The sequence below is a fragment of the Cellulomonas sp. ACRRI genome (assembly GCF_022346185.1).
Lineage (GTDB): Bacteria > Actinomycetota > Actinomycetes > Actinomycetales > Cellulomonadaceae > Cellulomonas.
This window is the reverse complement of sequence record NZ_JAKRMS010000003.1, coordinates 55,839-98,711: the sequence shown is the minus strand read 5'-3', so window position 1 is coordinate 98,711 and position 42,873 is coordinate 55,839. Positions and strand designations below refer to the sequence as shown.

Annotated in this window: 47 protein-coding genes and 1 riboswitch (1 of these 48 cut by a window edge); of the genes, 29 read left to right on the top strand and 18 right to left on the bottom strand. The window is 72.1% G+C overall.

Annotated elements, in window-relative coordinates:
- Positions 1-415 precede the first annotated feature (415 nt).
- Together MHY85_RS01875 and MHY85_RS01870 are read left to right on the top strand one after the other, a co-directional pair.
- A complete protein-coding gene (locus MHY85_RS01875) occupies positions 416-1,705 on the top strand; it encodes a helix-turn-helix domain-containing protein (protein ID WP_218706791.1) in 1,290 nt (429 codons plus the stop codon).
- A 451-nt stretch (positions 1,706-2,156) separates the two neighbouring features.
- On the top strand, positions 2,157-2,579 hold the full coding sequence (locus MHY85_RS01870) for a hypothetical protein (protein ID WP_218706790.1): 423 nt from the start codon (positions 2,157-2,159) through the stop codon (positions 2,577-2,579).
- A gap of 95 nt (positions 2,580-2,674) precedes the next feature.
- Here the strand turns inward: MHY85_RS01870 and MHY85_RS01865 are convergent, their stop codons facing one another.
- Positions 2,675-4,021, bottom strand: a complete 1,347-nt coding sequence (locus MHY85_RS01865) for a hypothetical protein (RefSeq protein ID WP_218706789.1) — start codon at positions 4,019-4,021, stop codon at positions 2,675-2,677.
- 712 nt (positions 4,022-4,733) lie between these two features.
- Between MHY85_RS01865 and MHY85_RS01860 the strand changes: the two genes are divergently transcribed.
- The 9 genes from MHY85_RS01860 (at position 4,734) to MHY85_RS01820 (ending at position 12,716) form a co-directional block, all read left to right on the top strand.
- Complete coding sequence (locus tag MHY85_RS01860) at positions 4,734-5,042, top strand: hypothetical protein (RefSeq protein WP_218706788.1); 309 nt, start codon at positions 4,734-4,736, stop codon at positions 5,040-5,042.
- Between the two features lie 688 nt (positions 5,043-5,730).
- Positions 5,731-7,803: a hypothetical protein gene (locus MHY85_RS01855; protein WP_218706787.1), complete on the top strand. Its 2,073-nt coding sequence runs from the start codon at positions 5,731-5,733 to the stop codon at positions 7,801-7,803.
- Between the two features lie 205 nt (positions 7,804-8,008).
- A complete protein-coding gene (locus tag MHY85_RS01850; RefSeq protein WP_239192385.1) occupies positions 8,009-8,404 on the top strand; it encodes a hypothetical protein in 396 nt (131 codons plus the stop codon).
- Positions 8,405-8,871: 467 nt separating this feature from the next.
- Entirely contained in the window at positions 8,872-9,648 is a 777-nt protein-coding gene (locus MHY85_RS01845) for a ParA family protein (RefSeq protein WP_218706785.1), read from the top strand.
- Position 9,649: 1 nt separating this feature from the next.
- Positions 9,650-10,162, top strand: a complete 513-nt coding sequence (locus tag MHY85_RS01840; RefSeq protein WP_218706784.1) for a hypothetical protein — start codon at positions 9,650-9,652, stop codon at positions 10,160-10,162.
- 71 nt (positions 10,163-10,233) lie between these two features.
- A complete protein-coding gene (locus MHY85_RS01835; protein WP_218706782.1) occupies positions 10,234-10,785 on the top strand; it encodes a hypothetical protein in 552 nt (183 codons plus the stop codon).
- Positions 10,786-10,801: 16 nt separating this feature from the next.
- Positions 10,802-11,029: a hypothetical protein gene (locus tag MHY85_RS01830; protein WP_218706780.1), complete on the top strand. Its 228-nt coding sequence runs from the start codon at positions 10,802-10,804 to the stop codon at positions 11,027-11,029.
- Positions 11,030-11,196: 167 nt separating this feature from the next.
- Positions 11,197-11,709 (top strand): hypothetical protein, encoded by a 513-nt coding sequence (locus MHY85_RS01825; RefSeq protein WP_239192382.1) that lies wholly within the window; start codon positions 11,197-11,199, stop codon positions 11,707-11,709.
- 233 nt (positions 11,710-11,942) lie between these two features.
- Positions 11,943-12,716, top strand: a complete 774-nt coding sequence (locus MHY85_RS01820; RefSeq protein ID WP_218706777.1) for a DUF3800 domain-containing protein — start codon at positions 11,943-11,945, stop codon at positions 12,714-12,716.
- 177 nt (positions 12,717-12,893) lie between these two features.
- Here MHY85_RS01820 and MHY85_RS01815 read toward each other — a convergent pair whose 3' ends face one another.
- Both MHY85_RS01815 and MHY85_RS01810 read right to left on the bottom strand, forming a co-directional pair.
- Positions 12,894-13,058, bottom strand: coding sequence for a hypothetical protein (locus MHY85_RS01815; RefSeq protein WP_218706776.1), 165 nt, complete (start codon positions 13,056-13,058; stop codon positions 12,894-12,896).
- Positions 13,059-13,165: 107 nt separating this feature from the next.
- On the bottom strand, positions 13,166-13,417 hold the full coding sequence (locus MHY85_RS01810; RefSeq protein WP_239192379.1) for a hypothetical protein: 252 nt from the start codon (positions 13,415-13,417) through the stop codon (positions 13,166-13,168).
- A 169-nt stretch (positions 13,418-13,586) separates the two neighbouring features.
- Here MHY85_RS01810 and MHY85_RS01805 point away from each other — a divergent pair, with 169 nt between their 5' ends.
- Together MHY85_RS01805 and MHY85_RS01800 are read left to right on the top strand one after the other, a co-directional pair.
- Positions 13,587-13,967 carry a hypothetical protein gene (locus MHY85_RS01805; protein WP_218706774.1) on the top strand — a complete coding sequence of 127 codons (381 nt, stop codon included), beginning with the start codon at positions 13,587-13,589 and terminating at the stop codon, positions 13,965-13,967.
- Complete coding sequence (locus MHY85_RS01800; protein ID WP_218706773.1) at positions 13,964-14,761, top strand: RES domain-containing protein; 798 nt, start codon at positions 13,964-13,966, stop codon at positions 14,759-14,761. Before MHY85_RS01805 ends, MHY85_RS01800 begins: the two co-directional genes overlap by 4 nt.
- 287 nt (positions 14,762-15,048) lie before the next feature.
- Here MHY85_RS01800 and MHY85_RS22015 read toward each other — a convergent pair whose 3' ends face one another.
- Positions 15,049-15,435: a histone-like nucleoid-structuring protein Lsr2 gene (locus MHY85_RS22015; RefSeq protein ID WP_374225968.1), complete on the bottom strand. Its 387-nt coding sequence runs from the start codon at positions 15,433-15,435 to the stop codon at positions 15,049-15,051.
- Positions 15,436-15,620: 185 nt separating this feature from the next.
- On the opposite strand from MHY85_RS22015, the gene MHY85_RS01795 reads away from it, so the two are divergent.
- Positions 15,621-17,573 carry a S1 family peptidase gene (locus tag MHY85_RS01795; protein ID WP_218706771.1) on the top strand — a complete coding sequence of 651 codons (1,953 nt, stop codon included), beginning with the start codon at positions 15,621-15,623 and terminating at the stop codon, positions 17,571-17,573.
- A gap of 511 nt (positions 17,574-18,084) precedes the next feature.
- Here the strand turns inward: MHY85_RS01795 and MHY85_RS01790 are convergent.
- Entirely contained in the window at positions 18,085-18,333 is a 249-nt protein-coding gene (locus MHY85_RS01790) for a hypothetical protein (protein WP_218706770.1), read from the bottom strand.
- A 169-nt stretch (positions 18,334-18,502) separates the two neighbouring features.
- Here MHY85_RS01790 and MHY85_RS01785 point away from each other — a divergent pair, with 169 nt between their 5' ends.
- Positions 18,503-18,784, top strand: a complete 282-nt coding sequence (locus tag MHY85_RS01785; RefSeq protein ID WP_218706769.1) for a hypothetical protein — start codon at positions 18,503-18,505, stop codon at positions 18,782-18,784.
- Positions 18,785-19,024: 240 nt separating this feature from the next.
- Here MHY85_RS01785 and MHY85_RS01780 read toward each other — a convergent pair whose 3' ends face one another.
- Positions 19,025-19,249 (bottom strand): ABC transporter ATP-binding protein, encoded by a 225-nt coding sequence (locus MHY85_RS01780; RefSeq protein WP_239192376.1) that lies wholly within the window; start codon positions 19,247-19,249, stop codon positions 19,025-19,027.
- Positions 19,250-20,286: 1,037 nt separating this feature from the next.
- Here MHY85_RS01780 and MHY85_RS01775 point away from each other — a divergent pair.
- Positions 20,287-21,282 (top strand): ATP-dependent DNA ligase, encoded by a 996-nt coding sequence (locus tag MHY85_RS01775; protein ID WP_218706767.1) that lies wholly within the window; start codon positions 20,287-20,289, stop codon positions 21,280-21,282.
- Between the two features lie 113 nt (positions 21,283-21,395).
- Here MHY85_RS01775 and MHY85_RS01770 read toward each other — a convergent pair whose 3' ends face one another.
- The gene (locus MHY85_RS01770; protein ID WP_218706765.1) at positions 21,396-21,770 is read right to left on the bottom strand and encodes a metalloregulator ArsR/SmtB family transcription factor; all 375 of its coding nucleotides are present in this window, start codon (positions 21,768-21,770) and stop codon (positions 21,396-21,398) included.
- A gap of 103 nt (positions 21,771-21,873) precedes the next feature.
- On the opposite strand from MHY85_RS01770, the gene arsM reads away from it, so the two are divergent.
- Positions 21,874-22,647, top strand: a complete 774-nt coding sequence (gene arsM, locus MHY85_RS01765) for an arsenite methyltransferase (RefSeq protein WP_218706764.1) — start codon at positions 21,874-21,876, stop codon at positions 22,645-22,647.
- A complete protein-coding gene (locus MHY85_RS01760) occupies positions 22,647-22,847 on the top strand; it encodes a hypothetical protein (protein WP_218706763.1) in 201 nt (66 codons plus the stop codon). The genes arsM and MHY85_RS01760 overlap by 1 nt, the downstream gene beginning before the upstream one ends.
- 60 nt (positions 22,848-22,907) lie before the next feature.
- Here the strand turns inward: MHY85_RS01760 and MHY85_RS01755 are convergent, their stop codons facing one another.
- The 10 genes from MHY85_RS01755 to MHY85_RS01710 all read right to left on the bottom strand — a co-directional run bounded on the left by MHY85_RS01755 (position 22,908) and on the right by MHY85_RS01710 (position 31,372).
- Positions 22,908-23,330, bottom strand: coding sequence for an arsenate reductase ArsC (locus MHY85_RS01755; protein WP_218706762.1), 423 nt, complete (start codon positions 23,328-23,330; stop codon positions 22,908-22,910).
- A gap of 18 nt (positions 23,331-23,348) precedes the next feature.
- On the bottom strand, positions 23,349-24,377 hold the full coding sequence (locus tag MHY85_RS01750) for a metalloregulator ArsR/SmtB family transcription factor (RefSeq protein WP_218706761.1): 1,029 nt from the start codon (positions 24,375-24,377) through the stop codon (positions 23,349-23,351).
- A complete protein-coding gene (arsB, locus tag MHY85_RS01745; protein WP_218706760.1) occupies positions 24,374-25,483 on the bottom strand; it encodes an ACR3 family arsenite efflux transporter in 1,110 nt (369 codons plus the stop codon). The genes MHY85_RS01750 and arsB overlap by 4 nt, the downstream gene beginning before the upstream one ends.
- Positions 25,480-26,538, bottom strand: coding sequence for a thioredoxin-disulfide reductase (gene trxB / locus MHY85_RS01740; RefSeq protein WP_218706759.1), 1,059 nt, complete (start codon positions 26,536-26,538; stop codon positions 25,480-25,482). Before trxB ends, arsB begins: the two co-directional genes overlap by 4 nt.
- A gap of 201 nt (positions 26,539-26,739) precedes the next feature.
- The gene (locus MHY85_RS01735; protein WP_218706758.1) at positions 26,740-27,531 is read right to left on the bottom strand and encodes a C40 family peptidase; all 792 of its coding nucleotides are present in this window, start codon (positions 27,529-27,531) and stop codon (positions 26,740-26,742) included.
- Positions 27,531-27,709: riboswitch (cyclic di-AMP (ydaO/yuaA leader) on the bottom strand. Its footprint overlaps the gene before it by 1 nt.
- A gap of 124 nt (positions 27,710-27,833) precedes the next feature.
- Positions 27,834-28,397 carry a D-alanyl-D-alanine carboxypeptidase family protein gene (locus tag MHY85_RS21715; protein WP_218706757.1) on the bottom strand — a complete coding sequence of 188 codons (564 nt, stop codon included), beginning with the start codon at positions 28,395-28,397 and terminating at the stop codon, positions 27,834-27,836.
- Positions 28,398-28,439: 42 nt separating this feature from the next.
- Complete coding sequence (locus MHY85_RS01725; RefSeq protein ID WP_239192373.1) at positions 28,440-29,768, bottom strand: M23 family metallopeptidase; 1,329 nt, start codon at positions 29,766-29,768, stop codon at positions 28,440-28,442.
- 89 nt (positions 29,769-29,857) lie between these two features.
- Positions 29,858-30,079 (bottom strand): hypothetical protein, encoded by a 222-nt coding sequence (locus MHY85_RS01720; protein ID WP_239192370.1) that lies wholly within the window; start codon positions 30,077-30,079, stop codon positions 29,858-29,860.
- Between the two features lie 177 nt (positions 30,080-30,256).
- Positions 30,257-30,832, bottom strand: a complete 576-nt coding sequence (locus tag MHY85_RS01715) for a CueP family metal-binding protein (protein ID WP_239192367.1) — start codon at positions 30,830-30,832, stop codon at positions 30,257-30,259.
- Between the two features lie 129 nt (positions 30,833-30,961).
- The gene (locus MHY85_RS01710) at positions 30,962-31,372 is read right to left on the bottom strand and encodes a hypothetical protein (protein WP_239192364.1); all 411 of its coding nucleotides are present in this window, start codon (positions 31,370-31,372) and stop codon (positions 30,962-30,964) included.
- 123 nt (positions 31,373-31,495) lie between these two features.
- Here MHY85_RS01710 and MHY85_RS01705 point away from each other — a divergent pair, with 123 nt between their 5' ends.
- The 11 genes from MHY85_RS01705 to MHY85_RS01655 all read left to right on the top strand — a co-directional run bounded on the left by MHY85_RS01705 (position 31,496) and on the right by MHY85_RS01655 (position 41,550).
- Complete coding sequence (locus MHY85_RS01705) at positions 31,496-32,218, top strand: response regulator transcription factor (protein WP_147794773.1); 723 nt, start codon at positions 31,496-31,498, stop codon at positions 32,216-32,218.
- Positions 32,215-33,351: a cell wall metabolism sensor histidine kinase WalK gene (locus MHY85_RS01700; protein ID WP_218706753.1), complete on the top strand. Its 1,137-nt coding sequence runs from the start codon at positions 32,215-32,217 to the stop codon at positions 33,349-33,351. Before MHY85_RS01705 ends, MHY85_RS01700 begins: the two co-directional genes overlap by 4 nt.
- A 73-nt stretch (positions 33,352-33,424) precedes the next feature.
- On the top strand, positions 33,425-33,739 hold the full coding sequence (locus MHY85_RS01695) for a glutaredoxin (protein WP_218706751.1): 315 nt from the start codon (positions 33,425-33,427) through the stop codon (positions 33,737-33,739).
- 1 nt (position 33,740) lies between these two features.
- Positions 33,741-34,694, top strand: coding sequence for a cytochrome c biogenesis CcdA family protein (locus MHY85_RS01690; RefSeq protein WP_218706750.1), 954 nt, complete (start codon positions 33,741-33,743; stop codon positions 34,692-34,694).
- Positions 34,691-35,317, top strand: a complete 627-nt coding sequence (locus MHY85_RS01685; protein WP_147794770.1) for a peroxiredoxin — start codon at positions 34,691-34,693, stop codon at positions 35,315-35,317. Before MHY85_RS01690 ends, MHY85_RS01685 begins: the two co-directional genes overlap by 4 nt.
- A 19-nt stretch (positions 35,318-35,336) precedes the next feature.
- The gene (locus MHY85_RS01680) at positions 35,337-35,546 is read left to right on the top strand and encodes a hypothetical protein (protein ID WP_218706749.1); all 210 of its coding nucleotides are present in this window, start codon (positions 35,337-35,339) and stop codon (positions 35,544-35,546) included.
- A 40-nt stretch (positions 35,547-35,586) separates the two neighbouring features.
- Positions 35,587-36,204: a DUF305 domain-containing protein gene (locus tag MHY85_RS01675; protein WP_147794768.1), complete on the top strand. Its 618-nt coding sequence runs from the start codon at positions 35,587-35,589 to the stop codon at positions 36,202-36,204.
- 173 nt (positions 36,205-36,377) lie between these two features.
- A complete protein-coding gene (locus MHY85_RS01670; RefSeq protein ID WP_147794767.1) occupies positions 36,378-36,653 on the top strand; it encodes a DUF2933 domain-containing protein in 276 nt (91 codons plus the stop codon).
- Between the two features lie 101 nt (positions 36,654-36,754).
- Positions 36,755-38,938 carry a heavy metal translocating P-type ATPase gene (locus MHY85_RS01665; RefSeq protein ID WP_218706748.1) on the top strand — a complete coding sequence of 728 codons (2,184 nt, stop codon included), beginning with the start codon at positions 36,755-36,757 and terminating at the stop codon, positions 38,936-38,938.
- Between the two features lie 294 nt (positions 38,939-39,232).
- Positions 39,233-39,616, top strand: coding sequence for a helix-turn-helix transcriptional regulator (locus MHY85_RS01660; RefSeq protein WP_147794765.1), 384 nt, complete (start codon positions 39,233-39,235; stop codon positions 39,614-39,616).
- Positions 39,613-41,550, top strand: a complete 1,938-nt coding sequence (locus tag MHY85_RS01655; RefSeq protein ID WP_218706747.1) for a cation-translocating P-type ATPase — start codon at positions 39,613-39,615, stop codon at positions 41,548-41,550. Before MHY85_RS01660 ends, MHY85_RS01655 begins: the two co-directional genes overlap by 4 nt.
- Before the next feature lie 266 nt (positions 41,551-41,816).
- On the opposite strand, the gene lnt is transcribed toward MHY85_RS01655, so the two are convergent.
- Positions 41,817-42,873, bottom strand: the 3' portion of a protein-coding gene (lnt, locus tag MHY85_RS01650) for an apolipoprotein N-acyltransferase (protein ID WP_218706746.1). 536 nt of this gene lie beyond the right edge of the window; 1,057 of the gene's 1,593 nt are visible here — the last part of the coding sequence; its start codon lies beyond the right edge, outside the window — the gene reads right to left on this strand; its stop codon occupies positions 41,817-41,819.

Here is a 42,873-nt window from a genome sequence, read left to right as displayed (position 1 = left end):
GTGCGGTACGTCGCCCGCCGCGCAGCGGCGCACTCGTCGCACCATCCGCGTGCGGCGACATCACTCCCACCTCCTGACGACCGGGCCTGCCCTGCCCGACATGAACGAAGTGTGGCCCCCACCACAGCGCTGAGTGTCAGCACCGCAGGCCTAGGTGGTGGCCGGCTGGGTGGTCAGGGATCGCCGCGGTGTCGCCGCAGCCCGTTCCCGAGCGGCTAGGTAGGTGGATCCGTGTGCCAAGTTGGACAGGCTCGCGTTCGGCCGCCTGTGGTTCCTGTCGCCGCTGACGGTGTGCTTGGCAGCGCGCGCGGGCCGAGGCACCCGGCTTCCGTATTGCCCCCACTGGGCCGGCGCCTCATCCGCTCGCCTCACCGAACGACCCTCACGCGTCGGCTGTCAGAGCCAGGATGGGGGCGTGGCGATCACCTGGACCCGTTTGCACGAGCGCCTCGGCATCGAGGCCCGTCCCTTGACCTACGACGACATTCGCGCCGCGGTCGACCAGCAGCTCGACGAGGACGCGCAGCTGGAGTGGAAGGGCCACCGGCCCTCCAGCGAGGGCGAGCGGGTCGAGCTCGGCAAGGATCTGGCCGCGATGGCCAACTCCGGTGGCGGGCTGATCGTGTTCGGCGTCGGGGAGGAGACCCGCGACGACGGCTCCAAGATCCCCGTGCACACCGACGTCGCACTCGACGAGCACGCCGAGCAGCAGGTCCGATCAGTCGCCTGGGGTCGCGTCCGGCCGATCATCGCCGGCGTCGAGATCGAGCAGCTCGAGAACCCGGGTGAGCCAGGCCGCGGCGTCCTGGCGGTCTGGGTACCGCCGAGCCCCGATGCCCCGCACTTCTACGAGAAGGACGGCCAGCCGCCGGCCGCGCCCTGGCGCGACGGCCCGCATATCGCGAACCTGCGGGAGCGGGAGATCGAGCGTGCTTACCGCGACCGGTTCCGCCGGCAGGACGACGCGGCTTCCGCGCTCGACCGGCTGGTGGAAGGCGCGAGCCGTCGACTCGCGTTCCGAGGCCCGTACGGCGGGCGCTGGACCATCGTGGCCGCGCGACCGCTCAGCGGCCCGCCCCTCGGCTTTCGGCCGCCCGACCGCGCAGTCGTCCAGACCGTGGTCGAGGACGTGGAAGCGCGCGAGCGCGCGATCTTCGTAGGCCGAGATGCCTTGGGCTCCGGATTCGCTTCGCAGGTTGACCACAACCCCGGCGTGGGCCTGAGGCGCTGGTCCTTCGTCGTCCGTGGCCACAACGAGCCGAACGACGGCCTCGCCAGCTGGACCCTGTGCGAGATGCATCACGACGGCTCGACGGTCCTGGCCTTCGGCTCGGGTGAACCCGGGGTCGGCGTGGACCAGCGGCCGTACCTCAGCCACGAGCAGGTCGAACACACCGTGGGATCGGCCGTCGCGCTCGCCCGATCGTGGACCGCAGCGCTGCGCACCTCGGGGCCGATCAGCATGCGCGCAACCGTGCACAACTCGCATGACGGACCGTTCTGGCTCGCTCCCGCCAGCAGGCGCGGCGGCGTCTCCACGGCCCGAGCGGTGTCGGACCCGGTGACCCGTGTCGAGCCGGTCGACAGCATGCTCGGTGCGCGCGACGACCTCTTGACCGACCTCGAGGTGGCTCACGACCTGGTGCGAGGGATCATCAACCAGTTCGGCGTCGACGCCGTCGTGACGATCAAGAGCGCCGGCTGAGCCCGACGACCCGGCAGGAGCGACGCCCCGCATCGCGTCACCTGGCGAGTCCCGCCAGCTCCTGCCATGCGCGCGATGCTCGCCCCGACGGCGCCCGCGACGTGACGTGCCACGGCCGACAGGTCGCGCACGGGTGCACCGCGACGACCATCCGCCGTCCACGCGCACGCTGACGCCGGCGTAAGAACTCGAGCGCGCGCGCCGCGGCGCGCGGCGTCGGGTACGCGATCTTGCTGCAGAAGGTCACGAGGCTGCTCGCATGGGCGCAGGGCACGCGCCGGCTCACAACCGGTCCGCACCAGGGCCTGCCTCATCTGCGCGGCGCGGGAAGGGCCCGAAGCCCCGGACGGTCCCAGCCTAGCCACCGGCCGACGCCGGGAGGTTTCACCCGTGCCTCAACGCCCCTGGTCGCGCGAGGATGACCGTGCTGGCGGACCAACGGGGGTGCGGCATGACAGCAAGCACATGGACGCTGGCGCACGTGGTGCTCACCAGCACCTCGTCCCCGACGCCCGCCCCAACCGCCCCCGGCGCAGCCGCGACCGGCACCGGAGCAGGCTTCGTCTCCGGAGCCGGGTTCCTGGCCTTCGCGTTCGGTGCGTTCCTCGTCGTCGCCGGCACCTACGTCCTGCTGCGCCTACGAGGCAAGGAAGGACCCGTCACGCTCGTGCGCGTGATGGCCCTGATGTTCGTCGTCGTCGCCGCGGTCGTCCTCGCGTTCGGGTCCGTCGCCAGCGAGACCAAGACGGCCGCGTTCACCGTCCTGGGCACCATCGCCGGTTACCTCGCAGCCTCCCGAACCCCTGGCACGACCAAGACCGTCCGCGACACCACCACCGGCGTCGAAACCACCACCCGGCGAGACGTCACCTGACGTTGTGCTGCTCGGTCAGCACGCTAGGTGGGGCATGCACTCCTTGGACGTCCATCTTCGTTGGACGTCCAACTTCGTTGGACATTCACGCGGCGCTAAGAGGACCAGCCTCCGGAACCTTCGGCGACGACGTCGTGCGTATCGATGCTCCAGGAGTAGACCAACGGCCCGCTGTAGCTGCCGGTCGGCTCCTGGTTCCAGCCCCAACGCGCCTTGGCGGGGTCCAGCGTCGCGCTCACCGTGACCTCGATGCGATCCGCTCCCGCAGGCACCAGGAACACGTACGTGTACGCCTGCGGGTCCCAGCTCGTCGCGGGGTGCGGCACACCGTTGACGGTCGCGACCGCATCGGCAGCGGTCAAGGCGTGTGCGGAGGTCGTGCTGGCAGCCTTCAGCTCCAGACGGAAGAACTCCTGCCCGTCCGGCGCCGGGCCGTCATCCCAGGCAGCGACCGACCAAGCAGCGCTCGTCCCATACGGATCGTCCAGATACCCGCGCCAGGAGGTGACGTCCTCACCGCTCGCGCTCAGAGCCTTCGGTGACGCCTTGCTCGCGGTCACGGTCCCGCGCCGCGCCGTACCAAGACGCTCGGACAGACCGTCGTCGTCGACCTCGCCCGTCAACAGGTCGATCCGCTGAACTACCTCACCGGTCGTGGCCGCCAGGACCACCTCGGCGCCGTCCGGGATCGACATCGTGAGGGTCATGGTGCCGGTCTGCACACCGACACCAACCGCCTCGGTCGCCTCGGCAGACACGACCCCGTCGACCAGCACCTCGTAGGTCGAGATGTCCCGCTCGCGGGAGATCTCCAAAGCGATCGACACCAGCTCCTCACCGTCGGCAGCCCGCAGGTCCGAGCCGCCGACCACGACGAACGCGGGCACAGAGACCGACGCGACGTGCACCGTCCCCGCCGGCGTCGACATCGAAGCGCCGACCGCACGGACCGGATCCATCTGTCCCGAGGCGGCATCGGCGCTCGCCCAGCTCTCCTCGAGCACCGGCAACCCCGCCACCCAGGCGTCGTAGTCATCGCTGATCGCATCAGCGCGGCCGCGCAGCCACTTCAGCGCGGAAGGCTGCTTGTCCGACGGGATCGCGGGGTAGCTCGACAGCCCGATCCAGTACTTCTCCCCCCGGACCTTCATCATCTCGCCGTACGGCTGGTCCTCGGAGAACGTCAGGCTCAACGCACCCGCGACCGTCGGGTAGGTGCAGGTCCCCGACGAGTGGCTGTCGCCCTGCAGCTCGAGCCCGAGCCGCTTGCCGAGCGCCTCCGGCTTCCCGAACAGCCGCTCGCACGCCGTCACCATCTGGTCATCCGACCCACGGGTCAGCTCCCAGAAGCCGGCACCACCGCCACCAGAACACGCGCAGGTCGCGGCAACCAGCACGGCAGCCACACCTCCGCCGATCGTCCTCGACAACTTCGTCGTCACTCATCGCTCCACGGCGCCTGGGCCGCTACCGACACGCGTTCGCCGCGCGCGGTGGCAGCTAGTCCTACCCCCGCGCCTACGGTCCCACCGAGGTCACCACCTACCGCGCGCGCACTCTCCACCCTGAGGGGAACCCACCAGGCGCGCGAGCAGCGATGCCGCCCGGAGCATCCTGAAGACCCGGCCGGCCCTGCCCGGAATGCACGAAGCGTGTCCCCCACCACAGCGCTGAGTGTCGGCACCACAGGCCCAGGTGGTGGCCGCCTGGGTGGTCAGGGATCGGCCCGACGGCACCCCGAGCCGGTCCCACGGGGCTAGGTAGGTGGACCCGTGTGCGAAGTTGGACAGGCTCGCGTGCAGCCGCGGTGGTTCCTGTCGCCGCCGACGGCGTGCTGAACAGCGCACGCGGGCCGAGGCGCCCGGCTTTCGCATTGCCCCCGCTCGGTCGGGCGCCTCAGCCGCTCGTCTCGCCGAACGGCCCTCGCGCGACCGTCCAGGGCCCTTCGCCGGCGGCGAGGTCACATCACGAGCACCGGCTGAGCTCGACCACTGGGCGTCGAGTCATCACGGACGGCCACTCACCCGGCAACACTCAGGTGCGCCCACCCGCGAAGATGCCGGCGTGCCAGAGTCGCGCCGTCCCCCCGAGCCGGACGCTCCTCCCCCGGCGCGGTCGACCGACGGCCGGCACCCGCGGACGCCAAGGCGGCGCGTGTCCTTCCTGCTGCCGGGTGGCACCCTCGCCGCCGTCGACGCCCGCGTCGACCAGCTCCACCTCAGCGACCGCGACGAGTACCTCAACACGCTCGTCGAGGCGTACACACGCGACAGGCCGCCCCTGAGCGGGGCTCCCCTGCCCGACTACCCTGCGTGCGAGCACGTCACGGCCACCATCCCGATCCCCCTCGCGAGCATCCTGCTGCGGCGCGCTCACGCGATCGACGCCCGGACCCCCGGCCTGCTCCGCTCGCTCGTCCTGGCGGACCTCGCCGCAGCACGACGTCGCGAGCAGATGCCGTGAGCCCAGCGCCAAGTCAACGATCAAACGGCAACACGCCGCGTCAGTTTCTGTTTCTGCACGTCTCTGTGCGGTTAGGTAGGCGCATGAGCATGAAGCGCGGACACGGCGGTCGCCCGTCCAAGGGGCCCCGCGACCAGTTCACGGCTCGCCCCGCTCTGCCGGTCGGCGAGGCAGTTCGAGCCCGCGCCGCGGAGCTCGGCTACGAGCTCTCAGACTTCGTGACCCTCCTGCTCGCCCGTGAGGTGGGCATGGAGGAGTATGCCCCGGCGCCGAAGCACGACACGGCGCAGGGCGTTCTCCTGGAGAGGGGGGCTGCGCGACTGGCGAAGTCCGCCTAGCCAAAAAAAGACCGCCCCCGGAGGGGCGGTCTTCGTGAGTCCTCGGTCCTTCACCCTTCAGCTTGGCGGCGGGGCGGTGATGGGCCTCAGAGAGACGATCCCCGAATCGGGGTTCGTCCCGTTCTCATATGAAGTTGGGAGTCACTGTACCCGTGCGCCCTGCTTTGGCGCACCCACACGCCGGTGACACGCCGACGCGTGCGGGTGAACGCCACCCTGGTGCGACCACGCCACCCCCCGCTTTCCGCGGTGCCAGAGACGACGTCTCTGCAGGTCACGACCTTGACGCGCTGCTCTTCGAGCCCGCGTCCTGGTTCGCGATCGACGCCCAGAACCGGAGAGTCCCCGGCGTGTCGCCTGCCACCCTCGACGACGCCCTGGCCCTGGTCGGCCGCGGCGCCGTGGCCACCGTCGTCGGCCGGCTGCGTCCCGAGGTCCGCGCCGTCGACGTCGACCTCACCGGCGACGTCGCTGCGTTCGCCGTGGACACGATCACCGACTGGTGCCGGGCCCGCGGCCTGTGGCACCTGGTCCGCGCCTCCGGCGGCGCCGACGGCCGCGCGCACGTCCTGGTCGTACCGGGTGTCCACCTCGACGCCCTCACCGCGTTCATCGCCGAGCTGCGCGCGGAGTTCCGCATCGGCCCGCGGAGCGTCGACCTGCGACGCCAGGTCCGCCCGCTGTCCGCTCCGCACCGCCGCCGCGGCGCCACTCCCCCGCCCTCCGGCGCCGGCGCCGCCCTCGTCGAGCTCGCCCGCACGCTCGAGGCGCTGCCCGAGCGGATCACCGCCCGCCGGCGGGCCCACAGGGCCGAGGTCGTCCCGCTGCACGGCCCCGACGCCGCCCTGATCCCCCGCCGGCGCCCCCGCCGGCAGCTGCCCGAGGTCTGGGCGGCGTACCTCGACCGCGGCCGCGCCGCCGCACGCGCCGTCGACCGCGACCCCTCCACCCGCTCCCAGATCGAGCTGGAGGCCACCTTCCAGCTCGTCATCGCCGGCTACGGCGAGGACGAGGCCTGGCAGGCCGTCCACACCAGCGCCCGCACCGCGTTCACGAAGTCCAAGCGCAACGGCCGGCGCTGGTGGTGGCTGCTGTGGAACCGCGCCGTGCTGGACGCCGACACCTGGCTCGCCGAGCGCCGCGCCCAGAACGCCGGCGACCCACTGCCGGCCACCCTGCGCGCACGCGCGCACCTCGAGTCGGCCTGGCGGTCCTGGCCTGCCACGACCCGGCAGACCGACTACGAGATCGCCGCCGTCCTGATCGAGCGCATGGAAGCCCTCGGAGACACCGAGCTGCGCATCCCACAACGCGAGCTCCTGCTCCTGTGCGCGGTCGGGTCCCGCACCACGATCCGGGCCAGCCTGCCCCGCCTGGTCGACGCCGGCCTGATCACCGTCGAGGCGACGTACGCCCCCGGCACCACCGACACGAGCGACACCATCCGCCTCGCCGAGCGCTTCATAACCGAACCGCACGACACCGAGGGTGCTGCTGTGTCGGCCACTGGCCCACATAGGTTTCAACCCCCCCAGCCGCGACCGCCCCTCCCCCAGAGGCTCTCCCTCGGCCTGACGGCCGCCCAGCTCCTCCAGAGGCTCCAGGCCGGGCCGCCCTCGGGAACCACGACCACCGACCTCCTGCGGGCCGCCGGGCTGCTGACCGCGCCGGACGACGAGCCCACCGCCGGGCAGCTCCGCGCAGCCCGCGCCCACCTGCGCGTGCTCGCCGGGCACGGCCTCGCTCGAGGAGACGAGCACGGCCTGTGGCACGCGCTGCCACCGAGCGGGCAGGCGGAGGAACTGGTGCAGGTCGGATCCCTGCTGACGGCCCGCAAGGCCCGCGCCGTGGCACAGGAGCGCCGCGAGTTCCGCGACACCGTCGACGTCGACCGACGCCGTGAACGGTGGCGACGGCAGCGGGACGCCGCCCGTCAGCGCGCCGCCAAGGCCAGGCGCGCACGGCAGCACCAGTGGTGGTCGACCCTCGACCCCGACGAACAACGCCAACGGCAGCAGGCCGCCGCCGCGGCGTTCCTGCGGCTGTCCCCCGCCGAGCGCGCCGCACGCAAGCACGCCCTGGCCAGCGACCGCTCGCGCGCCGGCGAGCACGAGCGCACCCGCTACGACCAGTGGCTCAACGACACGGCCCCCGAAGAGCTCGAACGTCGGTCACAGGAGCGCGCCCTGTGGTTCGCCGGCCTGCCGGCACACGAACGCGCGCAGCTCGTCATGGACTGGAACCTGCACCGCTCCAGCTGGAACCTCCCCCACGCGCTACGCGTCATCGAAGGCACCCCGCCGCCGCAGACCAGGCGGCTCCCCGAGGACGAGCTGCTGCGCCGACCGGCGACCACCGTCGAACAGCAGGTCCTGTTCGACGAACCGCCCACGCGCAGACGGCCCGGTCACGCCGTCGCCTAGGCCCCCTGCGCCTCGTGCGCCGAACAGCCGTGAGGTGGCCCCTGAACTGCGAGAGGATCGCGTCATGCCGACCTCGAAGCACCGCCGCAAGAGGAAGCCGCGACCCAGGACCACCACCCGGCAAGGGGTCCAGGCTCCCCCGCTCCCACCCGGGACGCTCGACCTCACCGGGTTCGCGGAGCCCGGACCGGGTCACCACGGTCGGGTGATCCCCGCGCCGATCGACTCGTTCGGGCCACACGACGACCAGGCGCGCGCGTTCATCGCACGCGTCGCGACCGCGACCAGCGCCGAGTGGATCGCAGCAGGCGACTTCGGGGAGTCCAGCGGGACCTCAGCGCAGATCGCGCGGTTCAAGGGGCCGCGTGATCGCGTCGACCAGGTGACCAGGACCAACCTGCCCGAGGTCGCTTGGTACCTGGAGGACTTCGACGTCGAGGAAGCGCACTTCAGGTGGGCGCCGCCACGGTCCGAGGACGCCGAGCTCGCTGCTGCCGCTCTGGCCGCGATCGTCGCTCAGGACTGGATCGCCAGCGAGGACTACCAGACCCTGACCGCGGCCGCCCGAAGCGTCGGGTGGCTCCCCTCCGACACCGCCTGAGCCCGCGCCGGGCGAGGTGCCGGTGCGAGAGGCAGGTCGCAGGCGCGTCAGGTGATCTTGCTGACCAGGCGTGCCGGCAGCGGCCGGCCCTCGACGCTGATGGCGCTGTCCCTCAGCCCGATCCGTTCTCTCGGCCGTCCCCCATAGGGCCCATCCCGGGCCCCGCCCGTACCATCGCCATCATGTCGTGCCCAGCGGGGCGCCACGCGCCGTTAATTACTTACGTACGTAATGCGGCACTGGGTCGACCGTCGGGTGCCGTGCTTACCAGAGCGCCCACGAGTGGCCGCGACGCCAGCGTTAAATACTTACGTACGTATTGCCGTACGTCAGGGCCTACGTACATCCGTACAGCCGTGCTACCATACGTACGGCGGTATGGCTGGACGTCCGTCCATCTGGCCGCCCTGGGGGCGGTACGGCGCGCCTTACGGCTGCGACGCCAGACGACGGAGAGGATGCGAGGCATGCCGACGATCACCGCGCTTGCGAACCAGAAGGGTGGCGTGGGGAAGACCGCCACGACCTGCAACTTCGCGGCGGCGCTGACGGACCTGGGCCGGCGCGTGCTGGTCCTAGACCTTGACGCCCAGGCGAACTCCACCGAGACGCTGGACGCGGTCGGGGAGTACGACATGTACGACGTGCTGCGATCCGAGGAGACCGGCGTCATCGGTGACGCGATCGTCGAGACCGCGTGGCCCGGGGTGAGCGCCGTGCCCGGGAGCAAGAGGCTGTCGCTGTTCGAGCAGGAGTCCCTGATGACTCCGGAGCACCGGCTCAAGAACGCGATGTGGCAGGCGTCCGGGCTCGAGGAGTTCGACGACATCCTCATCGACTCCCCGCCGAGCCTGGGTCGGCTGACCCTGAACGGCCTGATCGTCGCCGATCGGGTGGTCATCCTCACCGAGCTCGAGCCGTACTCGATCCGCGGCGTGGGGGAGTTCATCGAGACCCTGAGCGCGGTGCGCCGCAACCCGCAGCTGAACCCCGCGCTGCGTCTGGCCGGGATCATCGTCAACAAGGCCAAGCTCAACACGATCGAGCACCAGGAAGGCCTCAAGGAGCTGAAGGCCGCGTTCGGCACCGACGTCGTGCGCTCGCCCTACCTGCGCGCCTCGACGGTCGTCCCAACCAGCGCCGGCGCGCACAAGCCTGTCTCGAAGATGCGCGGCCCGGTCGCCGCGGCGATCGCCGAGGACTACGCCCGCCACGCCAAGTGGCTCGTCGAGGAGGTGGCCTGAGATGGCAACGACCGAGCGGCGCCCGTCCCTGGTGCGGGCACCCGAGTCCCGCAACCTCGTCGAGGACCTGGTCGCCACGCACACGCCCGCCCCTGACTCCGCGACCAGCCCGCCGGCGCCGAAGGCTCCGAGAGGTCAGGCCGCCGTCGCCGAGCCGAAGCAGGAGCGGGCGTCAGCAGCCGCCGTGCCTCCCGGCCTTGCCCAGCCTGCAGCCGTCGCCGCCGCAGCGCCGGCGGCCCCGAAGGCGCGCGGCGCGAGCCGCCAGGGCGCGGTCGAGGAGCCGGCCGCGCCGTCGTACCGCCGTGGCCCCGGGCGGCCGCGGAACGAGCGGATCATGCGGCCCTTGACCACGACGATCGAGATCGGCCTGCGCGCCCGCGTCGACGCCTACGCCCAGGAGCACAACGCCAAGTTCGTTGACGTGCTCGACCAGGCGCTCCGTCTGGCCCTGGACGTCTGGGAGGGCAAGACCGCCATCGTCGAGGACCAGGACGACCAGACCGCCGCCGGCTGACTCCCGGCCGGCCACACCAACGCCGAGAGCCGCACCCCGCCGTCAGCCGCACTGACCAAGGAGCGTTCCTCATGGACCCGTCGCTGCTGACAGTCACCGAGCTCACCAACGGCCTGCGCTCCGGCGCCGCCGGCAGGTACCCGTCCGAGGCGGCCGTCGAGCTGCTCATCCGGCACTGGACCTGGCTAGCACGTCCCGGCTTCGCCCGTGACTGCGTGTGGGCACCGGCGGGGGAGTCCGACGTCCTCTTCATCCGCTGGGACCGGCTCATCGCCCATGCGAGCAGCGAGCAGGTCGACCTGCCGCCGGCTGACCGGGCCGTGGCTCTCATCGCCGCCCACCTCGGGGCGTGGACGGACCCGCAGGCCGACTGGCCCGGGCTCGAGCGGATCCCGCCGCTGTCGTGGCTGCTCGCCAGCCTGCCGCGCGCCGAGGTCGCCCTGGTCCTCGCCGCGATCTCCCACGCGGCCGGCACCCACGACCAGGTCGACCACGTCGGCGAACCCGGCGAGGGCGACGGCGCCGACCGGTGGCGTGTCACCGCCACCAGTCCTCGCCTGCCACTGGGCCCGCTGTACCAGTGGCCCGACCCAGCGCTGCCCGGTCTCGCCGACCCGGCCTGACTCTCAGAGGAACCCGATGCCCACCACGCTGACGTTCACGGTCCCGCTGGACCTCACGATCACCGTTCCCAGCACCTCCGACGACGACAGGGCCTTCGACGCCGACGTCAGCGCCGCCCACGAGCAGGTCCGCGGCGTCCTGCAGCAGCTGCGATCCGACAACCCCGACGTCCGCGTGTTCGTCGAGACCGTCGACCTGCCCGACCCCGTCGAGCACGTTCACCCGGAAGGCCAGGACCGATGAACGCTCCACAGCCCGCCCGGTCGATCTCGCCGGCCCCGGTCCCCGGTCTCGTCGGGCGCCCGAGCAGGGTCGAGTACGGCGTGGAGCTCGATGACGCGGGCTCGGTCGACATCGCCGAGGACCGGAACAGCGCGCAGGCCCAGGCCCACCAGCACGGCGGTGATGTCGTGCGCATCGAGACCTGGCCCGTGGACGCCCGCGCGGTGAGCCTCGACCGAGACGCCTGGATCGCGCACATTCGGCACGTCCTGGACCGTGCCGACGAGCGCGACGAGCAGGTCCTCGACGCCGTCCTCGACACCCTCCGGTCCGTAGAGCACGCCGGCACGCTGAGCGTCGTCGACGTCATGACCAGCTACGACCAGGTCCAGGACGCCTATGCCGAGGCCCTGGACGGTTGGGCGCGCGCCGACCAGCGCGCGGCCGATGCCCTGCGAGCCCTGAAAGGTGCGGTGCGGGACGTGGAGGCGGCCGCGGCCGCCCGGCACCTCGACGGCGGCCTGGACGCGGCCCTGAGTGCCCTGCGCGCGGCCGCCGGCGCCGCGTCGGCGCCGGCGGCCGACCCTGCGCCGTGGCTGCCCACGCCGGGGCACCTGTTCAACGGACGCTGCCCCGAGCCCGATCGCCCCGGCGCCCGAGACCCCGAGTGCCCCGCTTGCCGGGCGCTGGACGCACGGTGAGCCCGGGCGGGCTGCGCTGCACCCTGCTCGGCCACCGATGGCAGGTCGTCCTGGCCTGGATCGAGCGGCGCCAGGATCAGGCCTTCCGCCACCGGTGCACCCGATGCGGCGCGATCCGCGAGGAACTCACCCAGTAGGGCCCCACAGCCGAGGTTGCGTGGAGGTCGCGCCTCGGCCCGCATCCGGCCTTCGCTGGCCGCGGCCAGATCGGTCTGCGGAGTGCCTGCGAGATCATGACCTTCGTGTACATGGCATACGTCGATGACTCCGGCGACTCGAAGAACGGCACCACGTTGTCCGCGCTCCTCGTTGAGCCGGAGCACTGGAGCGGCGTACTGGACGCCTGGCTCGCCGGTCGGCGGGAGGTGCACGCAGCGTTCGGAGTGCGCAAGCACGCAGAGCTGCACGCCACGCGCCTGTACAAGGGCCGCGGGAAGTTCTGCGAGTCCCCTGAGCAGGACGCGGCGTTCGGGGGGAGGCAGCGCGCCGCGACGGGTCGGATCGTCCTGAGCCACCTGTCGCAGTACGAGCACTTCCACGTCGTGACCGTCGGCACGACCACCGTGTCGAAGTCGACGGTCTATGCGCAGTTCGTCGCGTACCTGGAGGACTGGGCCGCGAGCCGGCAGACCGAGCTGGTCATCTTCTACGACGGCCCGCAGGGCATCCAGCAGGACGACGGCTCCGAGATCTCCAGGGAGGAGCTGGCCGCGCAGTGGGAGAGCGCGCTGCGCAACGCCGCGCCCTACCGACGTGTGCACCGGGATCTCGACATCGGCCGGCGGCGCGTCGTCGAAGATCCGATCATGCAGGACAGCCGCTACAGCCAGCTGATCCAGGCCGTCGACCTGATCGCTTATGGCGCGTACCACCGCCACCTCCAGGCGCGGCCTGACATCTGGGGTACGAAGAACGCTGCGGTCCCCGAGGCGATCCGCGCGTACATGACCACCCGAAGCCACTGGCTGCCCGACTCCGACGACAACGGCGTCGTCTGGCTCGGCTGAAACGCAAGAACCCCCGGCCGAGGCCGGGGGTCCGCGAGGTGCAAGACCCCGTGGGTGACCACGGAGGCCACATGGGGCCTTGCAAGGTGCCACTCTACACGTTGGTACCGAAACACGGGGTTTCGGTACCAACGTCCTCCGATGCTCGACACGGAGTCCGGCCACTCCGCCCCGGGTTCACGTGAGCCGGCGCTGCACGTCGGCCGCCGGCAGCCACACCGCGCCGGTCATGACGCGCAGGTCCGTGATCCGGACCCGGACCACGGACCGGGTCCACTCCAGTGCGAGCGTCTCCAGGAGCTCGTCGCCGGTGGCCCAGCGCAGCACCGCGGTGACGGGCACGGGGCGGTCGACGTCGTGGTGGACGCCGGCCGGGACGGGTAGAGCGTTGTGCAGCGGGACTGCGGCTGCGATCCGCGAGAGCCCGCCCGGGACGCTCTGTGGCAGGTTCACCGCCGGGTCACCGCCGAGGCCCAGACCCACGCAGTGCCGGCGCGTCCGTGCTCGTCGCGGTAGCGCACGTGGACGGCCGACGGTGTCCACGCAACCGCCTCACCGTCGACCTGGACGTCGCGACCGCGGCCGTCGATGATCCAGGCCCGCACGGGAACGGGCGAGGGTGAGCGTGTGATGCGCTGGCCGGCGATCACGGTCGGCGGCACCTGCCGCGCCATGTCGCGCATCGGACCCCGGTCGACCACCCCGCCAGTATCGAACACGTGTTCGAACAAGGCGAACGCGCTGGCAGCCGCGGCGCAGCGGTCGCCACCGCACCCTAAAGGGTATTCGAGAAGCGGAGGATGTAGATTCAGTGCGGCTTCAACCTGTGGCCGGATGTCACATCCGTAGCGGACTTGCTACGGTTTGGCCATGACCTCCCAGGCTCGCATCGATGTGCACCGCGACGCGATGCTGCTCGACATCCACGATCTGGTCCGGCGGCTGATCGATGCCGTGGGGCCGGCGGTCGTGCAGAGCATGACCGGCACCAAGGACCGCACGATGCCGTCGCGCTGGGCCCGCCCGGACGGCCCGACGCCGCAGATGGAGACTCAGAAGCGGCTGAGGTTGGGCTACCAGGTCTGGCGCACCGTCGAAGCTGCCGAGGGCCGCGATGTCGCGCTGGCCTTCCTGGTCGGAGCCAACCCGCGACTGGAGGACGACCTGCCCCTGAACGCGGTCTACGAGCTGCGGCACGCGGAGGTGCTCGGCGCGGCGCGCGCGTTCGTCGACGACACGTACGCGGCGTGACCTCGCTCGAGGAGGGCGGCCGCACCTGCGCGCGTACGGGGGTTCGCCTGGTCCCGGCCTCCGGTGGTCACGCGTTCCGCGTCGCGAAGGACCGCGGGCGTCCCGCGCTCGAGGGGTACCCGAACAGCGACGTGGGGCCGCTGCCGACCGGTGTCCCTGACCGCCGAGGGCGCTGGGACACCGTCGGCAGCACCGTGTACTTCGCCGACACCCCGCAGACCGCGTTCGCCGAGGTGCTTGCCCCGATGCGGGTCGACCGGTTGCGGCTGGCCGTCGCGGCCGGACGCGCCGGCTACTCCGTCGAGGAGTACGTCGAGGCGGTCCTCGGACAGTCGGCCGAGAACGACGTCGACCGGCCCTGGTCGGTGTCCTGCCGCTGGCAGTACGCCCGCTCGATCTACCAGGTCTGGATGCCGACCAGCGGGTGGTGGGTCCAGATCGACCACGCCGACACCCTCATGGCGATCCAGGCAGCCCAGCCCTCGATCCCGGGGCTGCCGGACGACCTGTGGTCCGGGGCCCTGGAGAGCGCCGACCGCGGGGTGACCACGCTCGTCGCCGAGTGGATCCGGGGCCTCGAGCTCGACGACGGCACCAGGCCCCTGGGGATCTGGTTCCAGTCGCGGACCCTGATGGGCCGCTGCTGGGCATGGTGGGACCGGCGCGGCGACGACGGCTTGTCACCGGGGGAGAACGACCCCCGGCTCCTCGGCTCGACCAACGTCGACACCCCCGCCCTGCGCGAGGTCGCGGCCGTGTTCGACCTGCCCGTCCTCGACGGCAAGCCGTTCTGAGGCGTCTCCGGGACTGAGCGCCGGGCTCGTGAGGCCGGCGGCGCGTACCACCTGCGATCGCCACTGCTCGAGCAGCGGGCGGGGGAGTGCGCCGGCGGTGATCGAGACCCCCTGCGTACGCGCCAGCTCGGCGAGCGCGGCGGGCGGCCGCCCGGGCCGTGCGCGCACCGGTGAGGGAGTACCGGCCTCGAGGAACGGACCCAGGACCGCCCGAAGCTCCGCCAGGTCGCCGGCGCTCAGCGGCAGATGCACGACCCTGCGGTCCAGCTCGAGAAGGTGGGTGCGAATCACCGGCGTGGCACGGGCGTCGGTGTCGACCATGTCGCGCCACTGCTCCAGAACGGCGGCGGGGAGGCGCCCGTGCCGCGGTGCCCCGTGGAGCCTGGCCAGCGTCGCCAGGCACGGGGGGTGGATGCTCGCGACGAACGCCCCCGGTCGGGAGTGCTGTCCGAGTCCACGAACGGCGCCAACGCCGTGCGCAGCCGTGTCAGGTTCGCGGCGCTGAGGTCGAGTCGGACACGCTGATCGTCGAGCCCGAGGACGTGAGACGAGCCCGCAGGGGTGCCGTCGAGGTCGTCGACCACGGACACCAGCAGGCGCTTCGACACGGCGCGACCGTAGCCCCGTGGTGCGCACCCCCAGCGGCAGGGTTGCAGGCCAGTAGGTGCTCGCATCCCCACCGTGCGTGCGCGCAGCCGTCTCGTCCGGCCGATCCCGCAGGTACGCAACGGATCTAGGTGCCGCCTGACCGGCTCCTGAGTGTCGGTCCTGCGCCGCTAGCGTCGATGAGTCCTACCTGGTCAACGTCACATCCGCGTGTCGTTGACGGGTGCGGGGGGCTCAACGACGAGGAGTCGCATTGTCTGCACGATGGAAGGGCCGGGTCGCGTGCCTGGCCGTCGGGTCGCTCGCGACCGGGGGTCTGGCCGGCCTGGCCGGGACGGCCGCGTTCGCCGACGACGTCGACCCGGTGGCGCCGACGTCGGGGCCGCAGTTCAGCGCCCAGGCGCGCACGCTGCTCGGGCTGGAGGGCGTCGAGGCGGTGACGGCGGACGGCGACGGCAACGTCGTGCTGCTGACCACCGAGCCGGTCGAGGAGCTGGTCGACGAGGCCGAGGAGTTCGTGGACGGCCACGGCAACGTCGAGGTCATCGTCCTGGACGCGCCGCTGACCGCGCTCGCCTCCAGCGACGTGGTCGGCGGCGCCGGGTACGCCGCGTACAACCCGCTGTCGTTCGCCGCCGGGCTCTGCTCGGTCGGCTTCACCGGTTTCACCCCGGCCGGCGCGCCCGCGGTCATCTCCGCCGGGCACTGCACCGACGACGGCGACTTCACCGAGGCGGCGCTGACCGTGCCGGCGGACGACGACGCGGGCGGCGGCGACGACATCTCGCTGCTGGCCGAGCTCGGCCAGTTCGGGTTCTCCCAGTTCGGCGGGCCGGGCAACACCCCGGGCGCCGACGGCGACGTCACCAGCACCGACGTGTCCGTGATCGACGTGGCCAACCCCGACCTCACGCTGCTGCCCGCGGTCACCAACTGGACCACCGTGGCGGACCTGTCGGCCTCCACCCGCCCGGTCACCGCCGTGGGCCGCGCCCAGGTCGACCAGAACGTCGTGAAGTCCGGCCGCACCACCGGGTTCACCTCCGGCAGCGTCCTCGGGCACGGCTGGGCCGTCGTCGACGGCCGCGAGGTCGCCGGGTTCATGACCGACGTGCCGGCCGCCGAGGGCGACTCCGGCGGCGCGGTCCTGCAGGGCTCCACCGCCGTCGGCCTGGTCTCCGGCGGCGGCACCAGCGGCGGGGTCCCGGTCATGTGGGCCGCGGACCTGCAGGCCGCGCTGGCCCGCACCGGCGGGTACACCGTCGCCGTCGAGGTCGCCGCCCCGGCCCTGACCGGCCCGGCCGACGGCTCGACGATCCTGCCCGGCGCCACCATCACCGGCACCGCCCCGGCCGACACCGTGCTGTCCGTGCAGCGGGGGAGCGAGGCGCCCGTCGACGTCCCGGTCAGCGGCGCCGGCACCTGGTCGATCACCGCCCCCACCCAGGCCGGCGCGGTGACCTACACCGCGACCGCCCGCAGCGGATACTCCGTCTCCCAGGCCCTGAGCTTCGGCTACGACGTCGTCCCGGCCACCGGCATCACCAGCCCCGCCGAGGGCGAGCGCGTCGTCACCGGGCTGCAGCAGATCACCGGCGTCGGCAACGCCGGCGAGACCGTCGAGCTCACCGGTGCCGTCACCGAGACCGCCGTGGTCGGCACCGACGGGACATGGCAGGTGGCCGTCGACCTGTCCTACGGCGTGCACGCCGTGACCGTCGCGCAGACCAGCGGCACCCCGACCGCCCCGGTGACGACCACGTTCCAGGTCGTGCCCGTCGCCCCCGCGATCACCAGCCTCGACGGGGTGACGTTCGCCGAGGCCGACGCCCCCAACCGAGTCGAGGGGACCGGCATCGACGGTGCCAGCGTCCAGCTCGCCGTGAACGACACCGCGGCGCTGACCGCCGAGGTCGAGCAGGGCACCTGGGGCGTCGAGCTGGCCGAGCGGCTCGCCGCCGGCGAGCACGCGATCACCGCGACCCAGACGATCAACGGCGCGACGTCCGACCCCGCCCGCGCCGGCCTGACCATCACCGCCGCCCCCGTCGCGGCGCCGGACACCCCGGCCGCCGCAGCGCCCACCGGGGTCCTCGCGCGCACCGGCGCCGAGACCGCGGCGCTCATCGCCGCGATCGCCGCGGTGCTCCTGCTCGCCGGCGGGACGGCAACCGTCCTCGCCCGACGAGCCCGCGCCCGAGCCTGACACCCGCACCGCACCACGGAGCCCCCTCGACGCACCGCGTCGAGGGGGCTCCGTGGTCCAGCACCCGATCGCCGTCGCTGCGACACGACGACCTACCGTCGACCCGGAGGGCCTTCGGACAACCAGGAGTCGAGTGTGGCAACCGCCTCGATCCGAGGGCCCTCCCGCACGCACCGAAGCCGTCGGCGTGCCCCACCCCGCTAGTGGGGGTCGTCCGCGCCCGGCCGGCGGACCCAGATCAGGCGCACCCCGTCCGGCACCTGCTCGCGCAGCGCGGCCATCGCCGCGTCGTAGTCCACGCCGCGACCCTCCAGCTGCGACGTCCGGCGGTCAGGGTCGACCCCGGTGTGATCCGGGGGGACGGTCTCAGCCAGGGCACGCAACACGATCACGACGCGGAGCGTACGTTCGCGCGCCGACATCGACCTCGCGGCGCCGGCTCTGCGGGTGCTCCAGGTCGGGCAGCACGAAGCCCCCGGATGCACCGCACCCAGGGGCTTCGTGAGGAGGGTCAGTGGCGTGCGCGACGGGGAACGGACCGCTCGGGGTGGTCCATCGCGTCGGCGATCGCAGCCGCGACGTCGGGCCGCGCGTTCAAGCGGGCCTGGGCTGCGCTGACAACGACCGCGGGCTCGAGGACGAGGACGCCGTCGGCTTCCTCGCGGACCAGGTAGCGGTCGTGGGTGGCGATCTTGCCGAGGCTGACGCGCCTTCGCGCGTCGACCTCTACGAGGTTCATGGCAGGGGTGAGTGCAGTCATGGCGGTGGCAGCTCTCTGGCGGGGCGCTGCCCCGGTGGCCGTCGCTGTGGCCGTTCGGGGCTTCTCTCGGGGTGGTGGGAAGTGTTGGTGGTTCCGACGCCTAGGAGTTTAACCCCAGTGCCCCACCTATACAACCGGGGTGTTGCCCCAATAGGGTAAGATGGTAGTCATGACGACCCTGGTGCTCGACCCCGTCGCCGCGCAGTACCTCGACGCGGTCCACGAGCGCGACTCCACCCTCAGCGACCGGATCGAGGACTCGCTCGACGCGCTTGAGGGGGACGCCACCGTGGCGACCTACCGGCGCCACCTGCTGCGGCTGCCCGGCAGGCCCGACCTCGACCCCGTGTGGGCGTACTCGGTGCGGGGCGGCCAGGAGGAGGTCATGGTCGTCTGGCACCAGGTCGAGGAAGTCGTCCGCATCGTCTACATCGGGCCGTCGATCTTCTGACCCGGCCGGGCGTAACGCGCTGCGGCCCGCGCACCCCAGCTCACCCCAGCCCAAGCGAAGCACCTGGTCGACGTCTACGGCGCCGGCGAGCGCACTGTCGGAGAGGTCGCCGAGCTGTGCGGGATCTCCCGCGCGAGCGTTTACCGCACCCTCCAGCGGGCCGGCGCCCGGCCGTAGGCGGCGCGGGCGAGCGCGACTCGGCCCCGCACCCGAGGGTGCGGGGCCGAGCAGGCGCGAGAGCTAGACCTTCTGCGTGATGGTCTTGCTCGGGCTGCGCCTGGCCGCCGTCGCCCTGGCGAACCGGCCGGTGCCCACGTCGCGGACGACCGTCCGGGCGTTGCGGGTGCCGGAGCCGACCCGCTCTGCAGTGGTGGTCGTCTTCGGGCTCCGCTTCGCGGTCGCCTTGGGAACGAACTGCCCCGTCTTCGCGCTGCGCGAGACGGTCCGAGGACTACGAGCTGTCACGGTGTCCCTCCCGGGGACTCGAGGTTGAACAGGAAGTCGATCCGGGTCGGGCGCCAGCCCACGCGGGCTGGCGCCCGACCGTTGCGGCTCAGCGGCCGCGGCGGATCGTGGTGGTCTGCGTGATGGTCACGCGGACCGGGCCACGCGTGACCGTGCGCGTGATGCGTCGGGTAGCCACGAGGCTCCCTCCTTCCTGACTGTCGTCACCGACACCCGGTAGGAGGGACCCCTAGAGAGGTCCGACGACTCCTGTTAGCCTCGAATCTCCCCGTGCAAAGGGATTCGTCGCCCCAGCGTCTCGGTGCTTATCGCCCGAGTCACTGGGGCGATGTGCTTGCACCATACCGCCGTGCTCCGACACGTCAAGCCGTTCGTCCACAGGCTTCGGCGTGTTGCGGCGAGTCGCGTGATTTCGATTTCGCGCATTGTCCCCACACGCCGGACATGGCCGTCCGGCCGGTTCGCGGGCGGCCTGTCGCGGCGGTCGGCTCAAGGACGGGTGTCCCTACATCTGGCGGTCAGTAGCACCACCACCACAACCTGTGGTGGCCTATGTGACCCCGGCTCTGGTAGGGCCGGGGTGGTCGGACGGCAGCCGGGCGTACGCGCAGGAGAGGCCCGTCTCCTGTCGGAGCAGTGTGCTATAAGCGCCCTGCGCGCCGGGGATTGCCCCGCAGCGGTCGTGCGAGGCATTCGTCATACCCCCTGCGTCTAAGTGAGATGAAACGGGCAGCCGGGTGGCTGCAAATGGCGTTGAAACGCGGCAAGTACCGGCAAGGGCCGTCGAGTGCCGTCCAGGACCGTCGAGCACCCGCGTGCACCGGCGAGGAGCTGCGCGATGAAGGGGCCGTCGGCGAGCAGCACCGAGAGCGCGCCGCGGACAGGGGGAGAGCGCCGCGAGCACCCTTGGGGCTACGACCCGGTGCACAAGATCAACCCGACGTCGCCCTGCCGCCCGACGTAGCCCTCGCAGCAGCGTCCGCGGGGCTCCTACCTGTCGGCGCGCGGACGTCTCCCGTGCCCGGCACCCTGAGTCGATGACCCCGGCCGACCGCTCGATGCCCGGCGACGTGATGCTTGCGCGCGCCGTCGAGACGATCGCCGAGACCACCGCGCTGCCCGGCGGCACCACCTGGGAGCCCAAGTGGGACGGGTACCGGGCGGTCCTCGTCGTCAACGAGCACGGCGCGCGGATCCTCTCGCGCCGCGGCACCGACCTCACCGCGGCGCTGCCCGACCTCGCGACCGCCGCCGCAGCCCAGGTCCCCGCCGGGACCGTGCTCGACGGCGAGGCCGTCGTCTGGTCGACCACCACCGGGACGCTGGACTTCTCCGCGCTGCAGCGGCGCGTGGCGAGTCCGCGCACCGCCGCGCGTCTCGCGCGCGAGCAGCCCGCCTCCTACGCCGCGTTCGACGTCCTCGAGCACGACCGGACCGACCTGCGGCCCCTGCCGCACCACCAGCGGCGAGCGGTGCTCGCCGAGCTCGCCGCCGCCTGGGCGCCGCCGATGACGCTCTCGCCGTCGACGAGCGACATCGAGGTGGCCGCCGCCTGGTTCCGGGACCTGGCCGCTGCCGGCATCGAGGGGCTCGTTGCCAAGGGCGGCGCCCAGCCCTACCGGCCCGGCCGCCGCGACTGGCTCAAGGTCAAGCACCGGTCGGTGCTCGACGTCGTCTGCGCCGCCGTCATCGGCCCCGCCGCCGCGCCGGGGGCCGCCGTCGCCGGCCTGCCGATCGACGGCGAGCTGCGCATCGTCGGACGCACCACCCCGCTCAGCGGGATCGCCCGCCGCGACCTTGCCCGCCAGCTCGCGGCCGCCGGCCCCGGCCACCCGTGGCCGGCTGTCGTGCCGGCATCCGCCGTGCACGGGTTCGGCGCCGGCCGCGAGCCCATCACCCTGACCCTGGTCGACCCGCTCGTCATCGAGGTGTCCGCCGACACCGCCTGGTCCGGCAGGAGCTTCCGACACCCGCTGCGGTTCGTCCGGGTTCGACCAGAGTTGTATCCGGAAGAGGTTTCACCACCTCGGTGATCAGCGACCTGTTCGGGCTCAGCATCGCCGCATCGACGGGCTGGGCCCGCCGTGCCGGGCGCGACTGGCAGGGCTACCTCAGTGCGATGAACGATCGACCGCGTGCATGAAGATCACGCCTCGGACCCTCTGGCCAGGTGCTGCACCAGATGGCCGGTCAGCGCGGAGACTGCGTCGGGAACCACCGTGTAGTACGCCCACACGCCGCGCTTCTCGCGGGTGACGAAGCCGGCCTCGGTGAGCACCTTGAGGTGGTGGGACACCGTCGGCTGGGAGAGCCCGACAGGCTCGGTGAGGTCGCAGACGCACGCCTCCCCGCCGTCGTGGGCGGCGATGATCGACAGCAGCCGCAGGCGGGCCGGGTCGGCCAGCGCCTTGAGCGTGCGGGAGGTCCGCTCGGCGTCCTCGGCGCTCATCGTCGAACCGGTGACGGGGCTGCAGCAGCCTGCGGACGCGGTCGAGGTCACCGGGAGCAGGTCGAGAGCCATGCCCTCATCATGCGTCATGCATTGACGCCTGTCGATGTTGACAGCCGTCGATGGGATGGTCCACCCTCCAGGTATCGACGGGGATCAATGCGAAGGAGGAGTGATGGCACAGGACATCCGGGAGCAGGTCCGGGCCCGCTACGCCCTGGCGGCCGTGCAGGGCAGCGCGGACGCCGGTTGCTGCGGTGGTGACTCGGCCGGTGGGTGCGGGCCGACGGACCTGGTGATCGACGAGCGGTTCGGCGCCGGGCTGTACGGGGCGGAGGACGCGGCCGCGGTGCCGGCCGAGGCGCTGGCGGCGTCGCTGGGCTGCGGGAACCCGCTGATGGTGGCCGAGCTGCGTGAGGGCGAGCGGGTGCTGGACCTGGGCTCGGGCGGCGGGATCGACGTGCTGCTGTCCGCGCGCCGGGTCGGTGCGACCGGGTTCGCCTACGGGGTGGACATGACCGACGAGATGCTCGACCTGGCCTGGGCGAACGCGGCCAAGGCCGGTGCGAGCAACGTGGAGTTCCGCAAGGGCACCATCGAGGACCTGCCCCTGGACGACGCGAGCGTGGACGTCGTGATCTCCAACTGCGTGGTGAACCTGTCGCCGGACAAGCCGGCGGTGCTGGCCGAGGCGTTCCGGGTGCTGGTGCCCGGCGGGCGGTTCGGGATCTCCGACGTGGTCGCCGAGGACCACCTGACCCCCGAGCAGCGTGCCGAGCGCGGCTCCTACGTCGGGTGCATCGCCGGGGCCCTGTCGCGCACCGAGTATCTGGACGGCCTGGCGGCGGCGGGGTTCGTCGACGCCGAGGTCGAGTTCACCCACCCCGTCGCCGAGGGCATGCACGGTGCGATCGTGCGCGCCCGCAAGCCCGCATCCCAGGAGGCGTGATGCACCCCGACCTGTACCTGGCCGTTCACCAGCAGCGCGACCGCGAGCTGGCCCGCGAGCTCGAGCTGCGGCGCGCCGCGCAGGACTGCCCCGGCTGCATCGTGCGCGCCCGCCGGCACCTGGCCGAGTTCGCCGACCGCGTCCGCGCCCGGCTCGCCGGCACGGAGCGGGCCGCGGCGCCGGCCTGCTGCCCGGCCTGACCGGCCTACGCGCGAGGGCCGCACCCCAGGCGGGGTGCGGCCCTCGCGAGCGTTCGCGGGTCAGGCGGTGACGGGCTCGACCCCGAGCTCGGACAGCAGGGTCAGGATGCGGCCGCGGATCTCGTCGCGGATCGGGCGGACCGACTCGATGCCCTGCCCGGCCGGGTCGGCCAGCGCCCAGTCCTCGTACCGCTTGCCGGGGAAGATCGGGCACGCATCCCCGCAGCCCATGGTGATGACGACGTCGGAGGCCTTGACCGCGTCGGTGGTCAGGACCTTCGGCCGCTCGGCTCGGATGTCGATGCCCTCCTCGAGCATCGCCTCCACGGCGACCGGGTTGATGTGCTCGGCGGGCATCGACCCGGCCGAGCGGACCTCGACGGCCCCGCCGGACAGCGCCCGCAGGTAGCCGGCGGCCATCTGGGAGCGGCCGGCGTTATGGACGCAGACGAACAGGGCGGACGGCTTGGTGGTCTCGCTCATCGGGGGTCTCCTCAGGAGTCAGGCGGGCAGGGGGAGGTCGGGCAGCAGGTCGGTGAGCAGTCCACGCACGCGGCGGTCGATCTCGTCGCGGATGGCGCGCACGCCGGTGTCGGAGGCCAGGGCGGGGTCGCCGACGACCCAGTCCTCGTACCGCTTGCCGGGCAGGATTGGGCAGGTGTCGCCGCAGCCCATGGTGATGACGACGTCCGCGGCGCGGACGGCGTCGTCGGTCAGCGGCTTGGGGAACGCCTCTGCGTCGGCCTCGAGCTCGGCGAGCAGCGGCCGGACCCCGGGGTGCACCTCGCCGGCGGGCGAGGAACCCGCCGAGCGGACGACGACGGCGTCGCCGGCGTAGTGGTGCAGGAGGGCTGCGGCGAGCTGGGACCGCCCGGCGTTGGCGACGCACACGAACAGCACCTGCGGGCGGTGCGCGGTCGTCGCGGCGTCCAGGGCGCGGGCGGCGTCGGTGAGGCGCTGGCGGGCGAACCGCTCGGTGTTGACCACCAGGTGCGAGCGAACGGCCGAGGAGCGCGCCAGGCCGGTGTAGGACTCGCGGACCACGGTCAGCACTGCGGCGGGGTCGCGGTCGGGGAAGGCGGCGGCGAGCCGGTCCGCGACCCGCGCGAGCGCGGTCTCGGCGTCGGTCAGCCCGGTCAGGGGGGACAGGTGCGCCGCCTCGGCCGCCACCGGGGCGAACGAGTCCAGCAGGGTGGTGACCGCTCCGCGCAGCGCGGGTTGCACCCGGTAGTACACCCAGGTCCCGCGGCGCTCGGACGTCAGCAGCCCGACGTCCTTGAGCAGCTTCAGGTGGTGCGAGACGGTCGGCTGGGAGACCTCTGCGACCGTGGCCAGGTCGCACACGCACGCCTCGCCGTTCGGGGACGTCGCGATCAGCGACAGCATCCGCAGGCGCAGCGGGTCGCCGAGGGCCTTGAGGGTCCCGGCGACCTGGGTCGCGGCGTCCAGGCCCATCGCGTGGTCGGCGGGCGAGGACTGCGGGGCGCACCCCTCGTCGGCGTCGGCGGTCGTGATTGTCGTGGTGGTCATGAGCGGACCTCCTGCGGTGCGACGGTGGTGGCGGGACGAGCCGTGTCGGTGAACCAGTGCCGGCCGGCCCACAGGGAGACGTAGACCAGCCCGACCAGGACCGGGACCTCGATCAGCGGGCCGACGACGCCGGCCAGCGCCTGCCCGGAGGTCGCGCCGAACGTGCCGATCGCGACGGCGATCGCGAGCTCGAAGTTGTTGCCCGCCGCGGTGAACGCGAGCGTGGTCGAGCGGGCGTACCCCAGGCCCAGGCCCCGGCCGGTGAGCATCCCGACGCCCCACATCACCGCGAAGTACACCAGCAGCGGCAGCGCGATCCGCGCCACGTCGAGCGGCCGGGAGGTCACGGCGTCGCCCTGCAGGGCGAACAGCAGCACGATCGTGAACAGCAGCCCGTACAGCGCCCACGGCCCGATGCGCGGGATGAACCGCTCCTCGTACCAGTCCCGGCCGCGGGAACGCTCGCCGACCCACCGAGATGCGAACCCGGCGGCCAGCGGGATGCCGAGGAAGACCAGGACGTTGACCGCGATCTGCCCGATCGAGACGTCCAAACCGGCGGAGTCCAGGCCCAGCCAGCCGGGCAGCACGGTCAGATAGAACCACCCGAGCAGCGAGAACGCCACGACCTGGAACACCGAGTTGATCGCGACCAGCACCGCCGCGGCCTCGCGGTCGCCGCAGGCCAGGTCGTTCCAGATCACGACCATCGCGATGCACCGTGCCAGGCCCACGATGATCAGGCCGGTGCGGTACTCGGGAAGGTCGGGCAGGAACACCCAGGCGAGCGCGAACATCAGCGCAGGCCCGACAACCCAGTTGAGCGCGAGCGAGCTCGCGAGCAGCCGCTTGTCGCCGGTCACCGCCGCGACCCGGTCGTAGCGGACCTTGGCCAGCACCGGGTACATCATCACCAGCAGGCCGAGGGCGATCGGCAGTGAGATCCCGCCGACCTCGAGCTCGGCCAGCGCATCACCGAGCGCCGGGACGAATCGACCCAGCGCAAGACCGGCGACCATCGCCAGGCCGATCCAGACCGGCAGCCACCGATCGAGCGTCGACAGCCGCCCGCGCGTCGCGGTCAGGTCGGGCACCTGCGCGCTCATCGAGCGACCGCCGCAGCGGCCGTGTCCGCGACCCGGGCGTCAAGGGCGGCGGCGGCGTCGACGTCGGCGTGCTCGACGGCGGCGGGGATCTCGGCCGGGGAGGCCGGGTCCACGTCGCCGAGCGCGGCCAGGTAGTGCTGCGCGTCGAGCGCGGCCGAGCAGCCCGAGCCGGCGGCGGTGATCGCCTGGCGGTACGTGTGGTCGACCGCGTCACCGGCGGCGAACACGCCCGGCAGGTTGGTCCGGGTGGACCGGCCCTCGACGACGATGTAGCCGTTCTCGTCCAGGTCGACCTGGCCCGCCAGGAGCTCGGTGCGCGGCACGTGCCCGATCGCGACGAACACGCCGGTCGCGCCGTGCTCGCGGGTCTCGCCGGTCACGGTGTCGCGCAGGGTGACCCCGGTGACCTTCTCGTCGCCGTGGATCCCGACGACCTCGGAGTTCCACGCGAACTGGATCTTCGGGTCGTTCTTGGCGCGGTCGGCCATGATCTTCGACGCGCGGAGCTCGTCGCGACGGTGCACGATCGTCACCGACTTGCCGAACCGGGTGAGGAAGGTGGCCTCCTCGACGGCCGAGTCGCCGCCGCCGACCACGATGATGTCCTGGTCGCGGAAGAAGAACCCGTCGCAGGTCGCGCACCACGAGACGCCGCGGCCGGAGAGCCGCTTCTCGTCGTCCAGGCCGAGCTCGCGGTACGCGGAGCCGGTCGACAGGATGACGGCGCGGGCGCGGATGGTCTCGCCGCCGCCGGTCACGATCGTCTTCACCGGGCCGGCGAGGTCGAGCTCGACGGCGTCGTCCCAGAGCACCTCGGCGCCGAACCGCTCGGCCTGCTTCTGCAGGTTGTCCATGAGGTCGGGGCCCAGGATGCCGTCGGGGAACCCGGGGAAGTTCTCGACGTCCGTCGTGTTCATGAGGGCGCCGCCGGCGGTCACCGACCCGGCCACCACGTAGGGGGCCAGGCCCGCGCGCGCCGCGTAGATCGCGGCGGTGTACCCGGCGGGGCCGGAGCCGACGATGACGATGTCGCGGACGGGGGCTTGGTTCGACATGTCTCTATGTTGACACACATCAAAACAGTACGAAAGCCGCCGTCGACCTTGCTTTCCCGAGGCGCTCCGGCGACGGCATCCGAGTTGCAGCCAGCGACGTTCGCCCCAGGGGCATCCACTGCTGTTCGAAGTCAGGGGCCGAGTAAGTCAGATGGCGGCGGCGCGGGCCGCACCCCGCAGGCGGGGTGCGGCCCCAGCGCGCTACCCGACGCGGATGAACTTCGGGTTGGACTGCCAGATCTCGCGGATCTGGATGCTCTTGCCGGGGGTGGGCGCGTCGACCTGCAGGTTCCCGCCGGCGTAGATGGAGATGTGCCCCGGCGACCAGATCAGGTCACCGGGCTGGGCCTGGTCGCGCGGAACCTCGACGCCGGCGTACCGCTGGTCGCCGGACGTGCGGGGCAGCTTGATCCCCACCTGCGCGTAGACGTAGGAGGTGAACCCGGAGCAGTCGAACCCGGACGGGGTCGTGCCGCCCCAGACGTACGGGATCCCGACCAGGCTCGAGGCGATCTCGACGATGGCGCTGCCGTTCGCGCTGGCCGGCGCCGGGGCGCCGACGGCCGCGGGAGCGGGCTCGGCGGCCGGCGCCTCGGGCTGTGCCGATCGCGACCTGCTCGCCGGTGCCTCGGGCTCGGGCTCCTCCTCGACGACGGGCGGCGGGGGCGGCGGCGGGGTGACGGCGGTCGCGGCCGGGTTCTCGAACGTCCAGGAGGCCTCCGCGGGCGAGGCGACGACCGGGGCGGCCTCGACGATGGCACGGGCGGAGGCGGTCAGGGCCGAGACGTCCACGGCGGTGGTCCGGACCTCGTCGTCGGCGAGGGCGGGTGCCGCGAGGAGCGACACCGCCAGGCCGGACGAGGCGACGGCGGCGCCGGTGCGCCGGGTGGTGCTGGACAGGTGGTGCGCCGCGGTGAGGCGGGCGTCCGTGAGCAAGGTGTGTGCTCGGCCGTCCGCGCGGTGCCGCGCGGAGGTCGTGTGGCGTGAAGGCATGGATGTCTCCTGCCGCCTGCGGGGTGAGCTGTCGGGTTCGGGCGGGAGACGCCCGGCCGGTCCGTGGACCGGCTTCACCCCGAGGGCACCTGCGTGCCCGACGATCGGTGGTTCCCCCGTTCCTGCCATGCGTGGTCGAGATGATCCGGGTGGTGGCAGGACTCGGCGTCCACCCGGTCGCTCAGATCTGCCCCTGAGCGCGTTGATGACGGTGCTGCTCCGGGCGTGGCCCGGAGGTCGTGCGGTGGTGTGGTCTCAGTCCTCCCTGGTCCGTCCTGGCGACTGCAGCGGGTGCTGCGGTCTCACGTCTTGTAGACCCAGTGCCACGGTTCGCGTGGGGTGTCCTCGACGAACCCGAACCGCCCCGCGTTCGCGCGCATCCACCTCTGAGCGGCGTCGTCCAGATCGAGGTCGACGGCCACGCCCCAGCCGTGCGGGCTGGTGCCGGGCTGGGCCGCCAGGCCGCCCTGGGAGTACAGGCCCTTGCGGCGGGCGACATCGACCTGGGCGTCGTACGACCGGTAGGAGTCGGTGATGCCGACGTCGATCCCGTCGCGCTCGGCGGCGGTCATCAGCTGGTCGAGGGCCTGGCTTGCGGGCGCCCACAGCCGGTGTCCGGTGCTCCCGACCTCGGAAAGTGCGTCGCTCGGGATCTTCCCGTTGCCGTAGGCCGCGAGGTCGGCGGGCACGCCCTGGGCGTTGCGGGCCGTGGAAGGGCTGGGGGTCGTGTCGTCGACGGCCGCCGAGAGCGCCGCCGCGAACGCGTCGCCCGAGCCCCCCGCCGGCTTCACGAGGCGGGGTGTGGTGGCGCCGATGAGCTGGCGGATCTCAAGGATGCGGGCGCTGGTCGCGGTGATGCCGTCCACGCGGTCCTCCTTCCGGTGTCGCGCAGGGGGTGCTGGTGGTGGTCATCGCAGCCCGAGCAGGGGTGCGGGGTCGACGGTCTTGCCGCCGACGTAGACCTCGAAGTGCAGGTGGCACGCTCCGGACAGGCCGGTGTTGCCGGAATACCCGATGAGCTGGCCGCGCGTCACGGATTGCCCGGCGCGGACCACCGAGCGGGTCAAGTGGTTCGAGGAGCTCATCAGCGACTGCCCGCTGATGGTGCCGTAGTTGAGCATCACCTGGTTGCCGAACCCGTTGCGCCACTCGGCCCACTGCACGGTGCCGTCGCGCGGGGCATACAGCGGTGTGTTGCAGTACGTGCGCAGGTCGATCCCGGCGTGCAGGCGCGTGTAGCCCAGGATCGGGTGCAGCCGCATGCCGTAGTTCGACGTGACGTACATCGGCTGGATCGACGTCGGGTTCGAGAACAGCGCGCCGGACTCGACCGCCGGCGGTGCTGGAGGGGCAGCGGGCGGAGCGGCCGGCCCCGGCTTCCCCGGAGCGGCCGGCTGCGGTGGCGCAGGGTTCGCGGGTGCCGGCCGAGCCGCGGCCGCGGCTGCCGCTTCGGCCTCCTGCTGCACCGCGATCCGCGCGATCTCGGCGTCCGCGTCGGCCCGGGCGGCGTCGGCTGCGGCCTGCTCCGCCTCAGCCTGGCCCTTCATGCCCTCGATGCGTTGGGCGGCCGCCGTCTGGTCGGCCACGGCCCGGTCGAGGGCCGCGTTCTGCTCGCGCTGGGCTGCCAGGGCGTCGTCGGCCGCGCGGGCATCGCGCTCGGCTTCCTGCTCGAGCTCGTCGAGGGTCTCGACCACGGACTGCAGCCGGGACTCGTTGCTGCGGCCGGCTGCCTCGAGCTCGGTCAGCTCCTCGAGCGTGCGTGCCTGCATCCGCTGGGCCGTGGACGCGGTGAACGACCGCGCCTGGAAGTCCTCGACCGAGCTGGCGCCCACCGCGATCTCCAGACCGGAGGAACGCGACCGCCCCTGGTAGGCGGCGCGGGCGAGCTCGGCGACGGTGGCGCGCACCTCGGCGGTCCGGGTGGAGTCCTGCTCAATCTGGGCGACCAGCGAGGCGCGCACGTCGCTGGCGTCCTCCAGGCGGGTGCGCGCGAGCGTGGCCTGGCGCCGGGCGGCGTCTGCAGTCCGAGTCGCCTCGTCGAGCGCCGCCTGGGCTGCGGGCAGGCGTGCCTTCGTCTCCTCCAGGGTCAGTACGGCCTGCGCCAGCTCCGCAGACAGGTCCTCGACCGACTCCTGCGCGTCCTCGTACTGACGCTGAGCAGCCTCGGCACGCTGCTGTGCCGCGCGTGCCTGGTCGTCGGTGGTGTCACCGGCGGCCGGCCCAGCGGGCAGCAGCACCGCCACGACCATGACCGCGGCCAGGGCTGCCGTCGCGAACGCGCGAGGACGGCCCGTGGCCGCGGCTCGCGACCGACGGGTGGGGGCGCTCACCACGGGCGGCTCGAGCGGTTGGGTCCCGCGGTGTCCAGGTCCGCGCGCAGGCGGCCGTACATCTCGGCGTCGATCGTCCCCGACGCGAGCCACTCATCGAGCGCCGCACGCGGACTGCTGGCGGCACGCGTGGGGAACAGCCGGGACACGCCCCACACGGCCAGCGTGATCAGGGTGAACCAGGCGGCGGCCATGACCGCCCAGCCGGCGGGGCTCATCTGGCACCACATGCTGGGCCGCCGCCAGACCGGTGACCGTCGTGAGGTACGTGCATGCCCTCAACTGTCGACAACGCGCGTCAAGTCTCCTCTGGCGGACGATGAAGATTCGATCAAGATCGCCGAGCCGGACCGAGTCGCGCCCTCAGGAAGGCGCGGTGCGCACCGCGGTGTCGGTCAGGTGAGCTGCAGGCTGGTCAGGCACGTCAGGTCCTCGCCGCCGGTCGCGACACTGGCCTGGGCGCTGCGGCCGGCGGCGGTGACCGTGACCGTGGCGCCGATGTCGCGCGGGAGCCAGAATCCGACGAACCCGTTGTCGTGGGCGCGGGTCGTCTCGTCGACGTACACCTCACCGGTGCTGTCGTCGACGATCTGCACCGTGATCTCCTCGCCGCCCATCTCGCCGGTGCAGGTGGTCAGCGAGTGGAAGTAGCAGTCGTGCGTCCGGTCGACGTACGGCGCGATCGACAGGTAGTGCCCTTCCTCAATCGGGACCGAGACGTCCTGCGACCCGTCCGGCGAGGACAGCAGGACCTCGTGCTGGCGGATGGATGCCAGCACGTCCTGGGGTCGCTCGTCCAGGGGCATCGCCTCGAGCTGATCGATCAGCTCCGTGGCGTCCAGCTCGGCCCACGTCTCGACAGCGGTCGCTGGCGCGTCGCCGGCGGCTTCCGGCTGGGCCGCGCAACCGGCGAGAACCAGGGCGGTGAGCGCCACGGAGGCGAGCAGGCGGGGTCGGTGGGTGAGCCTCATGTTCTCCAGCGTAGAAAGCCGTCGGTTCGACCGAGGTGGGCACGAAGTCCCGGGACGCCGCCCCGGGTATCGAGGCAGCGAACCTCTCGGTGCGTCGGCGAGGTGGGTCAGTGTGCGACGGCGTCGATGTCAGTGAGTTGTCGATGCCACGACGTCGGGGGCCTCGGACCCGCGGTGGATCACGTGCTCCGAGAGCGCGGGCGGGACGGCTCTGGCACCCGGACCACCGGCACGCAGCCAGTCTTCGAGCGCCCGGGTCTGGTGGTCGCCCGCCAGGCGCTCGAACCACACGGGCGCTGCTCCAGCGCGTCGGCATGTGCCCGAGGGGCGGGCCACGACGACGTCGCCGCGTTCGCACTCGTCGAGGCACTCCACGAACGTCAGGCGGGCAGCGCCGCGCTCGGCCACCGCCCGCAGCCGTGCCATCTGACCGCCCGGCATCGGGTCGCGGTGCCCCAGTGTCTCGCCCGCGCACAGCGAGCAGGCGGTCAGTCCGGGAAGGGTGGCCTCCCGGGCGGGCTCGGTGGGGGTATCAGGCACCGGACGACGATACGAGGCGCGGGCGCGCGAGGACGTCCCCGGTCGATGAAGTTTCGATCAGGAAGTTCCCACACGATCCGCGCGGTGCTCGTCGAGGTGCGGGCTCCTGGCCACAATGGCCGCATGACACCGCCCGAGGCCACGATGCGCGCCGTCGTGATCGACGACGAGCAGGCGCTGGCCTCCGTCGTCGGCGGTTACCTCGAGCGGGAGGGCTTCGAGGTGTCCTTGTGCCACGACGGCAGCGCCGCGGTCGCCCTGCTGCGTGAGGTCGACCCGGACGTGGTGGTCCTCGACCTCGGGCTGCCGGGGGTCGACGGCGTGGAGATCTGCCGGCAGCTGCGCACGTTCTCCGATTGCTACGTCGTCATGCTCACCGCGCGCAGCGACGAGGTCGACACCTTGATCGGGCTGTCCGTGGGGGCGGACGACTACATGACCAAGCCGTTCAGCCCGCGGGAGCTGATGGCCCGGATCCGCGTCATGCTGCGTCGCCCGCGCCGAGCCGCTCCTGCAGACCAGGGCTCCGCGCCGGTCGAGACCCGCAGGGTCACCGTCGGTGGCCTCGTCCTGGATCTGGACGCGCGCGAGGTCGAGGTCGACGGCGAGCCGGTCGTCCTGACCCGCTTGGAGTTCGACGTGCTGGCCGCGCTGGCCTCGCGACCCGGCGTCGTGTTCTCCCGGCCCGCGCTGATCCGCGCCGTCTGGGGCGAGGGCTGGGTGGGCGACGAGCACCTGGTCGACGTCCACGTGCTGCACGTGCGCCGCAAGCTCAAGGACACCGCTCAGCAGCAACGGTTCGTGCGCACCGTCCGCGGGGTGGGGTACCGGATGGGACCCGGATGAGGACGCGCGAGGCGATCGGCCCCGGCAGCATCGGGCGGCGGCTGCTGGTCTCGATCGTCCTGGTGCTCGTGGCCGCCGCGGCCACGGCCTGGCTGGTGGCGACGCTCGTGGGGCCGGCCTTGTTCCACGAGCACCTGGTGCAGGCCAACATCGCCGACCACGAGCTCGCCGACCTGCACATCGAAGAGGCGTTCCAGTCGGCGAGCACCATCGCCCTCGGCCTGGCGATGGTCGTCGCGGGCGTCACCGCCCTGACGGTCAGCGTGGTCCTGACGCGCCGTGTGGGGCGCTCGGTCTCCCAGATGGCCCGCGCCGCCGCGCAGGTCGGCTCCGGCCGGTTCGACGCCCGGGTCCCGCTGCCGGGCATCGGTGTCGAGTTCGACCAGCTTGCTGGGTCGTTCAACACCATGGCCGCCCACCTCGAAGCCGACGAACGACTGCGTGAGCGGCTGCTGACCGACGTCGCCCACGAGCTGCGAACCCCGGCGGCGACCCTCACCGCCTACGTCGAAGCGCTTGAGGACGGCGTGCGCGTCCTGGACACCGAGACGATCACCGTTCTGAACGACCAGGCCCAGCGCCTGACCCGACTCGCCAGCGACCTCGCCGCGGTCACCCGCGCCGAGAGCGGAGAGCTCGACCTTCACCTCGCCGACGTCCCCGCCGGCGAGCTCGTCGAGGCCGCCGCGCTCGTCGCACGCGAGCGAGCCGAGACCGCCGGCGTCACCCTCACCACCCAGAACGGCGCCGACGCCGGGGTCGTGCGGGTCGACCGCGTCCGCATGGCGCAGGTGCTGGACAACCTCGCGGTGAACGCGATCCGCCACACGCCCGCCGGCGGACGCATCATCCTCTCTGCCGGTCGCCGCGACGCCACCACGATCGAACTGACCGTCACCGACACCGGCGAGGGCATCGCCGCCGAGCACCTGCCGCACCTGTTCGAGCGGTTCTACCGCGTCGACAGCGCCCGCGACCGCCGCCACGGTGGATCGGGCGTCGGCCTGGCGATCTGCCGGGCGCTCGTCCAGGCCCATGGCGGAACGATCGACGCAGCCAGCGAAGGCCTCGGTCGCGGCTCGCGGTTCTCCGTCCGACTGCCGGACGCGACCACCACCGCTACTCGCGCCTGACCGACGGCAGGCTTCATCGAAACTTGATGCACGCGTGATCGTCGGCGCAGGTGGTGCGCGGGACCGTGGTGGCATGCCCAGCACGCCCGGCCAGTTGAAGAGCCTGACCGACCCGGTCGTCACGGTGGTGCGCTCACCCGCATGCCACCTCTGCGACGCCGCACTCGACACCCTCGACCGGCTGCGCGAGCGCACACCGCTGCGCTTGCGGGTTCTCGAGGCACGGTCCGACGAGGGGCAGCAGCTGGTCGCCGAGCACCGTGCGGCGATGAGCCCACTGGTTCTGCTCGACGGGGAGTTCGTCAGCTCCGGGCGACTGCGCACCGGGCACCTTCTCGACCTGCTTCGCCAGCGCGGCGCCGACGTCCCGCTGACCGCGGTGCGCTGAGATGGGTTCGGAGCTGCTGACGACCGGCAGCGTTCTGGCGGCGTTCTTCGCCGGCGGCGTCGCGCTGTTCGCGCCGTGCTGCATCGTGTTCCTCGCGCCGAGCTACCTCGCCGGCGCCGTCAAGAACCGGCGGTGGCGGCTGCTGCCCCTGACGTTCGTGTTCGCCGCCGGCCTGGCGACCGTCCTGCTGCCCATCACCCTCGGGGTCAGCATGGTCGCCGGCGCGATCGCCCGGTACCACGCGCCGCTGTACTACGCCGGCGGCGCCCTGATGCTCGCGCTCGCCGCGCTCGCGCTGTCAGGGCGCATGTGGTCGCTGCCGAGCGCGCTGCGCGCCCCCGACACCCGCGGAGGGGACACCGCGAGCTTCTTCGCCCTGGGCGTCTTCTCCGGGATCGCCTCCAGCTGCTGCGCACCCGTGCTCGCCGGCGTGATGACGCTGTCCGCACTGTCGGGGTCGCCAGCCGGTGGGCTGCTGCTGGGCCTGGCGTACGTCTTCGGGATGGTCTTCCCGCTGTTCGTGATGGCACTGATCTGGGACAAGGCCCGGCTACGGGACCGGACCTGGCTGAGCCCCAGGACCGTCCGGCTGCGCCTGGCCGGCCGCACGCTCACCACGAGCACCTTGAACATCGCCGTCGCAGCCGGGTTCACGGTCATGGGTGTCGCCGTGATCCTGCTCGCCGGCAGCCCGGACATGACCCGAGGAACCCAGGCGCAGGCCGCGATCGGCCGCACCCTGACCTCCGTGTTCTCCCGGTTCGAGGACTGGACCTCCCCGGTCCCCGAGCCCGTGCTCGGACTGGCGCTGGTCGCCCTGGCCGCACTGTTCGTGTGGGGCACCTTGTCCGAGCGCCGGCGCGCACGCACCACCCGGCCCGAGACCACTCCCGAGCAGCGACCCACGGGCGAGGCGAGCTGCCACGAGCACGACACCGAAGGAGCACACCGATGACCTCCGCCACGGCCGCCCGCAAGCAGCGCGCCGCCGCCCTCGCCCAGGTCCGGCACGACCAGCAGCGGCACGACCGGCGACGCAGGATCGTCATCACCACCGCCTCTGCCGCACTGGTCGTCCTCGTGATCGCCGTGGTCACCGCCGCGTTGCTGTCCTCGCGCGAGGTCACCTCCACCGAGGCCGGACCCGCTCCCGACTTCACGCTCAAGAGCACCGACGGCTCCACCGTGAGCCTGTCGGACTTCCGCGGCACCCCGGTCGTCCTGTACTTCAACGAGGGCGCCGGCTGCGGATCCTGCCTGCAGCAGATGGGTGAGATCGAGAAGGACCCCGCCTTCGTCGACGCCGGCATCACCGTCCTGCCGATCGTCATGAACACCGCCGAGCAGATCAGCGCCGACATGGCCACCTACGGCGTCACGACCCCCTTCCTGCTCGACGACGGCACCGTCTCCGAGCAGTACGGGACGCTCGGCACCGGCATGCACGCAGGACTCCCCGGCCACAGCTTCGTCCTCGTCGACGCCGACGGCACCCGCCGCTGGTCCGGCAACTACCCCTCCATGTGGCTGGCCCCCGGCGACCTGCTCAAGCAGGTCCAGGCCAACCTGCCCGCCTGACCCACCCAAGGAGACGCCCATGAGCGACCAGTGCTGCCAGTTCACGATGACCGACGAGGACGAGCTCGACCGTCCGGACGACACCGCCGCGGAGCAGACCGCGAGCCCCCAGGCGGGGTGCTGCGGCGCCGACACCCAGGTCGGCACCACCACGGCACCGGCCGGGAGCAGCTGCTGCGGCGGCCCCACCGCCACCGGCGCCCCGAGCATGACCGCGCCCGTCGCCTGACCTGCAGCGCGACGAGCCAGCCCTACCCGAAGGAGTCCCCATGTCCCCGAAGAAGCGCCACACGCTCGCAGTCGCTGCGGCGTCGCTGGCCCTCGGAGTCGTCCTCAGCGCCTGCTCCAACGGTGCCGAGACCACCAGCGGCGAGCAGCCCAGCACCAGCACATCCGACGCGGCGGCCACGTCCCAGGAGCACAACGACGCGGACACCGAGTTCGCGCAGATGATGATCCTGCACCACCAGGGCGCCATCGAGATGGCCGCCATGGCTGAGGGGCGCGCTCAGAGCGAAGAGGTCCAGCAGCTGTCCAGCGACATCCAGTTCGCCCAGCAGCCCGAGATCGACCTCATGACCTCCTGGCTGGAGACCTGGGGCGAGGAGCCGTCCAGCAGTGATGACGACATGGGTGGCATGGACCACTCCAGCGGCCACACCGGCATGGCCGACGACGCCCAGATGCAGCAGCTCCAGGACGCCGGCGCGGACTTCGACCGGATGTTCCTGGAGATGATGATCGAGCACCACCAGGGCGCGATCACCATGTCCGAGCAGGAGCAGGCCAACGGCCTGAACAAGGACGCACTCGCCCTGGCCGGGACGATCATCGGCGACCAGACCGAGGAGATCGCGAAGATGAAGCAGATGCTCGCCGACATGTGAGCACCCACGACGCAGCGCCACCGGGACACCCCCTTGCCCCGGTGGCGCTGCTTTGTCCGTGCCAAGCTCGTCGGTTTCATCGACGCTTCACCAGCAATGAAGGGCTGCCGCCACCCGGCACGTCGAGGATCGAGATCGGGCGACAACCTGACATCGAGTAGACGGAGCAACACGTGATCAAGCACCACCTCAAGCACATGGCCATCGCCGCAGCCGTTGTCCTCGCGCTGCTGCTCGCACTTGGCGTCGACCTGTCCGGCGCCCTGCGATACGCCTTGCTCCTGGCGTGCCCACTCGGGATGGTCGCGATGATGCTGCTCATGGGGCGCGGGCGCAGCGGGCACGGCACTCCGCCCCACCCGCACGCCGGAACACGCCCGGCGGTCACCGACGAGGTGCCGCTCGACGGCACCAGCCGGCCACAAGGCGACCACGAACGCATCTCCTGACGTCCCGGCATACCCCTCGGTGGAATACCCCCGGGGGGTATGCGGTTGCAGGGGTCGAGCGCCATCACCACGTGGACCAGTCGACGAGAGAGGCCACCGACATGAGCCGCGACGACCACACCCAGCACCACCCCGGCGAGCCGGACCACATCCGCCACGACAACCAAGCCACGCACCCGCAAGCGGCACAGCCGATGCGCGAGGACGCAGCCGACCTGCCGCACGAGGGGCACCACGGGCACGCGATGACCGCGACCCGCGTCCACCAGGACGACCACGGTCACGACCCGCACTCCGCTCACGAAGGCCACGGCGGACATGGCGGTCACGGCGGTCACGCGGGTCACGTGGAGAAGTTCCGGCGGCTGTTCTGGGTGATGCTCGTGCTCGCGGTCCCGGTAGTGGCGACCAGCGGCATGTTCGCGATGGTGCTGGGCTACGAGCTGCCCGACCTCGCGTGGCTGTCGTGGATCTCGCCGGTGCTCGGCACCGTGATGTTCGCCTGGGGAGGCGCGCCCTTCCTGACCGGAGCGGCCGAAGAACTGAGGTCCCGGCGTCCCGGGATGATGCTGCTCATCGCCCTGGCGATCACCGTCGCCTTCGTCGCGTCCTGGCTCTCGACCCTCGGGGTCGTCGCGCACGAGCTCGACTTCTGGTGGGAGCTCGCGCTGCTCATCGTGATCATGCTGCTCGGCCACTGGATCGAGATGCGGTCCCTCGCGCAGACCACGTCCGCCCTGGACTCCCTGGCCGCACTCCTGCCCGACGAAGCCGAGCGGGTCGAGGGAGACGACGTCGTGCGGGTCGCCCCGTCGGAGCTCACCGTGGACGACGTCGTGCTCGTGCGTCCCGGTGCTCGCGTCCCCGCCGACGGCGCGGTCATCGACGGCGCCGCCGAGATGGACGAGTCCATGGTCACCGGCGAGTCACGCACCGTGCGTCGCACCACCGGGGACCACGTCGTGGCCGGCACCGTCGCGACGGACTCCGCGCTGCGGCTGCGCGTGACCGCCGTCGGGGAGGACACCGCCCTCGCTGGCATCCAGCGCCTCGTGCTCGAGGCGCAGAACTCCTCCTCGCGCGCCCAGCGCCTGGCTGACAGCGCGGCAGCCCTGCTGTTCTGGTTCGCGCTCGGCGCCGCCGCGATCACCGCGTTCGTCTGGTCGCTCCTCGGGATGCCCGACGCAGCCGTGATCCGCACCATCACCGTCCTGGTGATCGCCTGCCCCCACGCCCTCGGCCTGGCCATCCCGCTGGTGGTGTCGATCGCCACCGAGCGCGCCGCCCGCGGCGGCGTCCTGGTCAAGGACCGCCTGGCCCTGGAGAGCATGCGCACGGTCTCCACCGTCGTGTTCGACAAGACCGGCACCCTGACCAAGGGCCAGCCCACCGTCACCGAGGTCCTCCCCGCGAACGGCTTCGCGCGCGACGACGTCCTGGCGATGGCCGCCGCGGCCGAGGCCGACAGCGAGCACCCGCTCGCCCGCGCGATCGTCACCGCCGCAGCGCAGGTGCTTGTGCCCGCGGCGAGCGACTTCACGTCCTCGCCAGCTGTCGGCGTCCGGGCGTCGGTCGCAGGCCGCACCGTCGAGGTCGGCGGACCGAACCTGCTGCACGAGCGCGACGTCACCGAGCTCGACGGCGTCGAGCAGTGGCGCGCTCAGGGAGCGATCATCCTGCACGTCCTGGTCGACGGGCAGGTCGCCGGCGCCCTGAAGCTCGCCGACGAGATCCGCGAGGAGTCCCGCGCAGCGATCCGTCAGCTCCACGACCGCGGCGCCGACGTCGTCATGATCACCGGCGACGCCGAAGCCGTCGCACGCACCGTGGCGACCGAGATCGGCATCGACCGGGTCTTCGCCGGCGTGCGACCCGAGGACAAGTCCGCCAAGGTCTCCGAGCTGCAGCGCGAGGGCCGCACGGTCGCGATGGTCGGCGACGGCGTCAACGACGCACCCGCGCTCGCGCAGGCTGACGTCGGCATCGCGATCGGCGCAGGCACCGACGTCGCGATCGCCTCGGCCGGGGTGATCCTCGCCAGCGACGACCCGCGATCCGTGGTGTCAGTCATCGACCTATCTTCCGCGAGCTACCGCAAGATGAAGCAGAACCTGTGGTGGGCCGCCGGCTACAACCTCATCGCCGTCCCGCTCGCAGCAGGTGTCCTCGCGCCCGTCGGGTTCGTGATGCCGATGTCCGTCGGCGCGATCCTCATGTCGGTCTCCACGATCGTCGTCGCGCTCAACGCGCAGCTGTTACGCCGACTTGACCTTCGGCAGCGCTGACAGGTCTCCGGCAACAGACGGTGGGTGCCGCCAGGTGCACCTGCTTCGATTGCTACTCACACCCGTCACCACCGCTTGACGGTGGGTCCGTGCGCGCCACTTCCGGGCTCGTCTCGAGGGCGAGTGAACCGACCGTCGTGGTGCTCAGAGACCTGCTCGGGACTGGACGCCGTCGCCTCGGCAGGCTCGGCATCTCATGCTGGGTACGAGTGGCGGCCGCGGGGGCGCCCGACCCTCTTCCAACCGATTTCGACCCCGACCCTATGATCGACGCACATCGTTTATTATCGACACATGCAGATCACCAAGGTGTCCGAGTGCTCCGCTTCAGTCGAGGGTGTGGAGCCAGGGGTTGCCCTGTTCCGGTCGTTGGCCGACCCAGCGCGGCTGGCGATCGTCCGACGCCTGGCGACCGGTGAGGCGCGGGTAGCCGAGCTGACCCGGGATCTGGGGCTGGCTCAGTCGACGGTCTCCTCGCACGTGGGCTGTCTGCGCGACTGCGGCCTGGTCGAGGGCCGGATGGAGGGTCGGCGGGTGTACTACTCGTTGGCGCGCCCGGAGCTTCTGGACATGCTGGCTGCCGCGGAGGTCCTTCTGGCGGCGACCGGCAACCTGGTCGCGCTCTGCCCGCGGTACGGCACTGAGGCTTCGCTCGAGGGTGTGGAGGTCGTCCGATGAGCGACGCGTGCGGCTGCTCCGATGACGCCGACGGGACCGAGGTCGAGGAGGCTGAGGAGTCCACGAGCCTGTGGCAGGTGAGCGAGATCCGCGCGGCCGCGCTCGCCGCGGTGGTGCTCGGTGCCACCTGGCTGGTCTCCCGTGCCGACGTGCCGCACTGGATCGTGCTCGCCGGTGAGGCCGCGGCGCTGATCATCGCCGCGTCCACGTTCGTCCCCGGGACCCTGCGCAGGCTGCGCAAGGGCCGGATCGGCGTCGGCACCTTGATGACGATCGCGGCAGTGGGCGCGGTGATCCTGGGCCAGGTGGAGGAAGCTGCGATGCTGGCGATCCTCTACTCCATCTCCGAGGGCCTGGAGGAGTACTCCCTGGCCCGCACCCGGCGCGGGCTGCGAGCGTTGCTCGACCTGGTGCCGACCGAGGCCACAGTCCTGCGAGAGGGGCGACCCGTCACGGTCGAGCCGGCGACCCTGGCCATCGGCGAGGTCCTGCTCGTACGTCCCGGAGAGCGCATCGCCACCGACGGGGTGATCCGCAGCGGCGCGACTGCGCTGGACGTCTCAGCGCTGACCGGAGAGTCCGTCCCGGTCGAAGCCGGTCCCGGGCACACCGTGCTGGCGGGTTCCATCAACGGCACGGGCGCACTGGAGGTCGAGGTCACCACGACCGCCGAGGACAACTCCCTCGCTCGGATCGTGCACATCGTCGAGGCCGAGCAGGCACGCAAGGGCGGCGGGCAGCGCCTGGCTGACGCGATCGCCTCCCGGCTGGTCCCCGGGATCCTGATCGCGGCAGCACTCATCGCCGTCGTCGGTGCCCTGGCGGGCGACCCGACGCTGTGGATCGAGCGCGCGCTCGTCGTGCTGGTCGCGGCGTCGCCCTGCGCGCTGGCGATCTCCGTTCCGGTGACCGTGGTCGCTGCGGTGGGCGCCGCCACCAAGGGTGGAGTGCTGGTCAAGGGTGGCGCTGCGCTTGAGGAGCTCGGGAAGATTCGATCGCTGGCCCTGGACAAGACCGGCACGCTGACCGCCAACGCCCCGGCGGTGGTGGACGTGGTCGCGGCCTTCGGCCACACCCGCGACGAGCTGCTGGCCGTGGCCGCCGGGCTGGAGTCGCGCAGCGAGCACCCGCTGGCGCGGGCCATCCTCGCGGCGACCACTGACCGACCGGACGTCCAGGACGTGGCCGCGGTCACCGGCTCTGGGATCACTGGCAGCCTCGACGGACAACCGGTCCGTCTAGGTCGACCCGGGTGGATCGAGGCCGGGCCCCTGCGTGCGGACATCGCACGGATGCAGGAGCGGGGCGAGACCGCCGTGCTGGTCGAGACGGCCGGCGAACTGCTCGGTGCGATCGGCGTACGCGACGAGCTGCGCCCCGAAGCCGCCGCCGTCGTGCGCGAGCTGACCGGGGCCGGCTACGACGTCGCGATGCTCACGGGAGACAACGATCGAACGGCGCGCGCCTTGGCGGCTGAGGCTGGGATCAGCGATGTGCATGCCGAGCTGCGCCCAGAGGACAAGGCCGACATCGTCCGAGAGCTGTCGTCCCGTCGCCCGGTCGCGATGGTGGGTGACGGGGTGAACGACGCGCCGGCGTTGGCCACTGCGAACATCGGCATAGCTATGGGCGCCATGGGCACCGACGTCGCGATCGAGACCGCCGACGTCGCGCTCATGGGCAACGACCTGCACCATCTGCCCCGAGTCCTCGCGCACGCCCGGCGGACCCGCGTGATCATGTGGCAGAACGTCGCATTCTCGCTCGCCTTGATCGGCGTGCTCATCCCCCTAGCGCTCTTCGGTGTCCTCGGCCTGGCGGCCGTCGTCCTCGTGCACGAGGTCGCGGAGGTCTTCGTGATCGCCAACGGCGTCCGCGCGGGCCGCTACAAGGCGCGCGTGGCCGTGCCGCAGCGCCAGGAGCTCGCCGCTTAGCCCGTCCGGCCCTGATCTTCGGTGTTCCCCGCCACGACCCGGTGTCCGCCGCGGGGAACACCGAAGATGCTGGCGACGGGACGAGCCACTTCAGGACAGACGGGACTTGACCCCGCACCCGACTGCTGTGCGGGGTAGGCGCTGCCGGTTCTGGGCCTTCAGCGCGCAGGTCATGACCGGACGGCGCTGAGCGCCTCACCGTGAGAGCGCTGGCCCGCGCCGACGCCACAGTCCACGGGCCGGCGCTCCTCGGCATCGCCCCCAGATCAGTCTTCGCCTGGTCCGTTCGGCTTCCGACGGCATCTACCGACTCGTCCGAGACCACCAGTGACTGCCCCGAACGACAGGATCCACGCAGCCACGGTCGGGGCATCCGCAAGACGATCGGCGATCGTGAGTGTCGTCCGCAACGGCAGACGCTCGGTCATCGTGTCGCTGGTGAACAGGGACGTACGGTCGAGGATTGTTCCGTCAGGCGCGATGATCGCACTCACCCCGACGGTGGAGATCTGGACGGCCGCTCGGCCGTGTTCCACAGCCCGTAGCCGCGTCATCGCCAGTTGCTGCGTGGACTGGGCGGTGCGCCCGAAGGAGGCGTTGTTCGTCGGGACCAGGAGTATCTCCGCACCCCGCCGCACTGCGTCGCGCACGACGTCGTCGTAGGCGACCTCGAAGCAGATGACGGTCGCGGCGAGGACGTCTCGCGAGAGCCGGGTCGAGGGCACGGGCAGCAGCGCGGGCTCCTGGCCGGCGACCATGTCGACCGCAACCCGGTCCACCTCCGTCGAGAACAGGCGGACGAACCTTCGCAGGGGGATGTACTCGCCGAATGGCGCCGGTCGTTGCTTGGTGTACGCGGCCACCGGTCCCGACGCCGGGTCCCACACGAGGACGTCGTTGTACCGGGCGTCCGGTTCGTACCTCATTGCCCCGAGCAGCACGGGCGCCCCGGCCGAGTCGGCGGCGTCCTGGACACGTGCCGCCGCGCCCGCGTCGGTCCGCGGGTCAATGTCGGTGGCGTTCTCGGGCCAGACCACGAGGTCCAGCGGCTCGGACTGCCTGCCGGCGACCGCGCGTGTTCCCTCGACGTGGTTGTCGAGCACCTCGCGGGCACGGCCTCGTCCCGGGTCTTCGGGGACGTTCCCCTGGACGGCGCCCAGCCGCAGCTCGCCCGTCTCCGGTTGCGTCGGAAGCGCATTGAATGTTCCCGGCGTCAGCGCCGCGGCGGTTGCCGCGATCACGGTCACCACCCGGCGTGGCTGACGGTGCCTCGCCGCGAGCAGGACCGCGGACAGCGCGTACCCGCCGAGGGCGACGGCGAAC

What these genes read in the sequence shown, in the direction of transcription:
- MHY85_RS01870 (WP_218706790.1), top strand. Translation starts at nt 2,157, where the DNA reads ATGACAGCAAGCACATGGACGCTGGCGCACGTGGTGCTCACCAGCACC.
- MHY85_RS01845 (WP_218706785.1), top strand. Translation starts at nt 8,872, where the DNA reads ATGCCGACGATCACCGCGCTTGCGAACCAGAAGGGTGGCGTGGGGAAG.
- MHY85_RS01840 (WP_218706784.1), top strand. Translation starts at nt 9,650, where the DNA reads ATGGCAACGACCGAGCGGCGCCCGTCCCTGGTGCGGGCACCCGAGTCC.
- MHY85_RS01835 (WP_218706782.1), top strand. Translation starts at nt 10,234, where the DNA reads ATGGACCCGTCGCTGCTGACAGTCACCGAGCTCACCAACGGCCTGCGC.
- MHY85_RS01830 (WP_218706780.1), top strand. Translation starts at nt 10,802, where the DNA reads ATGCCCACCACGCTGACGTTCACGGTCCCGCTGGACCTCACGATCACC.
- MHY85_RS01820 (WP_218706777.1), top strand. Translation starts at nt 11,943, where the DNA reads ATGACCTTCGTGTACATGGCATACGTCGATGACTCCGGCGACTCGAAG.
- MHY85_RS01805 (WP_218706774.1), top strand. Translation starts at nt 13,587, where the DNA reads ATGACCTCCCAGGCTCGCATCGATGTGCACCGCGACGCGATGCTGCTC.
- MHY85_RS22015 (WP_374225968.1), bottom strand. Translation starts at nt 15,435, where the DNA reads ATGCGAGCACCTACTGGCCTGCAACCCTGCCGCTGGGGGTGCGCACCA.
- MHY85_RS01790 (WP_218706770.1), bottom strand. Translation starts at nt 18,333, where the DNA reads ATGACTGCACTCACCCCTGCCATGAACCTCGTAGAGGTCGACGCGCGA.
- MHY85_RS01785 (WP_218706769.1), top strand. Translation starts at nt 18,503, where the DNA reads ATGACGACCCTGGTGCTCGACCCCGTCGCCGCGCAGTACCTCGACGCG.
- MHY85_RS01775 (WP_218706767.1), top strand. Translation starts at nt 20,287, where the DNA reads ATGACCCCGGCCGACCGCTCGATGCCCGGCGACGTGATGCTTGCGCGC.
- MHY85_RS01770 (WP_218706765.1), bottom strand. Translation starts at nt 21,770, where the DNA reads ATGGCTCTCGACCTGCTCCCGGTGACCTCGACCGCGTCCGCAGGCTGC.
- arsM (WP_218706764.1), top strand. Translation starts at nt 21,874, where the DNA reads ATGGCACAGGACATCCGGGAGCAGGTCCGGGCCCGCTACGCCCTGGCG.
- MHY85_RS01760 (WP_218706763.1), top strand. Translation starts at nt 22,647, where the DNA reads ATGCACCCCGACCTGTACCTGGCCGTTCACCAGCAGCGCGACCGCGAG.
- MHY85_RS01755 (WP_218706762.1), bottom strand. Translation starts at nt 23,330, where the DNA reads ATGAGCGAGACCACCAAGCCGTCCGCCCTGTTCGTCTGCGTCCATAAC.
- MHY85_RS01750 (WP_218706761.1), bottom strand. Translation starts at nt 24,377, where the DNA reads ATGACCACCACGACAATCACGACCGCCGACGCCGACGAGGGGTGCGCC.
- arsB (WP_218706760.1), bottom strand. Translation starts at nt 25,483, where the DNA reads ATGAGCGCGCAGGTGCCCGACCTGACCGCGACGCGCGGGCGGCTGTCG.
- trxB (WP_218706759.1), bottom strand. Translation starts at nt 26,538, where the DNA reads ATGTCGAACCAAGCCCCCGTCCGCGACATCGTCATCGTCGGCTCCGGC.
- MHY85_RS01735 (WP_218706758.1), bottom strand. Translation starts at nt 27,531, where the DNA reads ATGCCTTCACGCCACACGACCTCCGCGCGGCACCGCGCGGACGGCCGA.
- MHY85_RS01720 (WP_239192370.1), bottom strand. Translation starts at nt 30,079, where the DNA reads ATGAGCCCCGCCGGCTGGGCGGTCATGGCCGCCGCCTGGTTCACCCTG.
- MHY85_RS01715 (WP_239192367.1), bottom strand. Translation starts at nt 30,832, where the DNA reads ATGAGGCTCACCCACCGACCCCGCCTGCTCGCCTCCGTGGCGCTCACC.
- MHY85_RS01705 (WP_147794773.1), top strand. Translation starts at nt 31,496, where the DNA reads ATGACACCGCCCGAGGCCACGATGCGCGCCGTCGTGATCGACGACGAG.
- MHY85_RS01700 (WP_218706753.1), top strand. Translation starts at nt 32,215, where the DNA reads ATGAGGACGCGCGAGGCGATCGGCCCCGGCAGCATCGGGCGGCGGCTG.
- MHY85_RS01695 (WP_218706751.1), top strand. Translation starts at nt 33,425, where the DNA reads ATGCCCAGCACGCCCGGCCAGTTGAAGAGCCTGACCGACCCGGTCGTC.
- MHY85_RS01690 (WP_218706750.1), top strand. Translation starts at nt 33,741, where the DNA reads ATGGGTTCGGAGCTGCTGACGACCGGCAGCGTTCTGGCGGCGTTCTTC.
- MHY85_RS01685 (WP_147794770.1), top strand. Translation starts at nt 34,691, where the DNA reads ATGACCTCCGCCACGGCCGCCCGCAAGCAGCGCGCCGCCGCCCTCGCC.
- MHY85_RS01680 (WP_218706749.1), top strand. Translation starts at nt 35,337, where the DNA reads ATGAGCGACCAGTGCTGCCAGTTCACGATGACCGACGAGGACGAGCTC.
- MHY85_RS01675 (WP_147794768.1), top strand. Translation starts at nt 35,587, where the DNA reads ATGTCCCCGAAGAAGCGCCACACGCTCGCAGTCGCTGCGGCGTCGCTG.
- MHY85_RS01665 (WP_218706748.1), top strand. Translation starts at nt 36,755, where the DNA reads ATGAGCCGCGACGACCACACCCAGCACCACCCCGGCGAGCCGGACCAC.
- MHY85_RS01660 (WP_147794765.1), top strand. Translation starts at nt 39,233, where the DNA reads ATGCAGATCACCAAGGTGTCCGAGTGCTCCGCTTCAGTCGAGGGTGTG.
- MHY85_RS01655 (WP_218706747.1), top strand. Translation starts at nt 39,613, where the DNA reads ATGAGCGACGCGTGCGGCTGCTCCGATGACGCCGACGGGACCGAGGTC.